This is a genomic window from Streptomyces sp. NPDC107500 (assembly GCF_055582785.1).
Window position 1 is genome coordinate 230,686 of the sequence record NZ_JBVJPF010000010.1, and the last position, 55,558, is coordinate 286,243.

At 70.0% G+C, this 55,558-nt stretch carries 53 protein-coding genes and 6 pseudogenes (2 of these 59 running past the window's edge); 34 read left to right on the forward strand and 25 right to left on the reverse strand.

What is annotated here, in order from left to right; translation table 11 throughout:
* The 3 genes from ACZ67M_RS34795 to ACZ67M_RS34805 form a co-directional block, all read right to left on the reverse strand.
* Positions 1–957, reverse strand: the 5' portion of a protein-coding gene (locus tag ACZ67M_RS34795; protein WP_469854007.1) for a ThuA domain-containing protein. 291 nt of this gene lie to the left of the window's left edge; only the first 957 of its 1,248 coding nucleotides appear in the window; the start codon lies at positions 955–957; its stop codon lies beyond the left edge, outside the window.
* Positions 958–1,275: 318 nt separating this feature from the next.
* Positions 1,276–3,498, reverse strand: coding sequence for an FUSC family protein (locus ACZ67M_RS34800; protein WP_469854104.1), 2,223 nt, complete (start codon positions 3,496–3,498; stop codon positions 1,276–1,278).
* Between the two features lie 273 nt (positions 3,499–3,771).
* Positions 3,772–4,908 (reverse strand): methyltransferase, encoded by a 1,137-nt coding sequence (locus ACZ67M_RS34805; protein WP_469854008.1) that lies wholly within the window; start codon positions 4,906–4,908, stop codon positions 3,772–3,774.
* A 326-nt stretch (positions 4,909–5,234) separates the two neighbouring features.
* Between ACZ67M_RS34805 and ACZ67M_RS34810 the strand changes: the two genes are divergently transcribed.
* The 3 genes from ACZ67M_RS34810 to ACZ67M_RS34820 all read left to right on the forward strand — a co-directional run bounded on the left by ACZ67M_RS34810 (position 5,235) and on the right by ACZ67M_RS34820 (position 8,911).
* On the forward strand, positions 5,235–5,861 hold the full coding sequence (locus ACZ67M_RS34810; RefSeq protein WP_469854009.1) for a VOC family protein: 627 nt from the start codon (positions 5,235–5,237) through the stop codon (positions 5,859–5,861).
* 246 nt (positions 5,862–6,107) lie between these two features.
* Entirely contained in the window at positions 6,108–6,557 is a 450-nt protein-coding gene (locus tag ACZ67M_RS34815) for a spore-associated protein (protein WP_469854010.1), read from the forward strand.
* Between the two features lie 182 nt (positions 6,558–6,739).
* Positions 6,740–8,911 (forward strand): TerD family protein, encoded by a 2,172-nt coding sequence (locus ACZ67M_RS34820; protein WP_469854011.1) that lies wholly within the window; start codon positions 6,740–6,742, stop codon positions 8,909–8,911.
* Between the two features lie 177 nt (positions 8,912–9,088).
* On the opposite strand, the gene ACZ67M_RS34825 is transcribed toward ACZ67M_RS34820, so the two are convergent.
* Positions 9,089–9,352 (reverse strand): hypothetical protein, encoded by a 264-nt coding sequence (locus ACZ67M_RS34825; RefSeq protein ID WP_469854012.1) that lies wholly within the window; start codon positions 9,350–9,352, stop codon positions 9,089–9,091.
* Positions 9,353–9,521: 169 nt separating this feature from the next.
* Here ACZ67M_RS34825 and ACZ67M_RS34830 point away from each other — a divergent pair, with 169 nt between their 5' ends.
* The 10 genes and pseudogenes from ACZ67M_RS34830 to ACZ67M_RS34875 all read left to right on the forward strand — a co-directional run.
* Complete coding sequence (locus tag ACZ67M_RS34830; protein ID WP_469854013.1) at positions 9,522–10,700, forward strand: sensor histidine kinase; 1,179 nt, start codon at positions 9,522–9,524, stop codon at positions 10,698–10,700.
* Positions 10,688–11,356 carry a response regulator transcription factor gene (locus ACZ67M_RS34835; protein WP_469854014.1) on the forward strand — a complete coding sequence of 223 codons (669 nt, stop codon included), beginning with the start codon at positions 10,688–10,690 and terminating at the stop codon, positions 11,354–11,356. Before ACZ67M_RS34830 ends, ACZ67M_RS34835 begins: the two co-directional genes overlap by 13 nt.
* A 513-nt stretch (positions 11,357–11,869) precedes the next feature.
* The gene (locus tag ACZ67M_RS34840) at positions 11,870–12,574 is read left to right on the forward strand and encodes a hypothetical protein (RefSeq protein ID WP_469854105.1); all 705 of its coding nucleotides are present in this window, start codon (positions 11,870–11,872) and stop codon (positions 12,572–12,574) included.
* A gap of 188 nt (positions 12,575–12,762) precedes the next feature.
* Entirely contained in the window at positions 12,763–13,242 is a 480-nt protein-coding gene (locus tag ACZ67M_RS34845; RefSeq protein ID WP_469854015.1) for a DUF6896 domain-containing protein, read from the forward strand.
* Between the two features lie 122 nt (positions 13,243–13,364).
* Positions 13,365–13,577, forward strand: coding sequence for a hypothetical protein (locus tag ACZ67M_RS34850; RefSeq protein ID WP_469854016.1), 213 nt, complete (start codon positions 13,365–13,367; stop codon positions 13,575–13,577).
* A gap of 221 nt (positions 13,578–13,798) precedes the next feature.
* Positions 13,799–15,364, forward strand: coding sequence for an alkaline phosphatase D family protein (locus ACZ67M_RS34855; protein WP_469854017.1), 1,566 nt, complete (start codon positions 13,799–13,801; stop codon positions 15,362–15,364).
* An 11-nt stretch (positions 15,365–15,375) separates the two neighbouring features.
* Positions 15,376–16,236 (forward strand): galactose-binding domain-containing protein, encoded by an 861-nt coding sequence (locus ACZ67M_RS34860; protein ID WP_469854018.1) that lies wholly within the window; start codon positions 15,376–15,378, stop codon positions 16,234–16,236.
* A gap of 433 nt (positions 16,237–16,669) precedes the next feature.
* Positions 16,670–16,789 (forward strand): annotated as a pseudogene (locus ACZ67M_RS34865) (LexA family protein); the annotation flags it as partial.
* 19 nt (positions 16,790–16,808) lie between these two features.
* Complete coding sequence (locus tag ACZ67M_RS34870; RefSeq protein ID WP_469854113.1) at positions 16,809–17,000, forward strand: hypothetical protein; 192 nt, start codon at positions 16,809–16,811, stop codon at positions 16,998–17,000.
* Between the two features lie 103 nt (positions 17,001–17,103).
* Positions 17,104–17,302 (forward strand): annotated as a pseudogene (locus tag ACZ67M_RS34875) (Ku protein); the annotation flags it as partial.
* Positions 17,303–17,606: 304 nt separating this feature from the next.
* On the opposite strand, the gene ACZ67M_RS34880 reads toward ACZ67M_RS34875, so the two are convergent.
* Positions 17,607–17,936, reverse strand: coding sequence for a branched-chain amino acid transporter permease (locus tag ACZ67M_RS34880; RefSeq protein ID WP_469854019.1), 330 nt, complete (start codon positions 17,934–17,936; stop codon positions 17,607–17,609).
* Positions 17,929–18,675 (reverse strand): AzlC family ABC transporter permease, encoded by a 747-nt coding sequence (locus tag ACZ67M_RS34885; protein WP_469854020.1) that lies wholly within the window; start codon positions 18,673–18,675, stop codon positions 17,929–17,931. Before ACZ67M_RS34885 ends, ACZ67M_RS34880 begins: the two co-directional genes overlap by 8 nt.
* An 89-nt stretch (positions 18,676–18,764) precedes the next feature.
* On the opposite strand from ACZ67M_RS34885, the gene ACZ67M_RS34890 reads away from it, so the two are divergent.
* The 4 genes from ACZ67M_RS34890 to ACZ67M_RS34905 all read left to right on the forward strand — a co-directional run bounded on the left by ACZ67M_RS34890 (position 18,765) and on the right by ACZ67M_RS34905 (position 20,758).
* Positions 18,765–19,196: an Lrp/AsnC family transcriptional regulator gene (locus tag ACZ67M_RS34890; protein WP_469854106.1), complete on the forward strand. Its 432-nt coding sequence runs from the start codon at positions 18,765–18,767 to the stop codon at positions 19,194–19,196.
* A 378-nt stretch (positions 19,197–19,574) separates the two neighbouring features.
* The gene (locus tag ACZ67M_RS34895; protein ID WP_469854021.1) at positions 19,575–19,913 is read left to right on the forward strand and encodes a nuclear transport factor 2 family protein; all 339 of its coding nucleotides are present in this window, start codon (positions 19,575–19,577) and stop codon (positions 19,911–19,913) included.
* Positions 19,913–20,311 carry a nuclear transport factor 2 family protein gene (locus ACZ67M_RS34900; protein WP_469854022.1) on the forward strand — a complete coding sequence of 133 codons (399 nt, stop codon included), beginning with the start codon at positions 19,913–19,915 and terminating at the stop codon, positions 20,309–20,311. The genes ACZ67M_RS34895 and ACZ67M_RS34900 overlap by 1 nt, the downstream gene beginning before the upstream one ends.
* Positions 20,312–20,449: 138 nt before the next feature.
* On the forward strand, positions 20,450–20,758 hold the full coding sequence (locus ACZ67M_RS34905) for a hypothetical protein (protein WP_469854023.1): 309 nt from the start codon (positions 20,450–20,452) through the stop codon (positions 20,756–20,758).
* A gap of 292 nt (positions 20,759–21,050) precedes the next feature.
* Here the strand turns inward: ACZ67M_RS34905 and ACZ67M_RS34910 are convergent, their stop codons facing one another.
* Entirely contained in the window at positions 21,051–21,521 is a 471-nt protein-coding gene (locus ACZ67M_RS34910) for an RICIN domain-containing protein (RefSeq protein WP_469854107.1), read from the reverse strand.
* A gap of 225 nt (positions 21,522–21,746) precedes the next feature.
* Positions 21,747–21,917 (reverse strand): annotated as a pseudogene (locus ACZ67M_RS34915) (helix-turn-helix domain-containing protein); the annotation flags it as partial.
* Positions 21,918–22,179: 262 nt separating this feature from the next.
* Between ACZ67M_RS34915 and ACZ67M_RS34920 the strand changes: the two are divergent.
* Positions 22,180–22,617, forward strand: coding sequence for a hypothetical protein (locus ACZ67M_RS34920; RefSeq protein ID WP_469854024.1), 438 nt, complete (start codon positions 22,180–22,182; stop codon positions 22,615–22,617).
* Positions 22,618–22,649: 32 nt separating this feature from the next.
* On the forward strand, positions 22,650–22,982 hold the full coding sequence (locus ACZ67M_RS34925; protein WP_469854025.1) for a hypothetical protein: 333 nt from the start codon (positions 22,650–22,652) through the stop codon (positions 22,980–22,982).
* A 192-nt stretch (positions 22,983–23,174) separates the two neighbouring features.
* On the opposite strand, the gene ACZ67M_RS34930 is transcribed toward ACZ67M_RS34925, so the two are convergent.
* The gene (locus tag ACZ67M_RS34930) at positions 23,175–24,155 is read right to left on the reverse strand and encodes a glycoside hydrolase family 43 protein (protein ID WP_469854026.1); all 981 of its coding nucleotides are present in this window, start codon (positions 24,153–24,155) and stop codon (positions 23,175–23,177) included.
* 404 nt (positions 24,156–24,559) lie between these two features.
* Here ACZ67M_RS34930 and ACZ67M_RS34935 point away from each other — a divergent pair, with 404 nt between their 5' ends.
* Complete coding sequence (locus ACZ67M_RS34935) at positions 24,560–24,892, forward strand: hypothetical protein (RefSeq protein WP_469854027.1); 333 nt, start codon at positions 24,560–24,562, stop codon at positions 24,890–24,892.
* 373 nt (positions 24,893–25,265) lie between these two features.
* On the opposite strand, the gene ACZ67M_RS34940 is transcribed toward ACZ67M_RS34935, so the two are convergent.
* Complete coding sequence (locus ACZ67M_RS34940; RefSeq protein ID WP_469854028.1) at positions 25,266–25,727, reverse strand: hypothetical protein; 462 nt, start codon at positions 25,725–25,727, stop codon at positions 25,266–25,268.
* Positions 25,676–26,221 (reverse strand): ATP-dependent DNA ligase, encoded by a 546-nt coding sequence (locus ACZ67M_RS34945; RefSeq protein ID WP_469854108.1) that lies wholly within the window; start codon positions 26,219–26,221, stop codon positions 25,676–25,678. Before ACZ67M_RS34945 ends, ACZ67M_RS34940 begins: the two co-directional genes overlap by 52 nt.
* Between ACZ67M_RS34945 and ACZ67M_RS34950 the strand changes: the two are divergent.
* Positions 26,159–26,444 (forward strand): annotated as a pseudogene (locus ACZ67M_RS34950) (transposase); the annotation flags it as partial. The gene ACZ67M_RS34945 and the pseudogene ACZ67M_RS34950 overlap by 63 nt on opposite strands.
* Positions 26,445–27,076: 632 nt before the next feature.
* Here ACZ67M_RS34950 and ACZ67M_RS34955 read toward each other — a convergent pair.
* From ACZ67M_RS34955 to ACZ67M_RS34980, 6 genes and pseudogenes are all read right to left on the reverse strand, one after another.
* Positions 27,077–28,030 carry a hypothetical protein gene (locus tag ACZ67M_RS34955; protein WP_469854029.1) on the reverse strand — a complete coding sequence of 318 codons (954 nt, stop codon included), beginning with the start codon at positions 28,028–28,030 and terminating at the stop codon, positions 27,077–27,079.
* A gap of 235 nt (positions 28,031–28,265) precedes the next feature.
* Complete coding sequence (locus ACZ67M_RS34960) at positions 28,266–28,706, reverse strand: hypothetical protein (protein ID WP_469854030.1); 441 nt, start codon at positions 28,704–28,706, stop codon at positions 28,266–28,268.
* 693 nt (positions 28,707–29,399) lie between these two features.
* Positions 29,400–29,477: pseudogene (locus ACZ67M_RS34965) on the reverse strand (transcriptional repressor LexA); the annotation flags it as partial.
* Between the two features lie 172 nt (positions 29,478–29,649).
* A complete protein-coding gene (locus ACZ67M_RS34970) occupies positions 29,650–30,909 on the reverse strand; it encodes an SGNH/GDSL hydrolase family protein (RefSeq protein WP_469854031.1) in 1,260 nt (419 codons plus the stop codon).
* 112 nt (positions 30,910–31,021) lie between these two features.
* Entirely contained in the window at positions 31,022–31,537 is a 516-nt protein-coding gene (locus ACZ67M_RS34975; protein WP_469854032.1) for a carboxymuconolactone decarboxylase family protein, read from the reverse strand.
* Between the two features lie 229 nt (positions 31,538–31,766).
* Positions 31,767–32,660, reverse strand: coding sequence for a sigma-70 family RNA polymerase sigma factor (locus ACZ67M_RS34980; protein WP_469854033.1), 894 nt, complete (start codon positions 32,658–32,660; stop codon positions 31,767–31,769).
* Positions 32,661–32,795: 135 nt separating this feature from the next.
* Here ACZ67M_RS34980 and ACZ67M_RS34985 point away from each other — a divergent pair, with 135 nt between their 5' ends.
* The 5 genes from ACZ67M_RS34985 to ACZ67M_RS35005 all read left to right on the forward strand — a co-directional run bounded on the left by ACZ67M_RS34985 (position 32,796) and on the right by ACZ67M_RS35005 (position 38,139).
* Positions 32,796–32,930, forward strand: coding sequence for a hypothetical protein (locus tag ACZ67M_RS34985; RefSeq protein WP_469854034.1), 135 nt, complete (start codon positions 32,796–32,798; stop codon positions 32,928–32,930).
* A gap of 188 nt (positions 32,931–33,118) precedes the next feature.
* The gene (locus tag ACZ67M_RS34990; protein ID WP_469854035.1) at positions 33,119–33,769 is read left to right on the forward strand and encodes a hypothetical protein; all 651 of its coding nucleotides are present in this window, start codon (positions 33,119–33,121) and stop codon (positions 33,767–33,769) included.
* Between the two features lie 34 nt (positions 33,770–33,803).
* Positions 33,804–35,378 carry a TIGR03086 family metal-binding protein gene (locus ACZ67M_RS34995; RefSeq protein ID WP_469854036.1) on the forward strand — a complete coding sequence of 525 codons (1,575 nt, stop codon included), beginning with the start codon at positions 33,804–33,806 and terminating at the stop codon, positions 35,376–35,378.
* A 107-nt stretch (positions 35,379–35,485) separates the two neighbouring features.
* Entirely contained in the window at positions 35,486–36,145 is a 660-nt protein-coding gene (locus ACZ67M_RS35000) for a transposase family protein (RefSeq protein WP_469854037.1), read from the forward strand.
* A gap of 341 nt (positions 36,146–36,486) precedes the next feature.
* Entirely contained in the window at positions 36,487–38,139 is a 1,653-nt protein-coding gene (locus ACZ67M_RS35005) for a TlrC/CarA/OleB/SrmB family ABC-F type ribosomal protection protein (protein ID WP_469854038.1), read from the forward strand.
* 362 nt (positions 38,140–38,501) lie between these two features.
* On the opposite strand, the gene ACZ67M_RS35010 is transcribed toward ACZ67M_RS35005, so the two are convergent.
* Both ACZ67M_RS35010 and ACZ67M_RS35015 read right to left on the reverse strand, forming a co-directional pair.
* Complete coding sequence (locus tag ACZ67M_RS35010; RefSeq protein WP_469854039.1) at positions 38,502–39,704, reverse strand: alpha/beta hydrolase family protein; 1,203 nt, start codon at positions 39,702–39,704, stop codon at positions 38,502–38,504.
* Between the two features lie 263 nt (positions 39,705–39,967).
* A complete protein-coding gene (locus ACZ67M_RS35015; protein ID WP_469854040.1) occupies positions 39,968–40,564 on the reverse strand; it encodes a TetR/AcrR family transcriptional regulator in 597 nt (198 codons plus the stop codon).
* A gap of 126 nt (positions 40,565–40,690) precedes the next feature.
* On the opposite strand from ACZ67M_RS35015, the gene ACZ67M_RS35020 reads away from it, so the two are divergent.
* The 3 genes and pseudogenes from ACZ67M_RS35020 to ACZ67M_RS35030 all read left to right on the forward strand — a co-directional run bounded on the left by ACZ67M_RS35020 (position 40,691) and on the right by ACZ67M_RS35030 (position 42,968).
* On the forward strand, positions 40,691–41,476 hold the full coding sequence (locus ACZ67M_RS35020) for an SDR family oxidoreductase (RefSeq protein WP_469854041.1): 786 nt from the start codon (positions 40,691–40,693) through the stop codon (positions 41,474–41,476).
* A gap of 46 nt (positions 41,477–41,522) precedes the next feature.
* Positions 41,523–42,332 (forward strand): annotated as a pseudogene (locus tag ACZ67M_RS35025) (DNA primase family protein); the annotation flags it as partial.
* A 201-nt stretch (positions 42,333–42,533) separates the two neighbouring features.
* On the forward strand, positions 42,534–42,968 hold the full coding sequence (locus ACZ67M_RS35030; RefSeq protein WP_469854042.1) for a DUF6009 family protein: 435 nt from the start codon (positions 42,534–42,536) through the stop codon (positions 42,966–42,968).
* 51 nt (positions 42,969–43,019) lie between these two features.
* Here ACZ67M_RS35030 and ACZ67M_RS35035 read toward each other — a convergent pair whose 3' ends face one another.
* Positions 43,020–43,937, reverse strand: coding sequence for an alpha/beta fold hydrolase (locus tag ACZ67M_RS35035; protein ID WP_469854043.1), 918 nt, complete (start codon positions 43,935–43,937; stop codon positions 43,020–43,022).
* 85 nt (positions 43,938–44,022) lie between these two features.
* Positions 44,023–44,964 (reverse strand): RNA polymerase sigma factor, encoded by a 942-nt coding sequence (locus tag ACZ67M_RS35040; RefSeq protein WP_469854044.1) that lies wholly within the window; start codon positions 44,962–44,964, stop codon positions 44,023–44,025.
* A 645-nt stretch (positions 44,965–45,609) separates the two neighbouring features.
* On the opposite strand from ACZ67M_RS35040, the gene ACZ67M_RS35045 reads away from it, so the two are divergent.
* Complete coding sequence (locus ACZ67M_RS35045) at positions 45,610–46,620, forward strand: M28 family peptidase (protein ID WP_469854045.1); 1,011 nt, start codon at positions 45,610–45,612, stop codon at positions 46,618–46,620.
* 3 nt (positions 46,621–46,623) lie between these two features.
* On the opposite strand, the gene ACZ67M_RS35050 is transcribed toward ACZ67M_RS35045, so the two are convergent.
* Positions 46,624–47,049: an SsgA family sporulation/cell division regulator gene (locus ACZ67M_RS35050; RefSeq protein ID WP_469854046.1), complete on the reverse strand. Its 426-nt coding sequence runs from the start codon at positions 47,047–47,049 to the stop codon at positions 46,624–46,626.
* Between the two features lie 292 nt (positions 47,050–47,341).
* On the opposite strand from ACZ67M_RS35050, the gene ACZ67M_RS35055 reads away from it, so the two are divergent.
* Positions 47,342–48,148, forward strand: coding sequence for an alpha/beta hydrolase (locus ACZ67M_RS35055; RefSeq protein ID WP_469854047.1), 807 nt, complete (start codon positions 47,342–47,344; stop codon positions 48,146–48,148).
* An 18-nt stretch (positions 48,149–48,166) separates the two neighbouring features.
* On the opposite strand, the gene ACZ67M_RS35060 is transcribed toward ACZ67M_RS35055, so the two are convergent.
* Positions 48,167–50,914 (reverse strand): helix-turn-helix transcriptional regulator, encoded by a 2,748-nt coding sequence (locus ACZ67M_RS35060; protein ID WP_469854109.1) that lies wholly within the window; start codon positions 50,912–50,914, stop codon positions 48,167–48,169.
* Positions 50,915–51,440: 526 nt separating this feature from the next.
* On the opposite strand from ACZ67M_RS35060, the gene ACZ67M_RS35065 reads away from it, so the two are divergent.
* Positions 51,441–51,740, forward strand: a complete 300-nt coding sequence (locus ACZ67M_RS35065) for a WhiB family transcriptional regulator (RefSeq protein ID WP_469854048.1) — start codon at positions 51,441–51,443, stop codon at positions 51,738–51,740.
* 16 nt (positions 51,741–51,756) lie between these two features.
* On the opposite strand, the gene ACZ67M_RS35070 is transcribed toward ACZ67M_RS35065, so the two are convergent.
* Together ACZ67M_RS35070 and ACZ67M_RS35075 are read right to left on the reverse strand one after the other, a co-directional pair.
* Positions 51,757–52,341 (reverse strand): TetR/AcrR family transcriptional regulator, encoded by a 585-nt coding sequence (locus ACZ67M_RS35070; protein WP_469854049.1) that lies wholly within the window; start codon positions 52,339–52,341, stop codon positions 51,757–51,759.
* Between the two features lie 56 nt (positions 52,342–52,397).
* On the reverse strand, positions 52,398–53,816 hold the full coding sequence (locus ACZ67M_RS35075) for an FAD-binding oxidoreductase (RefSeq protein ID WP_469854050.1): 1,419 nt from the start codon (positions 53,814–53,816) through the stop codon (positions 52,398–52,400).
* Positions 53,817–54,005: 189 nt separating this feature from the next.
* Between ACZ67M_RS35075 and ACZ67M_RS35080 the strand changes: the two genes are divergently transcribed.
* Positions 54,006–54,977 carry a 2-hydroxyacid dehydrogenase gene (locus tag ACZ67M_RS35080; RefSeq protein ID WP_469854051.1) on the forward strand — a complete coding sequence of 324 codons (972 nt, stop codon included), beginning with the start codon at positions 54,006–54,008 and terminating at the stop codon, positions 54,975–54,977.
* A gap of 77 nt (positions 54,978–55,054) precedes the next feature.
* On the forward strand, positions 55,055–55,558 hold the 5' portion of the coding sequence (locus ACZ67M_RS35085) for a hypothetical protein (RefSeq protein ID WP_469854052.1). The gene runs 414 nt beyond the window's last position; the window shows 504 of its 918 coding nt (coding positions 1–504); its start codon is at positions 55,055–55,057; its stop codon lies beyond the right edge, outside the window.

Consider the following 55,558-nt stretch of genomic DNA (forward strand, 5'->3'; position numbering starts at 1 on the left):
GTCGTAGAGCTGGACGGCCGTGCCGTTGGCGGGGGACGCGCCGGCCACGTCCACGCACTTGCCGCCGTATCCGCGGATCGGGCCGGTGGTGGTCGTGGGCGGGGTGACCGGGCCGGACCGGCCGGCGGCCCACTTGATCTCCTGGAGGAGAAGTTGGTTCTGCTGGGGGCTGGCGAACGTGGACGACAGCGCGGTGTCGGTCGCGTAGTTCATCGCGTTGTGGCCGAAGTTGTTGTACACCATCCGGTAGTCACGGTTGGACCACACGATCGGGTAGTAGCCGCTGTACCAGGTCTGCGAGGGGTCGGTGCCGATCGGGAAGGTGGACGGCGCCATGGACGCGAGGATGTCGATCGCCGGGTTCTTCCGCAGGTCGTTCTGCCAGGAGTACCACTCGCTGACCGATGAGGTGATGGTCTCCGGCAGGCCGGCCGTCGCCGGGTGGGCGCGGTCGTCGATCCGGAGGGTCTCCGCGGTCGGCCCCCAGGTGTTGCTGCGGAAGGTGCCGGTACCGAGGAAGGTGTTGTGGAACCAGGGCCAGGACGTCGTCGCGTCGTTGTACGCCGTGACGTGGAATCCGATGAATCCGCCCCCGTTCGCCACGTACGTCTGGAAGGCGGACCGCTGGGAGGCGTCGTCGGGATAGTCGTCGAGGAACATGACGACCTGGTAGTCCGCCAGGGCGGTGGAATCGAGGCGGCTCCAGTCCGTGGTCGAGGTGTAGGTGAACCCGTTCTGGGGGCCGGCCTGCGCGAACCAGGCGTTGGCCTCGCGGACGAAGCTGATGTGGGCCTGGTCGTACGTCCCGTTGTAGAGGGCGAGCACGTTGACGGTTGCGGCCGGGTTCGCCCGAGCACTGTACGAGGGGCCCGCTTGGACACCGAGGACCAAGGCGAGCAGAAGGAGCAGTCTTGACAGGGAGAGGAACCGGGGAGCGCTCGTGCGGGAGGTGACCATGCGGGCCCTTCCTCGTGAATGACCGGTTGTGGGGGACGATCTGAGACACGGGACCTCGGAGCCGGTGCCTGCATTGAAAGTGACCGGACGTGCACATGTCAACATTGGTTCGGACCTGTTCTGTGACGCCATGCGGGGCCGGCAAAGCGGAGGCCGGACTGATCCCGCTGCCGCTCGCCCTCATGACGTTCGTCCTCGGGACGGTTGCGGGGAAGCTCGCCCGCCGTACCGGCACGTTCCGTCGGCGTCAGGCGCGCCGGGAAGGGGCCCGGCTCCCGGCTCGGTGATGAGGACGCGGCGGGACCGATCCGTCCCGGATCACCCGCGGACCTGAGCGGGCACCCCGGCGTCCGGGCGGACCGGGGCGTCCGGGCGGACACCGGCGCCGGGCAGTCCCGCGATCTGCCCCAGCAACTGCGCCGTACCGAGCAGTGCGCGGACCGCGTCGCGGGCCGGACCGGGCGGCTCGGGCGGGGGCAGGGTCCGCAACCGGTCCCGTGCCTCCTCCAGCAGCCGGTCCGCCTCCTCCGGCAGCCGGCCCGGACGCGGCGGCGCGGTGCCCAGCGCCTCGGCCGCATCGGCGAGGACCCCGGCCGACCGGACCAGCCCGGCACGCGGACCGTCCGCCGGTACGTGTGCCGTGGTGGCCGCCACCGTGCGGAGCTGGAGGCTCAGGTCCGTGTACAGAGCCATGCGGTGGCGTCCGCGGCGCGGATCGTTCCCCCGGATGACCGGGTGACCGAGCAGGCTGGTCAACGGGGTGGCCACCAGCGCCAGTTGCTGGATGCGCAGGTCGAGCAGGCGCAGTTGGGCGTCGAGGCCGGGAGCGGAGCCGCCGGCCGCTGTGGCAGGGGCGCCCTGCGCGACGGCGCGCAGCGAGCCGGCCACCGCCTCGAAATACCGGCCGCGAGCGGCCCGGACGGTGTCACGCGTGTTGGTGGGCAGGACCAGCAGGGCCACGAAGACGCCGATCCCCGCGCCCAGCGCCGTCTCCGCCAGGCGCAGGAGCAGGAGGTCCGCGGACAGCTCGTGGAGCAGACTGTAGAGCTGGACCACCGCCGTCGTGGTGAACAAGGCCGTGAAGGCGTACGAGACCTGGGCCAGGTACAGGCCGAACGTCAGGCTCAGCACGATCACGGTGAGGACCGCGCCCGTGTGCCCGCCGGTCAGCACGGCCAACCCGATACCGGAGGCCAGACCGAGGAGGGTGCCCACCACGGCGTTGCCCGCCTTGGTGACGGACTCGGCGCTCGTCGCCGTCCCCGCGAAGGCCAGCAGCGCGGCGGCCACCGCCCAGTAGTAGTGGTCCGGGGAGACCAGCCGGCCGAGGACGACGGCCAGCGTTCCGGCGACGGCCACCTGCACCGCCTGGCGGCTCGTCTGCGACAGGTCCCGCAGGCGGGACCAGCGGCTGCCCCGGGCGGGGACGCCCCGCGCCACGGCGGACGACCCGGGCAGGGCGCCGAACACGAGCGGGGCGGTGGGGGAGAACTCCGCGGCGTCCTCGACCCGTGGCGGGGTGCGGTCCCAGGCCGCGAAGGCGGCGAACTCACGGGCGGCTTCGGCGAAGTGCCGCAGACGGTCCGAACGGTCACCCGTGCCGGACAGGTCCGGTCCGCCCGCCTGTGCGGCCAGGTCGTGTGCCGCCGCGTACTCGTTCCGGGCCAAGTGACGGGCGATGCGTGCCGCGACTCCCGCCTCCGGGCCCCCGGCCGCACGTAGCGGCACGGCGGCCGCGGCCAGCGCGTCGACGACGAGATGCGCCTCCAGTGTCCGCCGGCGCAGAGCGGCCGCCGTCCATCCCCGGGGCAGCGCGTCCGTGGTCGCGGACCAGCCGTCGATCACCAGGGCCGTCTCCGCCAGCCGCAACTGCCGTGACCGCAGCCTGATCAGGTCCCTCTCCTCGCCCGGCGCCGACTCCAGCAGGTCGGCACAGGCACGTGCCACGGCACGCGCACGGGCACCGAAAGACCGCTGCAGGCGCCGGAGAACACGAGCGGGCTCGATGCGCAGCAGGGTGAGCGACAGCAGCAGCGCCCACGACGAGCTGATCGCGACGGCGAAGATCAGGGACGGGATCTCCGACACCGTCAGCTTGAGGAACGCCGCGAACACGAAGCCGATCCACATGAGGTTGCCGTAGAAGAAGAACGGTGCTCCGAAGCGCCGTATGAAGACGGTCAGAAACAACAGGGCGACCAGGACGACGAGGGTGGCGTCGGTGTGTCCGCCGACGGCGGCACTCGGCAGCATTCCGGCCAGGATCGCGAGGGGGAAGAAGGCCGCCGTGCGCACCTTGATCCACGCGCGGGGTTCCCCGAGAGCCGTCCACCCGGTGAAAGCCACGACGGTGCCGAGCAGCAGGGCGATCAGCGTTGCGTGTGACCCGGCCCCGACGATCCGGCTGTAGACGTACTCGACACCTATGGTCGTGGAGATCACCACGGCTGCGGACAGAGCTTGGCGGGCGCGGTGCAGCCCGGGATCGGACGCCACGATCCGGTCCCATGTCTCCGACACCAGCCGGCGCATAGATGACATGTTCACGTCCTCCATCGTCATCGGACAGCCCACGGGCCGTGGCGAGCGGACCGCCGCGAACACGTCGTCCGCATTCCGTCCCGCACCGGTCCGTCCCGTACGACGGCGACTGCGACCCGTGGGTCCCGGTCGGTCCTCGCTCGGCGCCGAGACCGGACCCGGCCTGTCTCACCCTTCCGCACCGCGGTGCACCACACATCAGCAATTTGACGCAAAGATCCGCTGTGCCCGTGAATGCGGAGGTGGGATGCCGATGCGTGGCCCGGCCGCCGATCACGGGTCCGGGGACAGGCGCCAGAGGGACGTGGTCTCGGCACTCCGCGCTCTGTGAAGCGGGTCGGCGGTGTCCCTGGAACGGGGGTGCCGCGGCTTGGTGTCGATCTTGCCCACCACGCGGAGTCCTGCTGTCCGGATGGCGTCGAGCAGCTGCTGACGCGTACGCAGGCCGAGATGCTCTGCCAGGTCGGACAGGACGAGCCAGCCCTCGCCGCCCGGTAGGAGGTGGGCGGACAGCCCGGTGAGGAAGCCGTGGAGCATGGTGCTGTCCGGGTCGTAGACGCCTTGCTCGGCGGGGCCGGCCGGGCGGGCGGGGAGCCAGGGCGGGTTGCAGACGACGAGGTGGGCGCGGCCTTCGGGGAACAGGCAGGGGCCCGGCACCTCGATGCGGTCGGTCAGCGCGAGCCGGTCGGCGTTCTCCCTGGCGCAGGCCAGGGCCCGCGGGCTGATGTCCGTGGCCACGACGTGCCCGATCCCGCGGTGCGCCAGGACCGCGGCGAGGACGCCGGTTCCCGTGCCGAGGTCGAACGCCGTGCCGGCGGTGCGAGCGTGCCGTGCCGCCGGCGGCAGTGGTGTGTGGGCCACCAGGTCGACGTACTCCCCTCTGACGGGCGCGAACACACCGTAGTGAGGGTGGATCCGGGCCCCGAGGGACGGCACGTCCACCCCCCTCAGGCGCCACTGGTGGGCGCCGATCACTCCCAGCAGTTCGCGCAGGGAGACCACGATGGGTCCGGCCGGGGGGCCGTAGGCCTCCCGGCACGCCTGCCGGACGTCGGGGGCGCGGCGCAGTGCCAGCGTGTAGTCGTCGTCCAGCGGCACCAGGAGCTTCCCGAGGACGCGCGCGCGGTGACCGCTCTCGCGCCGGTGCAGGTGAAAGCTCTCGCCCGGGGACGCGCCCGCCCCTGGACGCCTGCGGTCGATCCGGCGGCCCATGGCCCGGAGCAATTGCCGGGCGTTGTGGAAGTCGCCCCGCCAGAGCAGGGCTGTTCCCTCGCACGCCTGACGGTAGGCGTCGTCGGCCCTGGTCCGGTCGTCGGCGACGACGGTTCGCCGGGGAAGCGGTGCGGCGTTCTCGGAATGCCACCGGGCGGACCGGTGGGTGTGGACGTCGGTCCAGCGAATGGTGGACATCGGGTACTCCTCGTGGTTGAGCGTGCGGTGACACGAAGAGCACTTCGACGAGGAGAGCAGACCGAACCCACGTCTGTCCGCTCGGACACACGTGTGTAGGGGTGGCAGGTTGCGGTTACCGCTCTCGCGTCGAAGCGCGAGAGCGGAGGTCCCAGACGATCATGCCGAGCATCGGACCGAATCCTTTCCGAGGAGTGGCAGAAGGCTCGCACAGGTGTCGCCCGGCCGCCAAGCACACCCTATATATAGAGTTTGACCGTTTTGGGTAGATATATTTCTCGCGGTGGCCTAGCGTCCTTGTCTGCAACTGAGAGAGGCGGATCGTCATGACAAGAACGCGGGTCGAACCGATATCCGACGAGCGGCTGGAGGTGGTGACCATCCCGGTGGCCGACATGGAGCGCGCGAAGGCGTTCTACGGGCGGCTCGGCTGGCGGCTCGACCACACGCCACCCACCAAGGTCCAGTTCACCCCGCCCGGCTCGGCCTGCTCCGTCCAGTTCGGCTCCGCCCTCACCACGGCGGAGCCGGGTTCGGCCCAGCGCATGTACCTGTGCGTCCCCGATATCGTGGCCACCCGGGCGCGCCTGACCGGGCTCGGCGTCGAGGTCGGGGAGTACTTCCACACCGGCGGACCCGTTCCGCTGCCAGGACTGCACCCCGAGCGCGAGAGCTACCGTTCGCACTTCCCCTTCCGGGACCCGGACGGCAACTCCTGGCTCGTGCAGGAGGTCACCACTCGTCTGCCCGGCCGTATCGACCCGGGCCCGACCGCCTTCACCTCCACGGACGCCCTGGCGCGCGCCCTACGCCGAGCGGCCGCCGCCCACACCGAACACGGCAAGCACACCGACGACGCCGACCGGGACTGGGCCGCGTGGTACGCCGAGTACCTCGTGACCGAGCAGTCGGGCGGCGAGTTTCCACCCGCCGAACCCCGCCAAGACGACTGAGGTCGCGTGCGGCGCCCCCTCGCCGGTGCTCACGCCGCCGTCGACGGGAATCGCGGGCTCACCGCGGCGCCCGCCACGAGCGCGGCAGCCAGGACGAAGCGCTGCGGAGGCCCGCCCGGACTCTCGAACACCCCTTATCCCGTTGAGGAATTGGCGGCGAAAGCACCGCCGGAGCACAACCATTCCCCCCGGAGCGCGGTCACACCAGACAGGAGCAAACAGCTCCTACGACCGCAAGGGGGAAATATGCGCATCACGCGCTCCGTCCTGTCCGCCACCGCTGTGGCAGCACTGACCCTGGGCACCGCGACGGCACTCGCCGCACCCGCCTCCGCCGCCCCCAACACCACGCCCGGAAAGGTCTGCGGCAGCGGCTACAAGACCGTCAACTCGGCCGCCGTCGGCTCGCGCGGCACCGTCTACCTCACCTACAACGCCGCCACCGGCAAGAACTGCGTCGCGACCATCCGCAGCACCCCGGGCACCGCGACGGACATGTCCGCGTGGATCTACGTACCGGACACCGAGGCGTACGACGAGGACTACGGGAAGTACACCTCGTACGCCGGCCCCACCTACGTCTACGGCAAGGCCCACTGCGTGGACTGGGGCGGCAGCATCGGCAACGTCAGCGTCCAGATCACCGGCTCCAACTGCGCCGCCCGCGCCGAGCACCGGGTCACCACGACCCGGTGATCCACCGCTCGTGACGGCCGCACTCCGGCGGTGACCGGAGCGGGACGGCCTGCCGCGTCACCGGGCGCGGCAGGCCGCCCACAGGGCCAAGCGCCGGATGACACGCGCCCGCGGACCCGGCCGCCGGGACACACACGGAAACACCTGTGCGGCGCCTCGCACAGGTCTGCGATCATCCCCGCATGGCGAAAGGTCTCGAAGCAATGGTCATCCGGCACACCCACCGCGTTCCCTGCCCGCGGGGCACCGCGGGGGAGGGCGGCGGCGTCGCCCGACAGCTCGACGTGGCACTGACGTCCGCCGGTTTCAAACTCTCGGCACGACTGCTGGAGCGGCTGTCCGGGCTGTCCGGGGCCGCGGTCGCGTACACCGCCGCGCGGACCCTGCGGGCCGTGCGCGAGATGGCGGGTGACCACGTCCGGCACAACACGTACTTCATCGACTTCCCGGCGAACGTACCCGACACCGAGGAGTTCTGGACGCGGTGCGTGGCACAGGCGCTCGCGGACGAGACGTCGCGCGAGACGGTGCGGTCGCAGATGGCGACCGGGGAACCGGACCTGCTCAGCCTTCCCGCCTACGGCCGCTACCAGCACACCTACGAGGAGATGCTCGCGGCGCAGGACGAACTCATCGCCTCGGCGGGCGACCGGGTGACCGTCCTGCACCTCGGGCGCGACCTGGACGACGAACTGACGGACCTGTACCTGGCCCTGGCGGGTAGCGCGACGCCGCTGGGCGACACGCACCTGGACGACCTGGAGGTCCTCGCCGGGCGGTGCGCGCTCGGCCCACAGCCGGAGTCGATCCCGGTCAGGGAGAACCGGGCCGTCGTCAACGCCGCCCGCCTCACCGCCGGCGCGGACCTCCTGCTGGACAGCGTCGTCGACGTACTGCGGCTGGCCTGCGCGCTCGTCGGCGGCGACGTGACCCTGCGGGAGCCGACCCGGTTCCGGGCACTGTCGCGACCGGTCCGCCGTGCGCTGCTGGCGGGCCTCGACGCCGTGGTCGCCGCGAACCCCGCCAAGCTGGCCGACGTACCCGCCCACCGCGAGCCCTTCAAGCGGCTCGGGGAGCGACTCCACCCGCACGAGTACCCGCGCTGGCCCCACGCGGCCGACGTGTTCGCCGTCGCACGGGGCGAGAAGAGAGCCCGGTCCTTCGACAGCCGGGTCGCGGAACTGCTCGACGCCTCCGACGTCCCCGGCGCCGTACGGCTGCTGACGGCCGCGCCCGGCAAGCTGCTGCGGTCCCTGGACCACCTGCTGCGCACCGCCGCCGGACAGGAAGAACGGGACACGGTGGTGGACGCCGTGGCGCGGGTCGCTCCCGGGGTCTCCGGCCGGGTCGTGCTCTCGGTCCGCGAACACCTGCACAACCGGGAGCGGGAGAGCGGCAGGCCCCGGGTCTTCGTCAACCGCGGCGGCAGCGGCTGGGTCGCCCCCGACGTCCGGCCCCCTGTTCCCGCCGCCGACCTCGACCGCCTGGCCGCCGTCCTCGACGCCGAAGTGCGCCGCAGGCTGCCTGCGCCGGGCCGGCTGCTGCTCGACGCGGACGTCCTCGACGTGGCCCTCCCGCTCAGCGGCAAGGCCGCCGGAGCCGGGCTCGGCGTACTGCCGCGCGGCTCGGTCTGTGCGGTCGACGGCGAACGGCTGCGCTTCTTCGTGTACTGGAAGCAGGCCGAGAAACACACCGACTACGACCTCTCGACCCTCCTCCTCGACGCCGACTACACCACCGACTCCTGGCTCTCCTACACCTCGCTCAGCACCGTCGGGGGCCGGCACTCGGGCGATGTCACCGAGGCACCCGACGGGGCCTCGGAGTTCATCGAACTGACCCTGGACCAGCTACGCGCCGCGTTCATCGTTCCGCAGGTCAACATCTACGCCGGCGAAGGCTTCGAGGAGACCGAGGAGTCGTTCTTCGGATTCATGCTGCGTGACCGTGAGCAGAAGGGCCGACCGTTCGAGCCGCGCACGGTGCGGATGCGATCGGAACTGCGCGGCGCGGGCCGGGTGGCGCTGCCGCTCGTGTTCCGACGCGGAAGCGGTGGCCGGTGGCATGCGAAGTGGCTGCACCTGTACCTGCGGGGCATCTCGTCCGGCAACCGGGTCGAGGAGAACCGGATCTCGGTGTCCAAGGTGGTGCGCGCCGTGGTGGAGCGCGAGTACCTGACGGTCGGCCACCTGGTCGGCCTGATGTCCGACCGCGCGACGGCCGTGGACCTGTGGGACGGGGCATCGGTCCCCGACGAGCCCGTGACGTACATCGGCCTGGAACGCCCCGAGGGCCTGCACCCCCGCTCGCGCGTCCTCACCCTCGAGAACCTGCGCGACCTGATCCCTGCCTGAGTGCTAGCGTTGCCGGTGGCGAGGCCATGAACGGGCTTCCTTCTCAACTCATCGGTGAACAGTCCTTTCGCTTCCCTCGTCTCCACGTCGCTCCGGGCGCCGCCCGGAGCGACGTAATGGCGAGGAAACCGGGCGAGCCCCGCCGCGCGGGGTGCGGCCCGGCTTCGGCGCCCGGCCTCAGCGCCCGGCTTCCGCCATCGGGCCGGGGGCCCGGCGGCGGGACAGGACGACCAGCGAGACGGCCAGCAGCAATGCCCCGACGGCCACCATCACGACGGGGGCCAGACCCGGGAATGCCAGCAACCGCGTCTCCAGATGCGCCCACAGCCGTCCCACGAGCCCCACGGCGGCGAAGACCACGAGCGCGAGACCCAGCAGGCCACACGCCCCGGACACCACGGTGAAGGCGGAGACGTTCTTCTTCGTTTGCGTCGAGTTCATGCCGACAACGCTAGAAACCCCGACCGGCCCGGTGCTTCGGCAAAGAGAACGTTCTTCCCCCTGCCCAAAGAACGACCACGTCCGGGCCGACCCATACTTTGGTATAGGACATCGCCGTGCGCCGGGACCGAGCTTGGCCGGACAGACGTTCCCGCTTACCGTGGCGTGCGTGATCGACGTACGGCAGACATGGCGACGTCACCCGGGGTCGGCGGATGCGGCCGTGGCGGCCGGGGCAGTGGTACTGACCGCGCTGGTGGCGAGGGCCGGTGTCGAGGACGTGTACCTGTACCCCCAGCTGTCCCACGGCACGACACTGCAGGCGGTCCTGCCGGCAGGCTGGGCGCCCGGCCCGCGGACCGCCCTCCTGCCCACGGTCGCCTGCGCCGCCCTGTACTGGCGTCGGCGCTTCCCGGTCGTCCTCACCCTCGCCCTGGTGGCCCTGTCCGTCTCCCTGCCCGTCGTTGTGCCGCTGTTGGTGACACTGTTCACCGTCGCGCGTCACCGGGGCGCGCGAGCCGCCACCTGGTCCGCTGCCGCAGCGCTGCTGCCGGTGGCGGCTCAGCCGCTGGTACCGCCCGGCGGCACCGCCGACCTGACGACCACGGTGTCAGCCGTGGCTCTGGTGGCCGGCGCGGTCGGCTGGGGTCTGTACGTCGCAGGCGCCGAGGAGCGTGCCGCGCACGCCGAACGGGAGGCCCGCCTGCTGGCGGACCGGGCCCGCCAGCAGGCCCGGCAGGAGATCGCCCGCGAGATGCACGACGTGCTCGCTCACCGCCTCACCCTGGTGAGCATGCATGCCGGCGCGCTGGAGTTCCATCCCACGGCCTCCCCGGAGCGCATCGCCGAGGCGGCAGGGGTCGTCCGGCAGAGCGCGGGGGAGGCCCTGGAAGACCTTCAGGGCGTCCTGCGCGTCCTGCGCACACCGCTCGTCGGCGACCACGCGCCGCCGCCCCAGCCCACCCTGTGCGACACGGACCGACTGATCGAGGAAGCCCAAGCGGCCGGAACGGAGATCGAGGTGCATCAGCGGCTCGGCGAACCGTCCACCATGGACACCGGAACCGGACGCACCGCTTACCGCGTCCTGCAAGAGGCCCTCACCAACCACCGCAAGCACGCCCCGGACACCGCGATGTCCGTGACGTTGACCGGAGGCCCCGAACAGGGGCTGACCATCACCGCCGCCAACCCCCTCCCGCCCCTCCCCGCGGGCCGCTCCCACCCACCGTCCGGCCATGGCCTCACCGGCATGCGGGAACGGGTGCGACTGGCCGGCGGACACATGAGCCACCGGCAGACCCCGACCGCTTTCCACCTCGAGGTCTGGCTGCCGTGGACCCCCTGACACGTGTCCTCGTCGTGGACGACGATCCCCTCGTGCGTTCCGGCCTCGGGCTGATGCTGTCCGGGGCTCCGGACATCGAAGTGGTGGGGGAGGCCGAGGACGGTGCCGATGTGCTGCCCCTGGTCGACCGGCTCCGACCCGATCTGGTGCTCATGGACATCCGGATGCCGCGCGTCGACGGCCTGGCCGCCACCGAGGCACTGCGCCGTCGGCCCGACCCACCGCACGTGCTCGTCCTCACCACCTTCACCACCGACGGTTACATCCTGCGCGCGCTGCGGGCCGGGGCGTCCGGCTACCTGCTCAAGCACACCTCGCCGGAACAGATCGTCACCGCCGTGCGCAACACCATGGCGGGCGAGCCGATACTCTCGCCCGGCGCCGTCAAACAGCTCATCGCCACCGTCACCGGCCCCGACATGACCGGCTCCGGCCAGGAACGGGACGCGGCACGGACGCGCCTGCGGCTGCTGGGGGAACGGGAACGAGAGGTCGCCCTGGCGGTGGCCCGGGGCAGCACCAACGCGGAGGTCGCCACCGAGTGCCACATGAGCCTGCCCACGGTGAAGGCACATGTCAGCCACATCCTCACCAAGCTCGACCTCAACAACCGCGTGCAGATCGCCCTGCTGGTGTACCGCGCCGGATGGGTGTGAAGGAGGCCCGCAGGACGACGGTGCAGCCGTGACCGGACCACGCCGGCCACGCCGCGGGCCCTCCTCGCACGGCCGCCACCCCCATGGGGCAACGGGCAGCCTGCGACGCGCAAGGTCCATCGGTTTCGAGCGCACCTGGTAGCAGCCGCGGCCCGGCCACTGGACCCACCGGACGTCGGGAAAGCACAGCGGCATGCGCTCAGGCACAGGCAGGCCGGAGACGCCCGTACGCGTCGAGAGCGTGAGTCAGCTCGGTCCGCATCTCATCGGTGGCGGCGGGATGGCCTGGGCTGAGGGATGACGTCCAGAGCCTCACCGAGGGCGGCGACTCCTTAATATGACGGGCCATCAATCACCGTGCTCTGCAAGGTTGTTGGCGAATCAGGGACAGTTTCGTGGAACCGACCGGTGGTTACAGGACCTGGACATGTGCAGGATCGTTTGAAGATCGAACCGGGCCTAGTGTGAGCGGTGTCAGCAGGAAACACACTGTCTCAACCACTGGAGATCATGATGCGTCCGCGTCTCGCAGTCCGTTCCGCTCGTCTCGTCCTGGCAGCGGCGGCTGTGACGGCCCTCGCGGCCACCACGACCGCGTGTGAGCCCGGTGACTCGGCGGATGCGTCCGGCCCCTCGTCCCCCGTCGTCTCCTCCGCCGGGGCCGGGAACGCCTCTGCCGCCTCCGACGACGGATCGTCGACGAGCGACACCACCTCTGCCGGCGGCTCCAGCGACAGCTCCGCCGGCTCCGGCGGTGGCGCCGATGACAAGGATGCTGAGGGCAGTGGTGGGAAGACGGGCTACGGGCAGTCCTGCGGCACGAACGATCTGGACTTCACGGTCGACTGGAAGTCCGCGCCCGATGTCGACGGCTACTACCTCGTGACTGCGAAGGCAAAGTCCGGCATCACCTGCTCCCTGGACGTCAACACCCCCACCGTGTCCTTCGGCTCCGACGCGGAGGGGCTTGCCTCGCCGGTAGGGCAGGGCGGCGAGGACCCGATCGAGCTCTCCGGCTCGGCCGTCGCCTACACCGGTATCAACGCCCAGACCACGAGTGGTGACACCGGTCCGCAGTTCGGGACGGTCGTCATCGCGCTCACCGAGGACGACCCCGAGCCGGCCGAGCTCGAGCTTCCCGACATGGCCACCGTGGACAAGCCCATCGTCACCAACTGGTCCACCCAGAGCAGCGAAGTGGTCCCCCGCCTCGTCTGAGGGGGACCGGACAACGGTCTTCCCGGTAGTGCAAGCCCCGCAAGAGCGCCTAGTCGAGCAGGGCCAGTGCGCTCTCGGGCCGGCCGGTGCCGCAGGGATTCACGGATCGATTCAGAATGCCGTCCTGCGGAGACGCCGGCGGCGCATGGAAGAATCCCTTCAGCCACGGGCTCTGGGGGTGACGTCGTATGGAACGGGTTGAGGCTGCGCGAGACCTGGTGCTCGGGTATGTCCGTGCTCTGAACGCGATTGATGGGGCCGTGAGGGTGTCGATCCCCTCGCTTGAGCGACTGGCAGATTTTCTTGGCCTGGCCCGTTCGCGCCGGATCAGCCGAAGTGGGGTCATCGGTACCTACTCCTACACGGATCATGGGGCAGGATGCCGGTTCGTCAGTGGCAACGGCACTGAGGTCGATGTGGACTTCGAAGCCAAGGGGAGCGAAGTCTTCGACCTCTGGCGGCTGCGCTGGTACGGGCTGAGCCTGCCGGATCCTCAGCAGGCGGCGGTACTTGTCGAAGAACCGACGCGGCCCCCACATCGCCGGCAGTCCCCGCGCTCACGCACAGGCCCCCGGCCGTCCGCCTCGTCGGCCGATGGTGCCAACCGTGCGCCTCACCGGGCACAACCCGACCTGCGTCCACGGCCTGTGCTGGCGTTCGGCGCGTGAGGCGTCGGGTGGTGAGGTGCCCTCAATTTTGGGCGGATCCCCCCCCGCGGCGACTGGGGCGGCGTGTCCCGGCGTGCGAGGGCAGGGGAATACCGTCTGGAATCTGTTGTACGCCTGGTGGCATGAAGCTCGGCGATCTCAGCCCGCTGATGGCACGCCGCCAGGACGGTGGTCTCAGCTTTGCCCGTTTCTGCGTCGACCCTGCCCTTGTGCCGCTGCAGTGGCCGGACGACGTCCTCAGGCAGTGGCTCTTCGACCACGGCGACAACGGCGCCTTCCCGCACGCAGCCGTTGCCCACGCCCCTGCGCTACTGCCCGCAACTCCCGAACTCTGAAGTCCATCGCATCCCTGAGCTGAGTGTTGCGACGACCAGAGCGGAGGCACCGGGTGGGTGGGGCCTGTGCAGCGGGGTCGGGGACGGAGAGGCACGGCGCGGGCGGGTCGGCCGGAGCATCTCGCAAATGTGATCGTTTAGCCACTGGACACAACCCATGTGTTCAACTGGCACCGCCAACGTTCACACACGTGAATCCATCTCCACTTCTTGCCCCCGCTGTGAGCGCGACAACGCGCCGGCGTTTCCTGACCGTGACGGCCGCGGCCGCCGGCCTAGCCATCTCCGGCGCGCTGCCCGGGGTCAGCCCCGCCACTGCCGCGACCGCCTCCGCCACGAAGCAGGACCCGTTCACGCTCGGGGTCGCCTCCGGTGACCCGTTGCCGGACAGTGTGGTCCTGTGGACCCGCCTCGCTCCCGACCCGCTGGCGCCGTTCGGCGGCATGGACCAGCGGACCTACTCGGTCCGCTGGGAGATTGCCGCCGATGAGCGCTTCAGACGAGTGGTCCGGCACGGAAAGGCGAAGGCCGCCCCCGAGTACGGCCACTCCGTGCACGTGGATGTGCAGGGCCTCGAGCCGGCCCGTGAGTACTACTACCGTTTCCGCACAGGCAAGTTCATCAGTCCGGTCGGCCGGACGAAGACGGCTCCGGCCCCCGATCAGCTGCTGTCGAGCATGACCCTGGCTTTCGCTTCCTGTCAGGCCATCTGGGAGGGCTGGTTCACCGCACACCGTGATCTGGCCGCCCGTCGCCACGACGTCGTGCTGTTCCTCGGCGACTACATCTACGAGTTCGGCAACGACCGGGGCGTTCGGCCGGGCGACGACGACATATTGCGGACCCGTCAGACGGTGACCCTGGACGAGTACCGCCAGCGCTACGCGTACTACAAGACCGACCCCGACCTGCAGGCGGCGCACCACTCCGCTCCGTGGATCGTCGTGTGGGACGATCACGAGGTCGTCGACAACTGGGCCGACCGGTACGCCGGAAGCACCCCCGTCGATGAGTTCCTGGTCCGGCGGGCCAACGCGTTCCGCGCCTACTGGGAAAACATGCCGCTGCGGGCGCCCCAGCGTCCGACCGGTACCGACATGCAGCTCTACCGCCGCCTGCGGTACGGGCGGCTGGCGGACTTCTCCATGCTCGACACCCGCCAGTACCGCGACGACCAGGCGAACGGAGACGGCACCAAGGCGCCCAACGAGGCCACGGCCGACCCCACCCGCTCGATCCTCGGCTTCCCTCAGGAGAGGTGGCTGTTCGACGGCCTCACCGCCTCGCAGGCCACCTGGAAGGTCCTCGGCCACCAGACCGCCATCACGCTCCTCGACACGGTCTCCGGCCCGAACGTGGCCACTCCGATGGACACCTGGGACGGCTACAGCGCCTCGCGCGACCGCCTCCTGGGCACCATCGACGAGCGGGGCATCCAGAACGTCGTGAGCCTCGCCGGTGACCTGCACCGCACCGCCGTCAGCGACCTCGCGCTCGACTTCACCGACCCGGACTCGAAGGTCGTGGCGACCGAGTTCGTCGGTACCTCCCTCACCTCGGCGCAGGACGGCGAGGACCTCGACGCCGGCGGGCGGGTGCTGCTCGAGGAGAACCCGCACATGAAGTTCGGCAACTTCCAGCGCGGCTACGTCAGCTGCGAGATCACACCGGAGGTGTGGCTCTCCGAGTTCCGGGTGTGCGACCGGGTCACGGTGCCCGACGGCACCGTGAGCACCCGTACCAAGCTCGCCGTCGAGAGCGGCTTCGCCGCCGTCCAGCAGGCCTGAGAGGAACGACCATGAAGAAGACTCTGACCGCGGCCGCTGTCGCGGGTGCGGTAACCGCCGGCATCTGCCTCGCGGCGCCGGCGGACAGCGCGGTCGCCGCCCCGGGCGGCAAGGCACGCTCGACGGTCGCACTGTCGGCCTCGCCCGCCGCACTGGCGGCCAGCGAGCTGCCGTGTCTGCCCACATCGATGACGGTGACGATGACCAACACCGGTGCCCAGCCCGTCTTCGAGGACGCCACACTCAGGGCCGAGGCTCCGCTCGTCCTGTCCGACACGCTGTTCTCCACGTACCTTCCGGCCAACGACCCGGACCAGCCGGTGTCCAAGTCGTTCAACGTGCGGGTACCGCGCGGGACGGCGCCGGGGACGTACGACATCACCGTGACCAGCGGCAAGCAGCGGGAGAGGGTGCCCGTCACGGTTCAGCCGGTCCCCGAGCGAGGCCCCGGGACCAACCTCGCCTACGGCGAGCAGGCCATCGCCTCCTCGACGCACGGCAACTTCACGCTGTGCGGAGCCGTCGACGGCGACAAGGACCAGAGCCACTGGGACACCCTGACCGGCTGGAACGACGCCACCCGGGCGGTCTTCCCCGACTGGTACGGCGTGGAGTGGCCGACAGCTCAAACGATCGACCGGGTCGAGCTCTGGACCAAGGTCCCCGCCGCGGCGGACGGCATCCGCGACTTCGACATCCAGGTGCGCGACGCAGGCACCTGGCGCACCGTCGCCCAGGTCGTCGGCAACACCCAGGAGCACGTAGTGACCACGTTCCCCGCCGAACAGACCGACGCAGTACGCGTCTTCGTCCACCTCGGTGGCAACAACTACTCGCGTCTGATGGAACTCGAGGCCTACGGCCCCCAGTAGAAGGTCCAGGCACCGCGCCGGGGCACCCCACCACGCGCGCGGGTGCCTCCCGAACTGCTGTCGAAACGCTGCTCTCCGACGTGCACAGAGCCAGCAGGAAACCCAGATCACTGGCAACGGCGCGGGTTCGAAAACCTGCCGCAGGACAGCCTCATCCTCCCACTGGCGTCGAACGACCCGGGCGAGCGCCTGCGCCGTTTCCGCGATCTGCCTCGTGTCGGAGCATTCGTGACGACGCTGACCACGCCACACCCAAACCGCCAAGACCCTGAGCAGGCCGGCCACGTGGTCAGGACTCCACAGGGCCCACACCAACATCAACCCGCCAGCAACCACGGCGCACAGCGTCCATGCCAGCATCCAGCGCTTTCGCATACCAACCAACGGCCGGGTGCCCCACCCGGTCACCCGGGAACCGCGTTGTGCACAGCGGGTGGTCTCGTATCCGCGCACCGTCGCCGAGATCGCCGAGCAGGTCGGCCTGCGCCCCTCGTCCGTGCACTCCCCACTGCGCGAGCTGGAGACGAAGGGTGCCATCCTCCGGGAGCCGCACCGCACCCGCGGATACTCGCATGACCGCCGGCCGCTACCACCTCACCCTGACCGCCGGCGGCCGCGAGATGCTCCACGGCTGGTGGTCCAGCGAGACCGTCGCCCGCAGCAAGTTCACGGCCTGGGTGGGCCGGCACGGCGACCCGCCGGAAGCCCACGTCACCCTCACCCACCGACGAGGAGACCGGCAGGACGTTGACGCAGTGGCCTGATCCCCGGTGATCGTCTGCGATCCTGTCCACCATGGCCCACCGTCCCCACCCGGTTGCCTTCGTCCTAGCCTGGAAGCGCTCGGGGCTGCTGCGGAGGTAGGCCATGCCCCGAACCGTGTGGTCAGGCGCCATCAGTTTCGGCCTGGTCAGCGTGCCGATCAATGTCACCGGCGTGACCGAGGACCACTCGATCCGCTTTCACCGGCTCCACCTGGAAGATATGGGCGGGGTGCGGACGCGCAAAGTCTGTGAACTGGAAGACCGCGAGGTGACGGCCGCGGAGATCGGCAAGGGCGCGAAGGCGAGCTGGGAGATGGTGCCGGCGAGCATGCCGGTGGCGGCGTGGCCGGCGAAGGTGGTGCCGTGGTCGGTGGCGAGGAAGAACGCGACGGGCCCGGAGGTCAGGGGCAGGGCGACGACCGAGCCGCCGATCTGGTGGCCGAAGCGGCGCCCGGCGAGGCCGGCACCGCTGATCAGCAAGGGTGTCACCACGACCTTGACCGCGATGTTCTGCACGGGAAATCGCTCCTCGTTCCGGGTGGAGTCGCGGTTGTTGTGTTCCGCCGGAAGGGCTCGGCCATCGTGACGAGCGGGTCCGGCGGCCGGTCAGGGGACGAAGAGGGTGCTGGAGAGGGCGACGCAGACCGCGGTGCCGGCGAAGACGCTGAGCAGGGCGTTGCGGCGCCACAGGTGCAGGGCGACGGTGACCGCGAGGCCCGCCAGGGGTGCGACGGCCCGGACCTCGGTGAGGGGCAGGGTGCGCAGGGTGTAGAGGCTGAGGATGACCATGACGCCGGCGGGCATGCGGGTGCTGAGGTACTGCACGGCCTTGTTGGAGCGCAGCGGGGTCAGGGCGGTGAAGGGCAGGGCCCGCAGTCCCCAGGTGATCGCGCAGCAGACGGCGGCGACGGCGAGCAGGTACCGGGTGTCAGGCATGGCTGGTCCTGGTGCGGGTGGTGAAGTGGCGCAGGAGAAGGCCGCCGGTGAACAGGCAGAAGGCGCACAGCAGCATCTGCTGGGGTGCGAGCAGGCGGGCGACGAGGGCGGCGAGCAGGGCGAGGGCCGGGGTGGGCAGGTCGTGGCGGCGGTCGCGGATGGCGTCCAGGGCCAAGACGACCAGCAGGGCGGTCATGGCGAAGTCCAGGCCGGTGATGTGCGGCGGGATCAGCGAGCCGAGCAGGCAGCCGGCGAGGGCGCCGATGACGCAGTAGAGGTGGTTGAACGCCTGGAAGGACACCATGCGCCTGCTGGACCAGGTGCCGGCCTGCCCGCCGGTGGTCATGGCGTACGCCTCGTCGCTCAGCGCGAAGGTGCTGTAGAGCCTGGCCAGGCGGCCGTTGACACGGTGCAGGGGGAAGGACAGCGCGTAGAACGCGTGCCGGCCGTTGACCAGCAGCGTCGTCAGGGCGACCGTGAGCAGCGGGGCGCTCGCGATGACCATGGGGATGAGCAGGAACTCCAGCGTGCCGGTGTACATGACGGCGGAGAAGAGGGGGGCGGTCCACCAGGGCAGCCCGGAGTGGGTGGCCAGCATGCCGAAGGCCAGTCCCATCGGGAACAGGCCCAGGCCGACCGAGGCGGAGTCCTTCAAGGCGGCCAGTACCTCGGACCGCGGCCGGTGCGGTACGCGGGCAGGCCGAGGAGGGTCGGCGACCCCGACCGGTTGTGTTCCCATGCCGCAATGCTAGGAAGAAATGCGCCTCATATGGTTGCCGATCAGGCCCGTAGAATGCCCGTGTGAGCAATGAAGTATCTCTGGATGCGATCGACAGAGACATTATGTTTCACCTGCGTCAGGACGGTCGGCTGACCAACGTCGAACTCGCCCGGAGGGTGGGCCTGACGCCGCCGCCGTGCCTGCGGCGGGTCAAGCGGCTGGAGGAGGCCGGCGTCATCACCGGCTACGGGGCCGTCATCGACCCGGAGGCCACGGGCCGGGGGATGGAGGTCCTCGTCAACGTCGAGATCTACGCCCAGGACCGCAAGACGATCGAGGAGTTCGAGGCCACGATCGCGGCCCACGACGAGGTGGTCGAGCTGCGCCGCATGTACGGCAGCCCGCACTACTTCATCCGCGTCGCGGTCGCCGACAACGCTGCCTATGAGTCCTTCGTCATGGACAAGCTCACCGGTCACCCCGCCGTCCTGCGCCTGGAGTCCCACCTCACCATGAAGAAGATCAAGGCCGAGAACTGACCAGGACGGTGCCCGTCCCGTGCGACCGCAGAGGACGGGACTCTCAGCAATCACTTCCGGCCTTGAATAGTGCAGGGGCGGAACACTGCCTCTTCACCAGTAAAACGTGATTAATTGCATCAGATTGACGCAACTTGCGGCAAAAACTTACTTTTCCTACGCGCTGGGTGCGACGAGACATCACCGCTCTGTGGCGGCGGATCTCGCTGTACGCCTCAGTTGGAGGCGGCAAGGGAAAGTAGTACCAGCGTCGGCGTGCCTGCCCGGGCCGCTGTCATGACGCGAGGGCAATCCCAGTCGAGTAATCCTGGGTTCCCGGTGCTATCTGATCTTGTAGACGGTCCGTTCCGGGAATCCCCGAAATGAACGGATGGCATCATGTCCGACCTTGAGCGCAACAAGCAGGTCGTCGTCGACTACTACCAGACCGCCTTCGGGGGGAACCCGGAGCAGGCGGTCGCCGACCATTTCGGCCCCCGCTACGTCCAGCACAACCCCGACGCCCAGGATGGGTCCGAGGCCTTCATCGGCTTCGTGCGCTGGCTGCGGGGTGGCTACCCGGATCTGAAGCTGCACATCAAGCGTGTAGTCGCCGAGGGGGACATGGTCGTCACCCACTCCCACCTCGACCTGGAGCCGGGCAACCCCGACAACCCCGGCCGGGACGTCATCCAGGAGGTACCCAAGCAGGCTGCCAACTCCAACGGCATGTTCTGATGCCAGATCTCGACCCGCGGCGGACACCCGCCGAGACCGTTCGCCTTCAGTACCGCGCCTCCGCGACCGGAGACATGGAGCTGTGGCGATCGGTCGTGGCCGAGGATGTCGAGTGGAGTGAATCGGCCGGCTTCCCGCTGGCCGGCACCTACCGCACCCCCAGCGCCGCCATAGACGGCGTCTTCACCCGACTCGCCGAAGAACGGGACGACTGGACCACCCACGACGACACCTACGTCACCGAAGGTGAACGCGTCGTCGTCCTCGCCCGCTACAGCGCACGCAACAAGGCAACCGGCAAGACGATGGAGGCACGGGCAGCCTACTCCTTCATCGTGCGGTCAGGCGGCGGACGGGATGGATACCGCAGTTCTCGAATAACGCCTCTTCACCAGTAGGTCCGCGCCACCGAGGACGCCGTCGTCGGCGCGGTCACCGGCCCGCCCGCCGCTCCCCGCTCTCTGCTGCTGGGCCGCTACGACGGCGCGGGCGCGCTCCGCTACACCGGCCGCACCACACCCCTCGCCCGCGCGGTGATGCGCTCCCTGGAGGGAGTGCTGCTGCCGGCGGCGGGTGGGCATCCGTGGGCGGGGCGCACGTTCACGGGCGGGTGGGGCAGCCGCGACGTCCTGGACGTCGCGCTCGTCGACCCGCAGCTGGTGGTGGAGGTCGGCGTGGACGTCGCCCGCGATGCGGCCGGTCGGTGGCGCCACCCTGGCCGCAGAATCCGTGCCGCTCGAGCCTTCCTCGAAGCCGCCGGGGTGAGCGACCCGGACCGGGTGCTGGACGACCCGGGCTGGGTGGAGTGGCGCGGAGGTCCTCCCCGTCAGTGGAACACCGCCTGAGCATCCCCGCAGGGGGCACCGGCCGGGCGGGTCTCTGTATCGGTCGGGGCGTGTCCGCACGCAATTCGAACACACGTGCAGACGCAAGCCGCCTGGAACGCCACCTACAACGCGCTCGCCGCACCCCGCCCCACCCTGGACGAACCCCCCTGCTGATGGCCATGCCGTGAGGGCACCAAGCTGGGTGCCGCTGCGGCGAAGCCCTGGTTGCCACGTGATCTTCCGTGGCAGGCTCGTGACTTTCCAGGCAGAGGGAGCGAAAAGATGAAGGACGGTTTCACTCTTGCGTGTGTCAGGCCCACTTCTGGTGGCGTGTGCCGGCGCACGGCAGAGTGCGCAGACCCTCGCTGCTGTCGTCGAGGCAGTGTCCGGTCGCGGCGTTCTTGAGCGTGATGGCGTCGTCGCCGCCGGCGTTGATGGTCCAGTGCTGGGCGGAGGAGTCGGTGCAGTCCTGGATGCGCAGGCCGGTGCGGGTGTCGGCGATGCACCTTCCGGTGGCCTGGTTGCGGATCTGGCGGGTGTCGTCGGAGAGCGTGTGGAGGGTCCACCACTGGTAGGGCAAGTGGTTGCACTTGTAGGAGCGCAGCCCGTAGTCGAGGCTGTCGTCGAGGCAGCTTCCGGTACTTCTGTTGATGAAGATCTGGGTGGTGGGCGGGGGCTTTCGGGGGTTGGACGGGGGGCCTTCCTCGCGCTGTTCGGTGCTCGAACCGTGTGCCGGGGGTGCGGTGGGGGTGCTGTTCACGACGAGCAGGGCAGCGAGCATGCCTGCTGCGGCTCCGGCGGCTGCGAAGGTCCACCGGCTGGTGAGGAGCGCACGCATTCGGCCCCGCTGTGTGGAGGGTGCGGGTTGCGGTGTGGTTGCCGGCGCAGGGTCGGGGACGACCGTGCCGGGGGGATCGTTCGGGCGGGTCTGGTCGGCGGCTTCCCACAGGGCTCGGTACTGGGCCGGGTCGGCGCCCAGCGCCTGGCACAGGTCACGGACGACGGGCCAGGGCGGGACGGTGTCGCCCCGGAAGTAGCGGGAGAGCGATGAGTCACTGATGGCAACCTGCTGTTCGAGGGCGCGCAGGGTGCAACCGGAGCGTTGCTGCAGTTCCCGAAGAGCCTGTCCCAGCCGGCGTGAGGGAGAAGGACGGGCGGGTGGCCGATCGGTCGTCACGGTGGTCTCCGAACGCGTGGGAATGGTGTCCTGCCGACTGCTTCAAGTCCCGGGACACAGACGTCCCAGCAGGCCAGAAATGTATGGATCCCGAAATAGCTGAAGCAAGCGGGACTGCATGGTCATAGGTGACCAACCGCGGCAAACTCGGCGTACCGGCTGCGGAGATCACCTCCAGGGGTGAGCGCACCGGTTCTCCCTGGCTGTGCCGGCGTGCGCCGGTTGACGGCCGTCTCACTCGTCAGTGGAAGGAAACGCCGACATGTTTGTACACACGCTGCTGCCCGCTCTGGCCGCGCTCGCCGTAACCGGAGGTGGGCTCGGTGCGGCGGCGTCCGCTTCCGCCGCACCGGCGCCGGTCGCGGCGGCGGTGTCCGTCGTCCAGCCGGCGGCCGGACACGAGGTCCACCGCGTGGCGCCGGCCGGTGCCACGCAGGCCGCACCCGTGCAGGACAGCCCGCGCGCCGCCTGCCTGGTGATCACCGCCCAGGGGGGCGGCCATCCCACGATCTTCAACCGGTGGGCGGACGTCCGCAACGACTGCGGGCGTCACATCGGCCGGGTCACCGTCCAGCTCGACTACCACGTCGACCCCACGTGCCAGGCCCTCGCGCCCGGCCAGTCCGCCCGGTACCACTGGATTTCGACGCTCCAGGAGAACATCGAGGCGAACTACGCGTACGAGTGCCCCGGCCCCTGACCCGCCGACCGACACACTCGAGGGAGCAACTCGTGCGCAATCTGAGCAAGCGATTCGCCCGGCTCGGCGCAGCTGCCATGCTGGCCTTCGGCGCCTTCGCGACGCCGGGGCAGGTTGCCTTCGCCGCGCCGGCCGGGCCCTCCGCGGCCCCGGCCGCCAAGCCGTCTTGGCCATGCGGCTTCTCGCACCACAAGGGCGTCCCGCAGTACGGGGACTGGTACTACAACTGCACCTGGGCCCCGGCACACATCACCATCAAGTGGGCCGACGGCCACGTCAGCTGGTCATGTGTCGAGGCTGACATGGCCAAGCGGCTCGGTGATCTGTACACCGTCGAGGACGCCTGGATCAGCGCGAGGTGCTGATCGACCGGCCGGTCGCGAGTCGTCAGAGCCACCCCATCTTGCGGTGAGGCCCGGCAAGATCTGTACGGCATGAGAGAACCGGCCGTTGAACAACCCGCCGAGCCCCGGGACTTTCCGGGGCTCGGCGGCCTGAGAATGGGTAGACACGCGCCCGGAGCCGACGGCGTCTGGGGTGTCAGGTGGTCGTGCCGATCAGGGCGATACCGGACCGGAGTCGACGGTCAGCCGACCGTCACTGAAGGACAGACCCGCCGCATACATCATGCGTTGTGATCGGTCAGCGTTCCAGCCATGGAAGACGATCCTGTCCCGGCCGTCCGCACCGACCACCACGTCCTGACCACCCGGGCCCCGCACCTTGCCTGCCAGGGTGCCCGTCGTCATCAGCGGCGCGTCCGCCTTGACGTAGGGGCCGGTGAGACGGTCCGCCACCGCGTATCCGACGCCATAGTCGTCCGTGCGGTACGGCCCTCCCGAATACAGCAGCACGTACTGCTGGCCCCGCTTGATCAGCGTGGGCGCCTCCACGACCTCGCTTTCCCACTGCTGATCCCATGTCAGCAGCATGACCGGATCGCCCTGAAGCCGGGTTCCGTCCCCCGAAACAGGCTGCAGGTGCAACGAGGCCCGCATGCCGCAACAGTTCCCGTCGTTCTTCCACACCACATACCGCTGCCCGCCCTCGCTGTAGTGGGCCGCGTCGATGGCGCCTCCCTGCTCCACGGGACAAATCAGCGGCTCCTCGCCCACTGGGCGGAAGGGCCCCTGCGGCGCGGCGGACAGGGCGGCACCGATGCACTGACGTCCGCTGGCCCGGTGGTGCGCGGTGTAGTACAGCGTGAAACCACGGCCATTGTCGAACACCTCAGGCGCCCACACCCGCGGCTCATGCGGATCGACCCACGTCCCCAGCACGGGCAGCACGTCACGCGCGGCAGCTGACCAGCGCCCGAGATCCAGCGATGTGGCCCGCTGCACGTTCTTGCCGTTTCCGCTCGTGGCATAGGCGTGGAACACGCCTTGCGCCCTGACCACGTCCGGATCGGGAAAGTTGATGTCAAGGACGGGCCCGTCGCCGACCGCGCCGGCGTGGGCCGGTGAGAGGCAGACCGCGACCGCCGCAGCGAATACCACTACGCGGCGCAACCAGCACCGCAAGACCTCACGCAACATTGCTCCATCTCTTGAAGAGTTCCACCGAGAGCACGCTCGGGGCACTCAACGTCTGCTAAGGACAAACGACACGGCCGACGCCCGCCAGGTTGATGCACCGCGCGACGGTGCGGCACTTCCTGTAGTTGCCGCGGCCGAAAGCCGTGGCCTGCCACCCCCACAGGTCATCGCAGACAAGGCCTACAACTCCTACGGCTTCCGCTCCTACCTGCGAAAACGCGGCATCGCACACACCACCCCCGAGAAGGCGGACCAACAACGGCATCGCTACAACCGCGGCCGCCCTGGTCCGCAGCCTCGCCGCCGCACCCGCCCCCGCGCCCCGAGCAGCCCGCCGCGCCCTGCACGCAGCCGAACACGACCTCGACCGCGCCGGCAGCGACCGGCCCGCCTGGTGCACGTGGATGTCCGAGGCCGACCTTGCCGTTGACACCGGCCAGACCCTCCTCGACCTCGACGACACCCGGCGCGCCCACCAGCTCCTCACCCACGGTGAACACCTGCTGCCCGCCAGCCGGGACAAGACCCGCGGCATCTTCCTCGCCTACCAGGCCGCCAATCACCTCGCCCATCACGACATCGAACCCGCCGCCGAAGCCGCCGCCCACGCCCTCGAACTCGCCCGCCGCACCCACGCACCCCGCTGCGAGCAACTCGTCCAGCGCCTCACTCCCGCCTTCCACCCGCACACCCGCCACGACGCCGTGGCGCGCTTCCTGTATCTGGCGAGCGACTGAGCACGTCGCTCCGCTTGATGTAGGGCGACCGGCCACCGAGAGGGCTGCGAGCTGCGCCAGTTGGCCCGTGCCCGTGGAGCCGTCCGGGCCGCGTGACCCGGTGCCTCGGTCGACCAGGAGCAGGGGCGCGACAAGGGTTGCGCCTGGCTGTTGCGCCTACTGTTGCGCGACCCGACGGTCCATCCTGTCATCCGTGCAGGTCACCAAGCTGTATGGCCGTGGTCGGCCTGCTGACCTCCCCGTTGCGGCCGCTTGGCCCATTTCCCTGGCTGGAGTGAAGGAGGAAGGGACGGGCGGGATGGGCGACGGCGGCCGGGGATCGTAGCGCGCTTACCGGTGTTGCGCATCGGCGGGCCGCCGCGCCCAGCCGCCGTCAGTGCGGCGGCGACGTCAGGCGGGGGACGTCGGTGGGGGAGAGGTCGGGGCGGGCACGGTGCCAGCGCGCGGAATGGCGCCACCGGCCGGAGGCATCACGAGCGACATCGACGCCGACTTCCACCACCAGGCCGGGCTCGACCAACGTGACGTCCAGCTGCTCCCGGCTGCTCCATCCGGCGGAGAACGACCAGCCCGTCCACGGATGCCCGCGCCGTCCCGCCTCGAGCAGGCCGGCGACTGCGGTGCCTGCCACTCGGGCGAGGGTCGTGGTGCGGCCGACGTACTGGAGGCGGCCTTCGACGTCGTACCTGCCGAGCAGCAGCGTTTGCGGGTCGGTCAGGGAGCCGGTGACCGCACCGACGACCGCCTCGCTCGTCTCACGGACCTTGTACTTCTCCCAGCCTCTCACCGACGGCTTGTAGATATCGGTGAGCCGCTTGAAGACCACCCCTTCCATCCCGACCGATACCCACGACAGTCACTCACGCGCGGTGTCCGGGTCGGTGGTGGACGGGCACAGTGCCCACGGGGCGAAGAGCCGGGGGCGGCGAACACCGACTCCAGCGCCGTCCGACGGCTGCGGTACGACCATCCGGTCGTCACGGTCCCGATGAGCCTGAGCAGGTCGAACGCCACGAAGTGGGCCGGCCACTCCTGAGCTGCCCGGACTGCCCCGGACCCGCGTCGGGCAAGCCAGTTCTGCGAGCGCTCAAAGGCGAGGCGCCGCGCGGCGTCCCATACGACCAGCTCGCCGTCCATCGCGGTCGCATCCGGCAGCTGCACGGACCCGGCCACAATCTCTGGAAACGCCGGCCCCATCTCCGTGCCACGCCGGGAGCGCAGGATCACTCGGCCCGCGTCGACCGAAACGGCCGCCCGAAGGCCGGCGCGGCGGGCGACGGCGACTGGCTGGTGTCGGTCGACTCCACGGTCGTCCGGGCCCAGCAGCATGCTGCCGGGGCTCGAAAAGGGAGCTCTGCGAACCGGCCTGCGGCCAGTCCAGGGGCGGTCTGACCAGCAAGATTCACCTGACCTGCGACGCCGGGGCCGTCCGCTCGGCTTCGTCGTGACGGGCGGCAACACCAACGACTGCACCCAGTTCACCGCCGTGATGGAACAGATCCGGGTGCCCCGGATCGGACCCGGCCGTCCTCGCGTCCGGCCCGATCACGTTCTGGGCGCGGCCCTCCTCGTCGTCGGTCAGCTCCCCGTGCGCCGGCTCCAGGTCAGAGCCCGCCGCACCCACGCGCTCGCGCTGGGCGGCGCGGTCTTCGCCGTCTCCTGCGCCGCCTTCGCGGCGACGGCGTACCTGCCGCATGGCGGCTGGCAGCTCACCGGACTGGTCGCCATGACACTCGTCTACACGGCCGGTGAACTGATGCATACGGCACCGTCCTCGGCGCTCGCCGCGGCTGTCGCACCCGCCGCGCTGCGCGGGCGCTGCCTCACCGTCTACCAGCTCACCTGGGGCGTGGCCGCGATCATCGCCCCGGCCGGCTTCTCGGCGCTGCTCGACGTGGCCGCTCCCGTGTTGTGGGCCGTGCTGGGGCTGTCGCTCGTGTTCGCGTGCACGTGGGTGGTGAGGGTCTCGGGCTGCCTGTCCGACGCGGCCCTGTACCCGCTGCCCCCAACGACGGCGACGCCATCCGTCTCCGCGTCCCAGCCTCGGGCACGACAGCCGGACCTGCGGGGAGAGCCCGGCTCGCGACAGGACACGGACGCTTGACCAGCCGCTTGTGGGGCGGTTCTGGTGGTGCCCGGAAAACCATGGAGCCAGAGTCGCAGGCAGGCGAGGGCACCGTCGCGTCATGGCGGAGACGTTACTTTTGTGCCGTTGAGCGCTGCCTTCTTCTTGGACCGCGACTTTTTTGGCCCCTTCGGACTTGCTTTGTCCTGCGAGGGTTCAGGTGCGGTTCGCACCACCCTGGAGCCGCCAACGGCTGTGCTGGTCTGCAGTACCTGGTCAATGATCTGCTGCCGTACCTTCTGCGCGTGTTCCACATCGAGGCCGGCAGTTAGCCGCTCGGCCGTCAAGTAGTAGCTGTTAAGCACGGGCTGGTCGAAGTATCGGTTCAGCTGGCCGATGGACTCCCGGTACAGCAACAAATACGTGCGTGACAGGTACGCGGAGAACACGGTGCTGAACAAGGCAAGGGCGCCGATAAACCAGCGGATCTCCTCGATCGGCACATACACCCCACCGATGGCGGCAGCGACGAGAAGAACCAGTCCCACATTCATGGCAGTCCGCGATGACTTGAACGACTTATCAGCTTGTTCAGTAACGATGTCATGGTACGTCTTGATCTGCCCCTGGTTCAGATCCATCAACGTGGCCAGTTCAGTCGTCTTCTTCAGCTGCTCCAGCACCTGTTGATGACGTTCTCGCTCAGCTTTTATCCGTTCGGCGAAGTGCTTGTTCTGATTCTTCATGTACGTGCGTCGGGTGATGAACCACGGAATAGAGGCAATCAAGGCGGCGGCGAGTATACCGCCGAAGATTACCCCGATAATTGCGAAACTGTCGGAACTGAATCCTGGGGAATTTTCGCTCCCCTTTGAGCTTGAGTCAGACAACTGCCCGAAGGCGACTATTCCTGCTGCGGCAATGGCGAACGCCGCAGAGGTTGCAGCGGACCGGTAAGTACTCCTGGTGTGACGGCTGTATCCCGAAGTCGAAAAACCTGAAGATGAACTGATGTGAACGGTACTGTTTTCTCCAACAGCCTTGATTCTGGCATCATCGTCCATTGCCGCCATGTTCCCCCTTTGACAGGGTCGGCAGCGTAGCGGGGGACTAGTCTTGTTGGCAGGCTTTCTTTACTTTTGCGCCAGGATCGTGACGACGTCGCCGGCCGCAGTCACGAGGCCCGGCGGGCGGCGGCCGGCACCCTCAGTCCGCCGGTGGAGGGTGGCACGGTTCCGGCCGACCCAAGTCACTGCCCGAGGGGCGCATGCGTCGTTCACAGGGCGGCGCTTGGCAGGGGCACAGGGGTCAGCGTTTGACGCGGTTGCGGACGGCGAGCACGGCCAAGGCGAGAAGGACGGGTTCGGTGAGACGTGAGGTCATTTCGATGTAGGTGCCGGCGGTGGTCAGGTCCTGGCCGGAGGAGCGGAAGACCACCGAGTTGAGGGTGACGTTCAGGGCCTTCTCGAAGCGCTTGCCGGTGAACCGGTCGCCGGTGGGATTCTGGGGGTCGTCCTTGTCGATCTCGAAGGTGACCTTGCCCCCGCCGGCCGGGACGGTGCCGGTCGCGGTCTGCTTCGGGCTGTCCTGGGCGAGGCCGCAGGTCATCAGCAGGACGATGGTGAGGCGCATGGCGGCGCCGAGCCAGGCCAGGGCGCGGGAGGCGCGCAGGCCGTAGCCGGACAGGGCCCAGTACGCGGTCAGCAGCCCTCGCTCGCTGCGGGGGATGTCGCCGGCGTGGCGGCGCATCTCCATCTCCCCGTAGTAGAAGTCCGCTGCTCCCGGCTCGTGCTTTTGGTCCTCGAAGGCCTTCCGTAGCGCCCGGTACACCGGCGCCAGCTGCAGTGGCCCCGCCCGTCCGGGACCGTGGACCCAGCCCTGCACTGCCCCGGCCGGCTGGCGCGCCAGTGGTGCTCCTCTGCCAGGACGCGCCGTTCGGTGAACCGCACGGGCGGCCAGTGCCTCCAGTGCGTGGCTGACGGTGCGGTGTTGAAGGTGCAGGCCCCCTCCAGGCGGAGTTGGTCCAGGTGGACCGTGCCGGAGAACAGGCAGTCCCACAGATCCAGGTCGGACAGGACCAGATGGGCCGCATCCACCCCACGCAGCGACGCCACCCTCACTCCGGGGTCGTACGCGCTCGGTAAGGCATCCTCGATCAGATGCCGGCCGTCGTTGAGCACGAACAGATCTGGCTCCGCCGCGATCGTGAGGGGGTACTCGAACACCGCATGAGCGAAGTCCACCGTGGTGTACCGCAGACGTATCTCCGCTGTCGATGACCAGTGAGTGCGATGGCATTCAACACGGCGCGCAGCGAGTGAGATGGTCACCGGGTTGCCAAACACCGCACCCGACAGCACGACCCGCTCAGCACACACCAAGGGCCCGAGCTGATGGGCCTTCTTGAAGCTCGCCATCTCGAACCTCGCGTCGTCCGTGACTCGCTGCCTCGACCATTGAGTCACCGACGACCTTCAGCACAAACAGCCCACCGTAACTGACGAGCTGGCGGGCTCGTGGCAGGTGAAGCGGAATGCCGCCTCGAACAGCGCGAGTTCGAGAGAGTTGTCGTAGGGCCGGACGTCTGCCATCCCCTCATACTGCGTGCCCAGGCGAGCGGCGTCCGCCGGGGTGTGACCTACTGGCCCCCGGCCGCGCGGTCTTACGGACGATCAGCACCACGACCGCGCATTCAGTCCAGCAAGGCGAGGTCGATGGCGTCAGCCATGGCCCGGTATCCGGCCGGGTTGGGGTGGAGGTGGTCGCCGATGTGCAGGTCGTCGCGGATCGATCCGATGCCGTCGGGGTCCAGGGCGCCGGCGAAGTCGATGACTGCGTCGTAGGCGCCGCTGGTGCTGATCCAGTGGTTGACCTGGCTGCGGATGTCTTCTCCTTCGGGGGTCCAGCCCGCCGCGCCCTGGTAGGGGGTGAGCGTGGCGCCTACGATCCTGGCGCCGTGGGTGTGGGTGGCGCGGATCAGTGCGCGGTGCCCGTCGATCAGCTGGCGCGCTGTGACCGCCGGAGGATCGTCTCCGGTGCGGTTTGCCGGGTCGTCGGTCTGCTGGATGTCGTTGATGCCGATGAGGACGATGATCGTGCCGACGCGGGGCTGGTGGAGGACGTCTCGGGTGAACCGCGCGATGCCGGCGTCGCCGCCGAGGGGCGAGTCGGTGAGCAGTCTGTTGGAGCCGATGCCTGCGTTGAGGACGGGGCGGGGGTGGCCGGTGGTGAGCAGGCGGTGGGCGAGGAGATCGGGGTAGCGGTCGTTGCCGTCGATGGTGGCGCCGAATCCGTCGGTGATCGAGTCGCCGAAGGTGACGACCGCGTGAGGCAGGGCGTGTGGTCCGGATGTCTCGACGCCTTCGAGGTAGTACCAGGATCCGTAGGCGGGTTGGACCGTGTCGGTGTAGGAGGTGGCTTGGGGGTCGCGGTGGTGGTCGCCTTCGGCGCGGTAGGCGGTGGCCATGGACAGCTGGTGGTAGGTGGCGGGGCCGCTCGGTTCCTTGAAGTACAGGGTGATGGTCAGGTCGTCGAGGGGGTCGGTGGGCAGGGCGACCGGATCGCTCACGGTGCGCCCGCGCGCGGGGACGGTGTGGGAGGGGGAGCCGGCGAAGCGCAGCGTGCGCATGGTGTCCGGGTCCACGGCCGCGCCGCCGGTGGCGCGGCCGATGCTTGCGCCGGTGAGTCGCAGCGGTGAGTCGCCGTAGGCGTTGGACAGCCGGATCCTGAGGTGGGTGCCGCCGGTGTGTATGCGGACGACCTGGCGGAGCGACTGGTTGATGAAACCCTGCTCGGCCCACGTCTCGAACCACGGCGCGGCGGAGGGCCGCATGACCGGCGTTGTCCACGCGCCGTGCCAGACGGCGGGGCCGGCCGCGGGAGAGGGGGCCTGGGCGGTGGAGGCGGGCGTGGCGTCTGAGTGCAGGGATGGTCGAGCCTTGGGGCCGATCATGACGGGACGCTCCTTCTTCGCGGTGTGCAGCGTGGTGTGGACGGGCAGGGGCGGGTAGGCCCGGCGGCCGGCGTGAGCCGCTCGCCGGGCCCGTGCGGGCGGGTGCAGGGGGTCAGTCGGTCTTGGTCGTGCGCCACTGCTCGGCCATGGAGACGCCGGGCAGGGGTTTGCCGATCAAGGCGAGCGGGACGAAGAAGCTGACCTGCCCGATGGCCATGGCGAGGGTGGCCAGGGCCCTGTCGTTGTAGTGCTCGGCCGCCCACGAGTACAGGTCGTCGGGTACGCGCTCGCCCTGTCGTGCGGGCGTGAGGACGGCTTCCACCAGCGCCAGCGCGGCCCGCTCGGCTTCGGTGAAGTAGGGCGCGTCCTTCCACGAGGCGACGGCGGCGATCTTCTCCTCCGGGACGGCGGCACGGCGGGCGTTGGCGGTGTGCATCACCGTCAGGTAGGTGTTCTCGACGAGCTGCCCGGCGCGCAGGTGGATCAGGGTGATTGTGCTCCGGGGCACCGCCCCGTTGCCGATGATCTTGAACAGGGCGGCGCTGACATTTCCGAGCTCGGGGACCAGCTGTTGCGGGTCGGAGAACCGGGAGGTGAGGGTGTCGAGTCGGTTGGTCGTCGTGTCCATGAGTGGTGTTCCTTCTCTCTGTCGCGGGCTGTTCGCCGGCTCGCCTGATCGGCTCGCCTCACTGCACTGACGTCACCCGCCAAGCGAAGGTGACCGCCCGGCGCGACGTTCTTCGACCAATCGCAGTCCCGTAGAGCGGTGGCGCCCCATGACGTCGGCTGCCCCCGCGGGCCTTCCCTGCCCTAGGGCAGGGAAGGCCCGCGGGGGCAGCGCACTGGCAGGAAGGCGATCAGACCTGGTCGGGAGCCAGGTCGAGCTGGGCCAGTCGTGCGGGATCACTGAGGATGTCGATGGCGGCGATCCGGCCGCCGGTGACGGTGAAGCTCATGACGGACAGCGGCTTCCCGCCGAAGGTGTTGACCAGCCCGGCGGAGCCGTTGACCAGTGTCGCGTGTGTAGTGGCGGCGGTGGCCATCCGCTGGAAGGTCTCCAGCTGCCCGGCCACCGTGGTGGCGCCGCGGATCGTGCGCAGGCCACCGGTGAGCGCGCCGCCGTCCGCGCGCAACACCACGTCCGGGTCGAGGAGTGCCAGCAGCGCATCGAAGTCGCCGCCGCGGGCAGCGCTCAGGAAAGCATCCACCACGCGGCGCTGGCCGGCCCGGTCCGGGTCCGGGGGCGGCGTGGTGCCGCGGACCCGCAGCCGCGCGCGGCTGGCGAGCTTCTTGGCCGTTGCGGGCGTGCGGTCGACGATCGGCGCGATCTCTTCGAAGGGCAGGCCGAAAAGGTCGTGCAGCACGAACGCCAGCCGCTCCGCCGGGCTGAGGGATTCCAGCACTACCAGGAGGGCCAGGCCCAGCGAGTCCGCCAGCAAGGCCTGCTGTTCGGGGTCGGCACCGTCCTCCCGGCTGATCACCGGATCGGGCAGCCGCCGCTCCCAGGGCTCCTCGCCGCGACGCTTGCGGGCACGGAGCATGTCGAGGCAGACCCGGCCGACCACAGTGGTCAGCCACCCCCCGAGGTTCTCGATCCTGCGGTCGTCGGAGCCTGACAGCCGCAGCCAGGTCTCCTGGATCGCGTCGTCCGCCTCGGCCAGGGAACCGAGCATGCGGTACGCCACCGCGCGCAGATGAGGCCGGTACTCCTCGAACCGCGCGGCCAGAAATTCAGGGGGAGTCACGATCACGAACCTTTCGCCGACGGCATCGCCTTTCTGACGTCCCGCCCCACTGAAAGGTGACCGGCTCCTGTTCGCCGGCCTTTCGGCAGAGCCGGGGCGGTTGTGTGGAGGTCATCCGCACGGGCAGGCGTGTACTCGGAGATGAAGCGCTTCGTCGAGTACGACACCGTCCCGCTGAGGCTGCTGACCGCCGCCAAGCGTGCCGCGCTGAGCGGACGGCAGCGGGCGGCGGCCGACAACCGGCGGCGGCGCCACACCGATGGCTGGAAGACATGACCTCGGCCCAATGAGCGACTTCCATCCTGAATTCGCAGGTGGGGCAACTGGTGTGGGTGGAGATTGACGTGCTCGTGCTGCTCTCGGTTGTGATCGCTAGCAGGTGATCGTCTGCCTCGGGCCGGTTCGCGGGTTCTGGGGTGGTCCGCCCGATGCGTCTCGTAGGTTCCGCAACGGGAGGGAGTCGCATGGTGGACGTGCTGACGTGGACGATCGAGCGGCGGATGCGACTGACTGAGCGGGCCGAGCTGCTGCGCAAGGAGCTGGCGGAGATTGACGCCGAGCTGGGCCGATTGGAGGCGGCCGAGGTGGTGTGCGGGCAGTGGGCCGAAGCGACGGACGGAGGACGGCGGCCCTCGGGCATCGTGGAGCCGGAGCCGGAGCCGGAGCCGGAGCCGGAGCCGGAGCCGGAGCCGGAGCCGGAGCCGGAGCCGGAGCCGGAGCCGGAGCCGGAGCCGGTGGTGGTGACGCCCGGGGCGGGTGGGATGCGGCTGATCCCGGACCGCGTGGAGGGCATGGGGGTGGAGGCGCTCACGCCGGAGTACCGGCGGATTATGGAGATCGTCGCGAAGGCGTCGGGGCCGGTGATGGCCAGGGACGTCGTGCTCGCGCTGGGTCGGGGAGAACACCCCGGGCAAGGTCGAGCCGGTCCGCGGCCAGTTGCGCAAGCTGTCGGACCGGGGCTGGCTGTCGCGCACGGGCTCCGGACGCTATTTGCCGCGCTGACCACCGGCTGCGGTCCGGCGTCGGCGTACAGATCTCTGTGTCCAGCCGCGTACACCTCAACGTGCCCATGGAATCGCGTGGCGCAGACATGGCGGAAGCCGGGCGCCTGTTGACTCTCCCTTCGTGGGAGACCCAAAGGTGGAGCGCATGCACGTCGGTGACAACACGTTCTGGAGTATCGGGGAGGTTGCCCGGAAGACCGGGCTGTCGGTAAAGCTGATCCGGCACTGGTCCGACACCGGGGTCATTCACCCGGCAGGCCGGACTCCGGCCGGCTACCGGCTGTACGGCACCGAAGCCCTGGCCCGTCTGCAGCTGGCGCGGACACTGCGAGGGCTGGGCCTGGGGCTGGCGACGATCCGCGACGTACTGGAACGCGAGAACACCCTGTCGGAGGTGGCCGCAACGCACATCGACGCGCTGGAGAGGCAGATCCGTACGCTGCGAACGCAGCAGGCGGTGCTGCGCTCCGTCACCCGCCGCAACACCACTGCCGAGGGGCTCACCATCATGACCGAGCTGGCGCGCATGTCCGCCGCTGAACGCCGTGCCGTCATCCAGGACTTCGTCACCGACACCTTGGGGGAACTGGACGTACCCACCTACCGAGGGGGCCTTCTGGCAGCGACCCCGGACCTGCCCGCCGATCCCACCAACCAGCAGGTCGACGCCTGGCTCGAACTGGGCGAACTCGTCAGAAACCCAGCTCTGCGCACCGGTCTGCGCCGTATGGCCCACTACGCCGCCGAACACCATCCAGGCGAGCACGACGACAGCGCGTTGCGGGACGCCGAGCGGGTGACAGATGACTGGCTGCGGCGAGTGGAAACCGCGATGGTGCAGGGAATCGCCGCGGACTCGCCGGCGGCCGACCCCATCGTCACCGCCATCGTCGAGACGTGGATCCCCACGCAGGCCGCTCTGGACGACGAGACGCTCGTTGACGACGCGCAGACGCGGGGTCTGCTCCTTGAGCAGCTCGAAGTCGCCTCCGACACGCACGTGGAGCGGTACTGGCAGCTGCTGTGCATCATCAACGGCTGGCCCGTGCGGCCCAGCATGGCGGAAGCCGGTCGATGGCTGACGACGGCATTGAGAACGCATCCTGAACCCGGTGCGCGAGCCGCACAACTCGCTGAGATGTACGACGCCGGTAAGGACGCGTGGGGACCGACCGGCGTACTCCATGCCTGTGAGGAAGTCCTGGACGCCGTCGGCAGGCTCGTCTCTGCGGTGGAGCCGGGCCAGTTCGCCCAGCCGACGACCTGCGCCGACTGGGACGTTCAGGCCCTCCTCAACCATCTCGTCTGGGAGAACCTGCTGTGGGCCGGCCTGGCCAACGGAACCCCCCGCTCTGACTTCACCGCCGACCACCTTGGGGACGACCATGTCGCGGCTTTCCGTACCGCGTCCCAGGCCGCACGGTCGGCCTTCGCAGGCCCGGGCATGCTCGAACGGCGCTACGGGCCCGCTCCCGGGCGACGGCTCGTCGAGCAGTTGGTGATCGAGATGCTGGTTCACGGCTGGGATCTGGCCCAGGCCATCGGGCGCCCCTACGACAGCGTTCAGCACATCGCTGAGACGGCCCTCCCTGTCGTATGCGAGATCTACGGCGATCTGCCCCGTACTGCCGGGGGTTCCTTTGCCGAGGCGCAGCCGGTACCCGCTGAAGCCAGCCCGCTCGACCGTCTGGCCGCCTACCTGGGCCGCACCGTCACCTGACGAACACGAGCACGCTCCCGTGTACCTGGCTGAGCGCGTTCGCGCGTACGCCGACATCGCCGGTTGCGGCCGTAACACGATGTCCCTCGGCGGGAGTTGGCGCCTGTGTGAAGAAGCAGCCGCCCGCCGAGGTCCCTCCCGGTGTTGTCTACCAGGTCCGGCTTCCCGTGTCGAAGCGGACCGTCGATCTCGTCGCCGGCCTGATACGCCGCAGGCGCAAGCAGCTGGACATCCGCTGGCGCGAGGCCGCTCCGGGCATGCAGGCGATCGTCGTGCTGGCCGTCCTGCGCCACGACCAGCGCCTGGCCGACGTGGCCGGCGGCAACGCCGTCTCGGCCGCCACCGTCCGCCGCTGGGTCCTGGAAGTGATCGACCTGCTCGCCGCCCGGGCCCCGCGTCTGGACCGGGCCCTGAAGAAGATCGCCCGTCGGGGCGGTGTGGTGGTCCTGCTGGACGGCACCCTCGCACGCACCCGCCGCCGCACCGGGGCGGCCAACCGCAAGAACTACAGCGCGAAACACAAGGCCCATGGCCTGCTCTTCCTCGCGCTGACCGACGAGAAGGGCAACCTGATCCGGATCTCCTCCGCCCGCCCTGGCCGGGCCAGCGAGATCACCGCCACCCGCCACGACCACGCCGCCGTCGAGCACGGCTTCGCGCACCTGAAGACCTGGCGCATCCTGACCAAGGTCCGCATGAACGCCCATCACGCCACTACGTTGCTGCGGGCCCTGCTCGTTCTGGCGACCTGCAAAGTCCAGCGGTGACAGAGAATCACCCGACAGTGATCACTCCGCCTGCCAGCACGAGGACCGCATCACGGGCCCACACCAGTACCGCGACCTGCGAGTTCAAGATGAAATGATTTCAATGGGGCGAGCCCATCGTTGCGTGTCAGCGGGCGGTACCGCTATGGTCCGTATATGGGATCTCTGTGATTGATGAGGATGCCCGGCGTTGAGCTGACTCCGCTGCCGCATCCAGCAGTGCGCTCGTGACACACCCTTGAGGTCATGTTCGCAGTGGTGTTGTCCCTGCTGCTTCCCGTTGCTTCTGCGAGCGCGCTCACGCATCCACTCATCCTCATCGTGAAACGGGAGACCTACGCGTGTCGATTGCGCAATACGTCCTGCACGACATCACGAAGCGTTACCACGACTGTGTCGTGCTTGACCGGGTCGGTTTCAGCGTCAGTCCAGGCGAGAAGGTCGGCGTGATCGGCGACAACGGCTCCGGCAAGTCCACGCTGCTCAAGGTCCTCGCCGGCCGCGTCGAGGCCGACAACGGCACGCGCACCGTGGTCGCTCCCGGCGGCGTCGGCTACCTGGCACAGACGCTGGAACTGCCCCTGGACGCCACCGTTCAGGACGCCGTCGACCTGGCCTTGTCCGACCTGCGCGAGCTCGAAGCGGCGATGCGCGAGGCCGAGGCGTACCTGGGCGAGAGCGACGTGAAGGGCTCGGAGCGCGAGCTGTCCGCCGGCCTGCGCCGCTACTCCACTCTGGTCGAGCAGTACCAGGCGCGCGGCGGCTACGAGGCCGACGTGCGGGTGGAGGTCGCCCTGCACGGCCTCGGGCTGCCGAGCCTGGACCGCGACCGGAAGCTCGGCACCCTCTCCGGCGGTGAGCGCTCCCGGCTCGCGCTGGCCTCGACCCTCGCCTCGTCGCCGGAGCTGCTGCTGCTGGACGAACCGACCAACGACCTCGACGACCGGGCGATGGAATGGCTGGAGAATCATCTGTCCAGCCACCGCGGCACGGTGATCGCGGTCACCCACGACCGGGTCTTCCTCGACCGGCTCACCACCACGATTCTGGAGGTCGACTCCGGCAGCGTCACGCGGTACGGCAACGGCTACGAGGGCTACCTGACGGCCAAGGCCGTGGAACGCGAGCGGCGGCTGCGCGAGTACGAGGAGTGGCGGGCCGAACTCGATCGCAACCGGGGGTTGATCACGTCCAACGTCGCGCGGATGGACGGCATCCCGCGCAAGATACCCCTCTCCGTATTCGGTCACGGCGCCTACCGCAGGCGAGGTCGCGACCACGGCGCGATGGTGCGGATCCGCAACGCGAAACAACGCGTGGCGCAGCTCACCGAGAATCCGGTGCATGCTCCCGCTGACCCGTTGTCCTTCGCCGCCCGCATCGACACCGCGGGGCCGCAGTCGGGGGAGGCGGTGGCTGAACTCACCGACGTGCGTGTCACGGGCCGTCTCACCGTCGATTCCCTGACGATCCGGGCCGGTGAGCGGCTGCTGATCACCGGCCCCAACGGCGCGGGCAAGACCACCTTGCTGCGGGTGTTGTCCGGGGAGCTGGAGTCGGAAGGCGGGTCGGTGCGAGCCGGCGGCCGGGTCGGCCACCTGCGGCAGGACGAGACACCCTGGGCACCCGACCTGACCGTGTTGCGAGCCTTCGCCCAGGGCCGGGAGGGCTATCTGGAGGACCATGCGGAGAAGCTGCTGTCGCTCGGCCTGTTCAGTCCGACCGACCTGCAGCGACGGTTGAAGGACTTGTCGTATGGGCAGCGCCGCCGGGTTGAGATTGCCCGGCTGGTGAGCGATCCGACGGACCTGTTGCTGCTGGACGAGCCCACCAACCACCTCACTCCGGTCCTGGTCGAGGAGTTGGAGCAGGCACTCGCCGAGTACCGCGGCGCCGTCGTGGTCGTCACCCACGACCGGCGGATGCGGTCCCGGTTCACCGGCGCCCGGCTGAGCATGAGCGACGGCTACATCGCCGAATTCAGCGCGGGCTGACCGGGCCTCGACGAGGGGCGGGCTTGGCGCCGCCCGCCCGAAGGCGCCACACCGACGGACTGGGGCGGTGCTGAGCGGCCCTCACCGAAACGGGGGCCCACCGACACGAAGCCGTGGTAACCCGCGGTCACTCGCGCAGCGGCACATTTCGCGGGCTGCGGGGCTGGGCGTCGGATCCAGCCGAAGAATCCCGCACACGTGCCGCCGCAGTCGACGAGGAGGAGGACTGCGTTGCCAGCCGGTATCAGCTGACGCTGAAGTCATGGGCGGGGCCGTCGCGCCCCTCCACCGGCTGCAGATCGTCGAGCGAGGCTGGAGCCGGTGCTGCGAGTAGCGCCGTGGGAAGTGGTCTGCACGTCTTGTCACAGCCGAGGGAACTCGATCTCTGGTCGATCGGCCGACGGGCTGTCGAGCAGGGGGCGTGCCCTGCCGCGCAGATGCGTGTCCAGGAAGGCGGCCGTGTAGTCGCGGGTGAGCTGCCATGAGCGCTTACCCGAGAGCGTCGCCGCGGGGTCGGAGAGACCCAGCCGGTCGGCCAGGACCGGCAGATCCGTAAAAGTGAAGTGTTCGGCCCCGGTGACGGTCAGCCAGCGTTTCCAGCCGTCCAGGCGGGTCCAGGCATCCTGCCAGTCGCTGTCCGGGCTCTCGGGGCTGTGGGTGGCGGAGGCGCCCATCATCATGAAGGGGCGGCCGTCCAGACCTGCCCGCGGCAGCGGCATGAAGAAGTTGCCGTCCAGATTCACGCCCGCCCGCACACGCTTGTCGCGCAGCATGACCGCGGCGGCCGCAGCGCCACCGATGGAGTGCCCTGCCACCGCGATCCGCTCGGCGTCGACCATCCGCGCGTACGGAAGCCTTCTGTGCCCGCGGGGTGTGCTCGACGGTGCTTGCGGCGCCGTCACCTGGTCGATCACGAAGGAGAGGTCACGTGCCCGGTTCATGACCACCTGAGCCCGCTCTTGGTCCGTGGCGACTTGCTCGCACGCAAGGCAAGTGAGCATCCGTCCGCCGGGGAAGGCAGTGCCGACGGACTCATAGGCGTGGTCCACGGCAGCGACCACATACCCGCGGCTTGCCAAGTCGTCTGCCAGAGCGGTGAGCGTGCTGCGCGGCATCGAGAACCCCGGTGACAATAGCACCAGCGGGAAACGTCCGTGCGCGGGAGCGGCGTCGACACGAGTGTGCGTACGCACACCGCTGATGACCGCGGCCGGCACGACACCGTCCAAGCCGCGCGCCTCCAGCAGCAGACGGGCCTCCGCCCTTGTCATGTAGGCGGCTGCAGCGCCCCTGCCAGGGCGGGCTGGGTAGTGCATCGACACCATCAGCTCCCTGTGAGCCGAGGGCACCCACGGGTCGCGACGCCGATGATCGGACAGATGCAGCGTCTGCCTGCCCACTGCGTACCGCCCCTCAGGTCGCGGCAGCGATATCTCCGACGCTGCCGTCTGCCAAGCGGAGGCGCCCGGAGAGGGCTCTTCAGCGGCGACGACCGGGGTATGGGACGCGAGGGCCAGTGAAAGACCCAGCACGGTGACGGCAGTAGCAGCACGGGCGAGATTCATGACACCGGACAGTAAGCGGACTGCAACCCGAACTCATCCCACGACGGCGGTAGTTGGGCCTCATCCCGTAGGAGGGGGGGCTCACCCTCAGGTCGCATGGCTTGGACGTCGTGCGCACACCGATCGACGGAGCTGTCGTTTCGGACAGGGGCCGGCTGGGCATCGGGCAGCCGGATAACCGGAGCCGGCAGGCCGCGTACGAAACGCTCGTCAATGACCGCATCAGCGTATCCCGCAGTCCTGCGATGACTCCGGGTGCGCTTCTAGATCTTGGGGTTCAGCGGCTGCTGGCCGACGCCCGTCAGCAGTGTGTCCACGACCAGCGTTGCCAGTTCATCCAGGTCTTGGGCCTCAGTGGGCTGGGTCTGCGCAGCTTCGTGGATCAGCGCGTAGTACGTGCGCCGGGCCCACACCAGGTTGATGTCGGGTCGTAGAGCACCCGCGTGATGCAGCCGCCGGAACAGGCTGTCGCATTGCTCGTGGACATCCGCATGTACGCGTGCAGCCTCGGAATCCTCCGGCTTGACCGCGTTCATGGCGAATCCCCAGCCGATCTTGACGCGGAGCACATTCGCGGTCACCTGATACAGCGCGACCAGCGGGGGAGCGGTCTGAGGGCGGGCGCTGGTGACGGCGTCGTGGAACTGCTGAGTGGCCCAGGCTGTCATGGCATCGATGAGGGCCTCGCGGCTGCTGAACCGGCGATGCACTGTCGTCCGGGCGACGCCCGCGGCCGCCGCGATCTGTTCCATGGTGGCTGCGGGATTGGCGCTCAGCACGCCTTCCGCGGCCTCGAGGATCGCCTTCGCTGTCCGTTCGGCGTCTGCACGCATAGGCCGTACTTGCCTCTCCTGTTCCATGTGACCTCCTCTGGGCCCTCAACAGGTTACGCGACAGTCGCCACTCAGCGCATACTTGCAACATCAGTGTTGCAAGTCATAGGTTAGATGCATCAACGATGACGTCGATCGCGTATGGAGGTTCTCATGGATCTGCAGCTGGATGGCAAGGCCGCTGTCGTGACCGGCGCAAGCCGAGGCATAGGACTAGCCACGGTCTCAGCCTTGATCGGCGAGGGAATGCGGGTCCTCGTCGCAGCACGGACGATCACGACCGAGCTCCAGGCCACGGGGGCGCTCACCATGTCCATCGACCTGTCCACCCCCGACGGCCCTGCTCGGCTCATCGAACGGGCAGAGACAGAGCTCGGGCGGCTCGACGTACTGGTCAACAACGTCGGAGGTGGTGACAGCGGTGGCCAGACCGGCGGGTTCCTCGCCTTCACCGACCAGCAGTGGAACAGCGCGTTCGACTTGAACTTTCTCGCGGCAGTCCGCACCACACGAGCCGCAATGCCCCATCTTCTGGCAAGCCACGGCGCGATCGTCAACCTCTCATCCAACAGCGCCCGAATCCCGCATGCCGGCCCGATCACCTACACCACCGCCAAGGCTGCGCTCACTGCCTTCGGGAAGGCAGTAGCGGAAGAGTTCGGCCCGCAAGGAGTGCGCATCAACACCGTCTCACCTGGCCCCGTCCTGACGCACATGTGGGAGTCCTCGGACGGTTATGGGGCAGAACTCGCCGAGTCCCTGGGGCTGAGCCGGGAGGAACTGGTGCACAACCTCCCCGCGGCCATGGGGATGGTCACGGGCCGACTCGTGAAGCCGGCGGAGGTCGCTGACCTTGTTGCGTACCTCGCTTCACCGCTCGCAGGCAGCACCACCGGCGCAGACCACATCATCGACGGGGGCGCGGTCAAGTCTGTCTGACGCAGCAACGCCAGCACCGAGCAGCAGCTCGCCCACAAACGGTCCCCCGTTCCTGCACGGCGAGGGCAAGAACGGCAAGTCCGTGCTGCTCGACATCATGATTCAGATCCTTGGTGACTACGCGGATGCCGCTCCACCGGGTTTCCTGATGGACCGGGGGGCCTTCTCGGAGCACTCCACCGAACTCACCGAGCTGCACGGGCGACGCCTGATCGTGTGCAGCGAGCTGAAGCCGAACGACAAGTTCGACGAGGCCCGGGTACGGCTGCTGACGGGTGGCGACAAGATCAAGGCCCGGCGCATGAGGCAGGACTACTTCTCGTTCACCCCGACCCACCACCTGTGGCTGCTCGGCAACCACCGTCCGGAGGTCTCCACGGGCGGCTTCGCCTTCTGGCGCCGCATCCGGCTGCTGCCCTTCACGCGCACGGTCCCCGCCCACCGTCGGATCGACAACCTCGCCTTCGAACTGGTCCGTGACGAGGGCCCGGGCATCCTCCACTGGCTGATCGAGGGCGCGCGGCGCCATCTGCGTACCAGGGACCCGCTGGAGGGCCCCGACCGGGTCCGGATCGCGACCAGCGCGTACGCCACGACGGAGGACCACATCGGACGGTTCTTGGCCGAGTGCTGCACGCGGGGCGGCGAGGGCGGCAAGGACCTGAAAGTGGAGCAGGGGCTGCTGTACTCGGAGTACAGCTCCTGGTGCCATGCGGGCGAGGGCATCCGGCCGGCGACTCCCCGGGCCTTCGCCAACCGCGTCCGCCAGGAGGTCGGAGTGGCCTCGCCGACCGACATGATCAAGTCGAACGGCCGGAAGTACTATCCGGGCATCGCGTTGCTGGAGCGCCCGTGACGGCCGTCCTGCTCCCGCTCCGTCCACCACGTCGCCCCCTCGGCCGTCGGCGGGCGTTCTACGATGATGGAGGGCAGCCGCTCGCGGTGGTCCACGCAGAATGGCCCGCGACCCGGCGATGAGTGGACCGGAACGACACGGACAGACGTCGCGCACGGTGTCATCGCCGGCGAGTACGCCGCCGAAGGAGGGGCTGCATCCATGAGTTCGCTGTTGACCGAGAGCGACCTCATCCACGAGGCCGAGATGGTGTGGCTGGAGAACCTCGAAGGACTCCACTACGTACGCCAGGCGCTGGACAAAACCAGGCGGCGCAACACGAAGCCGCCCTACGCACGGGACGGCCGGATGGTCGGGTACGCCCTGCTGGACGAGAACGCCTCTCCCGACCCGGACAGCGGTCTGAACAAGCGCCGGGTCTTCTTCCTGCTGCCCCATGACCGGGACAGCCTGCCCAACGGTCTGTACCGGGAGGGTGCGCCGGGCGAGGCGGTCGATCCGCGCACCATCGCTCCGAAGAAGCCCGGGGTGAAGACGCCCCGGTCACAGAGCGGTTCCGCGGCCGGGTCGGCGTCCGCGTCCTGCGCGCGGCTCCGACAGGCCTCCGCTACCACGACGAGCGCTTCTTCGCGCTGAGTTCATGGCCGCGTGCCCTCGGTCCGGCAGGCGGCCATGACGGGGACCCCCCTACGAGGGACCGTCCGCGGGGGCGGTCTCGAGAACGAAACGGCGGACCCCGTCCGCGAACAACTCGGGCTCTTCCACATGCCCCATGTGACCGCTGTTCTCCAGAAGCAGCAGGCGCGCGTCGGGGATCAGATCGTGCAGTTCCAGCCCCCAGCGCGGGCCGCAGATCACGTCGTGCCGTCCCACGACCACCAGCGCGGGCACGACCAGTTCCTTGAGTGCGGCCCGGTCGTCGATCACGTCGGGGGTGCCGTCCTCGCCCAGGCCCGAGATGTACACGGCCCGCACCGCGTCCCTGAAGGGGGCAAAGCGTTCCCCGTCGCCCCAGAAGTCGGCGAAGTAGGAGGGAAGCACTCCCTTGGCGACCGCCTCGGTCTGCTCGTCGTCGGACATCGTGGACATCGCGTCGAACGCGGCGAGCACACCTGGCAGTCCCGGATGACCGGCGTGCTTCGCGGCGAATGCCTGCACCAGGCGGCCCGCCTCCGCGCCGTGCTCCGGGCCGGAGACGGGGGCGCCCTCGTACAGCACCACGCCCGTGAGCCGATCGGGGCGGTGCAGGGCGTGGTAGGCGGCGACGAACGCGCCGTGTGAGTGTCCGAGCAGGTGCACCTTCGGTACACGGAGCCGTTCGATGAGGATCTCCAGGAAGCTGCTGTAGCGCTCGCGCGTGTATCCGTGCGGGTGCGAGGGCAGGCGACTGTCCAGCGCGGTGCCGACGGGCTCGACGTACACCATCGTGAGGTGCTCCTCGAGCGCCGGTATCCGCAGGTACTCCCAGAGGATGCCGGGGCCACCGGAGTGGACGACGCACACCGGGCCGGTGCCGTGGACGTGGTAGCGCTGTACCAGCCCGGCCAGTTGGTAGCTGTGGGTGCCGGGTGAGAGGGGGTCGGTGTCGGTGATTCGTGTGCTCATCGGTGCCTCCTGGGGCAAGCGGTGGTCTGACACCGACACGATGTCCGGCGCGGCCGAAAGTTCGGTCGCGGCGCTGTGACATGGATCACTCGGCAGGCGCGGGTGGGCGGGGCGCGTGCTGGAGGCGGACGCTGTCGACCCGGCCGGCGTCCAGGGTCATGATCCAGGCGACACCGGGAGGGCAGTGCCCGGGATCGTCCGCCGGATTGATCAGCTCCATCTCCCACACGATCAGGGACCGTCCGGCGACGACGTGCACCGGGCGCTGCCGGACCCCCGCCGAGAGATCACTGTCCATGCCGGTGAGGAGCAGCTCGGGACCGCCGAGGTGTTTCCCGCCGACCGCCAGGGAGAGGGTGGGGGAGTAGCGGTCCTTGACGACCTTGCCGAACTCCCCGCGCTCGGCGGCTGCCAGGGTCGCGTGCGCCTCCTGCCAGCTTTCCCGCGTGCGCAGTCCGGTGTCCTCGTGCGCGGTGGCCGCGGTGGCGGTCAGGGCCTCGGCCAGCGAGGTCCGGGCCTGGCTCAGGCGGCTGCGAACGGTGCCGAGGGGGACCGCGCAGGCTTCGGAGATCTGCCGATACGAGGTGACACCGGTGGAAAAGTACCGCAGGACGACCGGCAGCCGCAGCGCGGGGGAGAGAGTCTCGACCGCCTCCCAGATCCAGTCCCGCATCGCGTGACTATCCAGCACCTGCTCGGGCGTAACGGAGTACGGCGGCAGGGGGACCTCCTCGACGTGCTCCAGGCGGTATGAAGCGCGCAGCAGGGCCCGGGAGCCGTTGCGCACCACCATGCGCAGCCACGGACCCACGGCGTGCGGATCGCGGACGTCCACGATCCGCCGCAGCGCCACCAGTGCCGCCTCCTGCATGACGTCGTCGACGTCCGGGCCCGGCCCCAGCACACTGAGCGCCACCGCTCGCATCCCGGGCCGGTGCCGCTCCAGCAGCAGGGCCAGAGCCGACACGTCGCCCGCCTGGGCCGCCCGGGTCAGTGCGGCGTCCTCCACCGGGCCGGGGTCACTCACGGGCCTGACCATGCACGTTCATCCTTCGTACGCGGGTAGGGCCGCGGGCGGCGGCGAGTGCCCGTGCCGTGGTGTCGTTGAGTTGTGCTGCCGCCCCGGGGGCAACACCGACGACGCTTCCGGTGGCGATGGCCACGGCCGCCGGGGCCACCCCGGCCCCCAAAACGAGGTCGGACTCACATGTGTTACCCCACTCTGCCGTGTCCGCCGGAGACCACGCAATGATGGGAAAAGTGTGAATGCTCATACCTCATACGACACGCACATATCTGGCTCGTCCCGGACTGAACCATTCACCCACCCCGACTCGTTCAGGGAGAGAGCGCCGGTGGCCGGGAGCCGTGGCACGGAAAGGCTGGATCCCCGGCATGACTTCGAAGGACTTCGTCAGGTCCTCGGGCCCGCCCCGCGTTCTGGGGCCGGGCCGGGGCTGAGAGCTGCCAGACCCGGCGCCCGCCCACGATCGGCGGGGGAGTGGGACGGTCGTCCTCGCATCGGGGAAGAGTGCGAGGACGACCGCCGTTCCTGCGGCCGGCCAGCCATAAGAACCTGGCCGCAGGGGCTCCACTAAGGGCAACGGGTCGGGGACCGCGCCGGGTTCACGGGAAACACGGGCAACACCAGAAAAGGGAGGGACGGTTGAGCATGGACGGGCAGCCTCTGCGCGCGGACGCCGCACGCCTGCGCCGGCACGTGGAGTTCCTCGCCGCCGGGCCCCGCAGCCGGCGCCGCGCACCCCGGGCGATGGGGCGGGCCGAGACCTACGTCCGGGACGAACTGGAGGCCGCGGGCTGGCTGGTGGAGCGGCGGCCGTTTGACGCGCGCTGGCAGCTGGGCGCCACGGACCGGCACGGTCACCGGGCGCTCGCCCTCAAACCGCGCCTGCACCGGCGTCTGTCCGGGGCGAACCTGCTCGCCCGGCTGCCGGGCCCGGACGACGGGCCCGTCGTCGTGGTCGGCGCCCACCTCGACAGCGTAGAAGGCAGTCCGGGGGCCGACGACAACGCCTCGGGCGTGGCCGTGGTGCTGGAGACGGCACGGCTGCTGGCCGCCTCACCTGCCGCGCCCCGCGTCGTCCTCGCCGTGTTCGACATGGAGGAACTCGGGCTGATCGGCGCCCGCCAGGCGGCTCGTGAGCTGAGCCGGGGCGGCAGGGTGCGCGGCATGATCTGTCTGGAGTCGGTGGGCTACTTCGACGACACCCCGGGAGCCCAGCGGCTGCCCGCCGGTTTCGGACGGCTCTTCCCCGAAGCGTCCGCCACCACCGCCGCCACCGGCTACCGGGGCGACTTCACCCTGGTCGTGCACCGGCGTTCCTCCGCCGCCGCGGCCGAGATGTGGAAGCGGGCCGCCGTCGCGGCGTCCCCTGCGCTGACCGGCCTGCCCCTGCGCGATCCGCGGCCCGACGGCCTGGCGGGCCTGCTCATCGGTCTGGCCGTACCGCCCGCCAACCACCTGGGCCGCAGCGACCACGCGCCGTTCTGGAACCGGGGTGTGCCCGCGCTCATGCTCACGGACACCGCCAACTTCCGTAACCCGCACTACCACCGGTCGACGGACACGCCGGGAACCCTGGACTACGAGCGACTGGCCGCCGTGACCGAGGCCACCGCGGTGACCGCCGGTTCCTGGCCCGACGCCCCACGTCACGGGTGATGCTCAGTCGTGCTGGGCCTCGCGGGCCGGAAGCAGGCCGGCGCTGGCGGCGTCCCAGTCGACCCCGGCCAGCTCCTGGCCGGCGGGCACGGCCTCGTAGGTGTGCTCCAGCCACTCGGCGAGCGGCTCCACCGGCAGCTCGAAGAGCGCGGCCATGTCGCCCGAGCACAGCTGGAGCCACGCGGTGGCCCGTTCTCCCAGGTGCGACGGCCACATCCGGATGTCGCCGAGGCCGCTGACCGAGTAGAGCCCCTGCTGGAGGAGATCTCGTCCGATCCGCCACTGGACCTTCGGGCCGCCCTGGACCAGCAGGTCCACGGCGACGACCAGGGGGGAGCGGGGGCTGAAGCGGAACTCTGCCCTGACCGTCTGCCGGACGGAGACGTCCAGCACGCGTTCGACGTCCAGGCTCAGCGTGAGGCGGCTCATGTCGGGTCGGTCCTTCCCTCGGCGAATGCTGACAGGCTCCACTCTGGTCACCGCGGCGTCGACGTACATAGGTAAGTTGACCGTCCGCCTTGGCCGGTGATGACGGTGATCGGCATCACGGTGGGCCGTTAGATGAGCCTTTGTCCGCCTTGGTCCGGTGGAGGGGTGCGTCCGCGAGGGGTCGGACATTCAGTCATTCGACTGTCGCCCGGGGCGGGCCCGCTCGACGATCCTGGAGCAGTCGCCCGAGCGTATCGGTGCCGGGTGATCGTCTTGCTCGGAGGATCCAGCCGTGAAACGTACTCCCGTCGTCTTCATCCATGGCGCGTGGCTGCACGCGCTGTCCTGGGAGGCATGGGCGGAGCGTTTCGCCAGCAGGGGGTTCCTCGCCTTCGCTCCCGGTTGGCCCGGGGAGGCGACCAGACCGCTGGACGTGCGCGCGTCGCCCGAGTCGATCGCCGGTCTCGATCTGGCCGCCCTGACGGACCACTACGCCAATATCGTAGGTTCGTTCGATGTCCCGCCTGTGATCATCGGCCATTCCGTGGGTGGGCTCATTGCCCAGCACCTCATCGGCGCCGACGTCGGCCGGGCCGCCGTGGCCATCGCCGCCGCCCCGATCAACGAGGTCCCCCTGCCCACGGCGGTCGTCCCGCTGGGAGAGCGTGGCCGCGCGGTCGGCGAGGCCCCACCGGTGTCGCTGTCGCCGGAGACCTTCCACCGGGTGGTCGCCAACACCGCGACCCGTGAGGAGTCCGACCGGCTCTTCGAGCGCTACGCGATGCCCGCGCCGAGCCGGCTGCTCGCCGACCTCGGCTGCGCCTACGCGGCCCGCAGCCCCTTCACCGGGGCGGACATCGTCAACGCGACCCGCGGGCCGCTGCTGCTGGTGTCGGGGCAGGAGGACCGGCTGGTTCCGGACTCCGTCACCCGCACCGTCTACAAGGAGTACGGCGACTCCACGGCGGTGACCGACCTGAAGCAGTTCGCGGACCGTGCCCATTCCCTCGTCATCGACGCAGGATGGCGTTTCGTCGCCGACTACGTGCTCGGCTGGCTCGAGGAGCGGGGCGTGCGCGGCCTGGTCGAGGAGGACTGAGCGGGCCGTCCGCCGTGTTCAGGCGTGCTGGTCGTCGGAGAGCCTGCCCAGGGCGTCGCGCAGGGCGGCGCGGGAGGTGATGCCGAGTTTGGGGAAGACCCGGTAGAGGTGGGAGCTGACCGTGCGCGGTGACAGGTGCATCCGCTCGCCGATCTCCTTGTTGGTCAGGCCGCCTGCCGCGAGGTCCGCGATCCTGCGCTCCTGCCAGGTCAGCGCCGCGAGGTGCGCCGAGGACGTCATGGTGGACGCGCCGGCGGTCCGCAGCTCCGCGCGTGCCCGCTCCGCCCAGGTCGGTGCGCCGAGCCGCTCGAAGGTGTCGGCGGCCAGGGTCAGGGAGTGCCGGGCGGCCTTGCGGCCCTGGGTGTGGCGCAGGCGGACGCCGTGGGCCAGGCGGATGCGGGCCAGCTCGTAGGGGAAACGGGTGGCGGCGGGGTGGGTCTCGGCCAAGTGGTAGTGGTGGTCCGCCTCGGCGGGGTCGGCGGCGGTCATGGCGAGCGCGCCGTGGGTGGTGACGGCGAGGCGGGGGGAAACGTCCGGCAGGCCGGCCTCCAGTGCGGCGAGGGCGTGGGCACGGGCCTGCTCGGTGCGGCCGGTGTGCAGGGCCGCTTCCACGAGGTCGAGCAGGGTGCGGGGGGCCTGGTGCGCGTAGGGGGTGAAGGTGCCGGGCGGGGTGATGCCGATGGCGTGCAGGTAGGCCGCCTCGTAGTCGCCGTCGGCGAGCGCGGCGGTGGTGCCGATGGCGTCGGCGATCTGGGTGAGGAAGCCGACGCCGCGGGGGCGGGCCCAGGCGTCGACGGCGGCCTGGAGTTCGCGGGCCCGGTCGGTGTCGCCGCGCAGCGCGGCCAGCAGCCCCAGGTAGGCGTGGGTGTGGTGGGTGAACAGGGCGTGCCGGTGTGCCGTCGTCAGCTCCAGGCAGCGCTGTCCGGTGCGCTCGGCCTCCTCCCACTCGCCGACGGCGATCTGGTCGAGCACGATCAGGTGCAGCATCGTCATGGCGTCGGCCAGCGCCCCCGTCTCCACCTCCCGCTCCACGGTCCGCTGGAGGTGCGGGCGGTACTGGCTGAGGGTGTCCACGTGGTAGGCGGCCACACCGAGCCGGGTGACGTCCCAGGGCTCCAGGTCCGCCAGCCCGGCGAAGGCGCGCTCCACCCGCTCGTGCACCCCGGCCCCGCGGAGCACCACGTCGCCCCAGGCGTCCTGGTAGACACGGGAGTACGCGGGCACCAGGTCGCCCAGGGAGTCCAGGAGCTCGTGCACCCGCTCCCAGGTGCCCGCGTCGCTCGCGTACTGGCTGATGGCCAGCAACAGGTCCACCAGGCGGACGAGAACCTCGTCCGGCTCCTGGACGCCGCGGTCGCGCAGCGTCTTGACGGCCGCGAAGACCTGGGCGTGCGAAGAGCGCACGTCCCCGTCCTCGAAGAGGGCGACGTACCCGGTGGCGACCACCGAGTCCGGGGAGTCGGCGATGCCGGACGCGGTGTCGGAGCGGACCAGCCGCTGCGCCTGGTCCAGCCGGCCGGAGTGACCGGCGATGTAGGCCGCGCTGCCCAGCCGCCGGGACCGTTCCGCAGGCGACTCGCTCAGCTCCGCGGCGCGGGTCAGCCAGGTCATGGCCGCGACCGCGCCGCCCCGCCGGATGGCGGAGTCCGCGGCTGCCTCCAGCGCCGCCGCGATCTCCTCGTCCGGGTCGACCGCGGAGGCCGCCAGGTGCGTGGCGCGGCGCTCCACGTCGTCATAGTGCACCCGGGCGAGCGCGGCGTGGGCCGCGCGCCGCTCGTTGGGAGTGGCCGTCTGGACCACGGTGGAGCGCACCAGAGGGTGCCGGAAGACGAAGTCGCCGGACAGCGGATCGATGTCCAGCAGTCCGCGGTCCGCGGCCTCGTCGGCCTCCAGCATCCGGTAGCGCTGGGCGGTGCCCGCCGTACCGGACGCGGTGCCGGCCCCGACGCCGTCCAGGGCGCCGCGCAGCAGCTCCGCGCGGATGGCGGTGCCCAGCGACTCGATGCGGGCGCCGTACACCTGCTGCAGGCGCTGGGGAAGCGGGACGCCGGTGTAGCCGAACACCTCGCCGGCGGTGCGAGCGCTCCGGTGGGCGCGCACGTACGGCGGCAGTTCCAGCAGGGCCAGCGGGTTGCCCCGTGCCTCGTCCAGGACCAGCCGGCGGATCTCGGGGTCCAGCTCCGGGTGGTGTGCGTCGAGCAGTCGCTCACTGGCCTTCTCCGACAGCGTCGTCACCGGCAGTTCCGGCAGCGCGGCGGTGTCGAAGCCCGAGGGGACCTCGGAACGCAGGACGACGACGAGCTTGACCGAACTGCCGGTCAGGCGTCGGCCCACGAAGCCGCACACCTCGGTGCTGGAGGCGTCCAGCCACTGTCCGTCGTCGAGTACCAGCAGCAACGGCTTCTGCGAGGCCGCGAGGGAGAGCAGGTCCAGTACGGCGATGCCCAGGGTCATGACCGACGGGGCAGCCCCCGCGCTGCGGCCGAAGACGACGTCGAAGACCTGCCGGTGCACCTCGTCCAGCCGGTCGATGTAGGGCAACAGCGGGTACAGGAACTGGTGCAGGCCCGCGAAGGGCAGCTCCGACTCCGCCTCGACGCCGGCGGCCCGGATCACCCGCTGCTTCTCCTGCGCCGCCAGGCCTGCGACGTGTTCCAGCAGGGCGCTCTTGCCCACGCCCGTGTCGCCACGCAGAACGAGGGCCCGCCCACCGGGGGCCGTGACGAACTCCGACAGCGTCCTCAGCTCGTCGTCGCGGCCGACCATGGCCCCGAAGTCCGACTCCACCGTGCCCCGCTCCCTTCATCACCCTGCCCGGTACGGACGTGTACACGCCCGTGCACACGGATCGCGCCGGGCACAGGGGGGAGAGGCTACGTGGTCATCGGCAGGCCATCACGGTCCTTCCCGCGCCCGCCGACGGGACCCGTGACAGGTATGCCACCGTCCCACTCCCACCCAAGCAAGAGATTAGATCCCGACAAGGGGTCACGTCATCAAGTATGGCCGAAAAGTTTCTTGTGCGGCTTTCCGGGGCTCCCGGACACGTGCACCGGGGGCCTCGGTCACCGCACGCACTGGGTGACGATTCGTCCCTGGTCGGTGACGGGACCAGGGCTGCCGTCACCGCGCCCGGGACCTGCGCGTCCGGGTTCTGGACCCGACAGGCGCCGGCCGCCCGGTGTGCTGCGCGCCGGAACACACGACACACACATGTGAGCTAGTGTCATGTCTGTCGGCTGGCGCAAGGTATGTCTGGCGGTCGATGCACCGCTGTGGAGGCGAGGCGCGGATGGACTGGGTCACACAGGGGCGGTGCCGGGCACAGCCCGACCAGATGTTCGTCGAAGGGGCGGAACAGAACCGGGCCAAGACCGTGTGCGCCGGCTGTCCGGTGCGGCTCGAATGCCTGGCATACGCGCTCGACCACCGCGTGGAGCACGGTGTGTGGGGAGCCATGACCGAACGCGAGCGCCGTGCGCTGCTGCGCCGGCGTCCGGGGGTGACGTCCTGGGCCCGCTACTTCGCGACGCTGCGTGCGCAAGAGGGGCGTGGCCCGGCGGCGGCAACACTGACCGCTCGCCGGCAGTGAACCCGCCGGCGCCTGTTCAGGGGCGCAGCGCCCGGAGGGTCAGTTCGCCGTAGCGACGCCACAGGTCCGGATCCCGCTCGTCGAGGTTGACCAGTTGCAGGGCCATGCCGCACAGCACCACACGCAGGTCCTGCCGGTCCGCGTCGCGGCGGATCGTCCCGGCGGCCTTGGCTTCTTCCATCAGCGTCTCCAGCCGGTCGAGCAGCGGCCGGGTGTACGGCGCGGACCGCACGTCCGCGAGAGCCTCCGAGAGCAGCCGGTCCTGGGCGAGGTACGTGAAGAGCGCGAGGACGAAGGAGTCGAAGGCGCGCGTCGGGGCGGCCTGCGCCACGGCGGGCCCCGTGACGCGGTCCAGCTCCTCCATCCGGTGCCGGACGACGGCGCCCACCAGATCTTCCTTGGTCGGGTAGCTGCGGTACACCGTGGCCTTTCCCACGTCGGCCCGCTCGGCCACCTGCGGCACGGTCCCCTGCAGGCCCGCCTGCGCAAAGACCTCCAGGGCCGCCGCGAAGACCCGGTCGTGATTGCGGCGGGCGTCGGCCCGTCTGCGGGGCGCGTCGCCCCGGAGGGGCTCCTGGGAGGTCGTCTGTGCCGAATCCATGCCCTCATTGTGCCCCGCCGTGCCGGACATCCGGAGCATGAGGTCCGGATCGGATCTCATCCGGGCAGCACGTTGTGGTTGAGCCGGAAGACGTTGCCGGGATCGAGCCTGCGCTTGACGGTGGCGAGCCGCGCGTACCGCTCCTCGCCGAAGACGCGGCGCATCTCCGCCTCGTCGAAGGCCAGCTTCGGGGAGAGGAAGTTCACGATGTCGCGGCGGTCCGCCCACGGGGACATCCCCTCGGCGTAGGTGGCCAGGTACTCCCGTACGGGCGTGGCCCGTTCGTCCTCGGCGACGCCGAAGGCGAAGGAGACGAACGGCAGGCCCCGGGAGGGCACCGCGTTGGGCACCGGCGGCTGCCGGTCCAGCGCGCCGCCGAGGGCCCGGATCTCGACGCTGCTCAGCGGGCAGCCGGAGCCGGCGCCGGTGAGTGCGGTGAACGCATCGGCCGTGGCGGCGGAGAACTCCCGCAGACCCACGCTCGTCCCGGACACGGGAGCGGGCCGCACCGGGTCCACGTGGATCTCGCCCAGCTCGGTGATCGGGCGTTCCGCGAGGGTGTCCAGCAGGCAGACGGCGGCGCGGCGCAGGGGCTCGACGAGGTGCCCGCCGCGGGAGGCGGACCCCAGGTGGCCCACCCGGACGTGCAGGACGAACGAACCGCGCAGCACTTCGGGCAGGTCCGGCAGGTCCGGCAGCCGTTGTACGGCCACCGACGTCGTGGTGTCCTCGTCCAGCGTCGGCAGCCACTCACGCCACACGGCGAGCACTTGTGTGGTGTCCTCACCGCGGAAGTAGAGGCCACCGCCGTAGAAGCGGGTCACCGGGAAGAGCGCGAACTCCACGGCGACGACCACACCGAAGTTGCCCTTGCAGCCGAGCAGGGCCCAGAACAGCTCCGGGTCGCTGTCCGGTGTCACCCGCAGCACCTCGCCGTCGGCGGTAACCATGGCCATGCGGTGGACGTGGTCGGCGGCGTAGCCGTGGGAGCGGCTCAGCAGCGGCCCGATGCCGCCGCCGAGGGTGTAGCCGAGCACACCGACATCGGGTGCCGAGCCTGCGAGCGGTGTCAGGCCGTGCTTGGCCGACGCGTCGACGACCTCGCGCCAGCGGGCGCCCGCGCCGACGGTGGCCGTCCGCGCACGGGGGTCGACACGTATGTCGTCCATGCGGCCGGTGGTGATCAGCAGCCATTCACCGGTGTCCTCCGGCAGGACCGTCTGGTGGCCGGCGCCGCGCACGGCCACCGGCATGTCTCGGGACCTGGCGAAGCGTACGGCGGCCACGACGTCGTCGACGTCGACGACCCCGACGACGACCGTCGGCCGGGCCATGCGGAGCAGGTTGTGCCCGGTGCACTCCGCCTCGTACGCCGGGTCGTCGGGGGTGAGAACCACGCCGGTGACGGCCTGGCGCAGCGCGGAGAGTGCCTGCGACCGGTCCGGGTGGCCGGTCGGGATGTCCGAGGGGTTCATGCACCCTACACGTGACATCATGCACAACGGGTTCACACGTGTGAGTGTGTAGACTTGAGTAACTCACATGGACCTACGGCCGCGACACCTGTGTTCATTCCGGTTGGCGAACGATTCACATGTCGTCTTGGGTGATGTCGACACCTGCGTCCCGTGGCGGGTGATGGAGTGGGAAGAAGCTGAGACACGATGAAGGACCACAAGACCGTTTGGCTGCCCTACCGGCCGAGCCAGGTCCCAGGGCTGCCCGACGGGCTGTCGTACGCCACCTGGGACGGTGCGGGCCCGCTGCCCGGCGACCCCGGTGACGTCGACTTCCTCGTGGCACCGCCCGTGCCGGGGGCCGAACGCCTGCTCGCCCCCGTGCTGCCCCGGATGCGCGGTCTCGAGGTGCTCCAGCTCCTCAGCTCCGGCTACGACCACATGCTGCCGCTGGTGGACGCGATACCTGCCGGGACCCGGCTGAGCACCGGCCGCGGCGTCCACCGCGACGCGACCGCGGAGCTGGCGGTCACGCTGTTGCTGTCCCTGTGCCGGGGCCTCGACCGGTTCGCGGTCCAGCAGGCCGCGGGCAAGTGGCGGCCCGAGTTCCGCGGCACCCTGGTCGGTAAGCGTGTCCTGGTCATCGGCTACGGCGCCGTCGGAGCGGCCGTCGCGGACCGGCTCGGCGCGTTCCGGTGTGAGACGGTCCTGGTGGCGCGCACGGCCCGCACCACGCCCGCGGGGCGGGTGCACGGCACGGCGGAGCTGCCCGCGCTGCTGCCCACGGCCGACGCGGTGGTCGTGTGCGCGCCGCTGACCGACCACACCCGCGGCATGTTCGACGCGACGGCCTTGGCCCTGCTGAAGGACGGGGCGATGCTCGTCAACGTCGCCCGCGGCGAAATCGTCGACACCCCCGCGCTGGTCCGCCGGGTCCGCGTGGGGAAGCTGCGCGTCGCGCTCGACGTCACCGACCCCGAACCGCTGCCTTCCGGACATCCCCTGTGGCACCTGCCGGGCGCGCTGGTCACTCCGCACGTGGCGGCGTTCACCGACGCGTTCGGCCCGATGAGCGCGGCCTTCCTGCGACGGCAGCTGAACCGTTATCGCCGCGGCGAGGAACTGGAGAACGTCGTTCTGACGACGGCCCCCGGTTCCCCGGACGAGCGGGCCGCCTAGCCATGCCGGACTTCGCACAGGGCGATCCCGTGAGGGAGCCGGGACCGGCCTGCGGACTAACCCGGGTCCTCACGGTCATGGAAGCGCGCGCTCACGCCGGCCCCGCCGAGGCCTGGCGGGCCTTCACCGGCGCCTGGAACTGGGCCGCCCCGCTGAGCGCCGCGGCCCCGGTGGCCGCCGTGCTGGGGCCGGCGGTGCAACCCGCGTCCGGCGGGTTCGACCTGTCCGGCGTGTGGCGCCCGCCGCCGCCCGGCGAGGGGATGGGCTCCTGGCTGGCGCTGCCGCTCGCCGCCGGGAACGGGCGCGGGAGGGGGACCGGAGGAGGCCACGGCGAACCCGGCGCCGACGCCCTTCCCGATCTCTTCGTGGTCCCCGCCAGGAGCCTTGCGTGCCGGGTCCCCGGGGCGGAGGGCGGCCCCGGTGGCTCGTGCGGCGCCTCGTTCCGCGTGGAGGGCCTGCGGGTGCCGGCGGGACTGGCCACGTACACGACGGGCACGCCGCTGCGGGCCCAGGACGCCGCGTTCCTGTGGACGGCGGTCGCCGCGCTGGCCCTGGGCGCGGCCCGGCGCACGACCGACGTG

Bases quoted from the DNA above. Each gene is read 5' to 3' on its own strand.
- ACZ67M_RS34800 (WP_469854104.1), bottom strand. From the start codon at position 3,498: ATGTCATCTATGCGCCGGCTGGTGTCGGAGACATGGGACCGGATCGTG.
- ACZ67M_RS34805 (WP_469854008.1), bottom strand. From the start codon at position 4,908: ATGTCCACCATTCGCTGGACCGACGTCCACACCCACCGGTCCGCCCGG.
- ACZ67M_RS34810 (WP_469854009.1), top strand. From the start codon at position 5,235: ATGACAAGAACGCGGGTCGAACCGATATCCGACGAGCGGCTGGAGGTG.
- ACZ67M_RS34815 (WP_469854010.1), top strand. From the start codon at position 6,108: ATGCGCATCACGCGCTCCGTCCTGTCCGCCACCGCTGTGGCAGCACTG.
- ACZ67M_RS34820 (WP_469854011.1), top strand. From the start codon at position 6,740: ATGGCGAAAGGTCTCGAAGCAATGGTCATCCGGCACACCCACCGCGTT.
- ACZ67M_RS34825 (WP_469854012.1), bottom strand. From the start codon at position 9,352: ATGAACTCGACGCAAACGAAGAAGAACGTCTCCGCCTTCACCGTGGTG.
- ACZ67M_RS34840 (WP_469854105.1), top strand. From the start codon at position 11,870: ATGCGTCCGCGTCTCGCAGTCCGTTCCGCTCGTCTCGTCCTGGCAGCG.
- ACZ67M_RS34845 (WP_469854015.1), top strand. From the start codon at position 12,763: ATGGAACGGGTTGAGGCTGCGCGAGACCTGGTGCTCGGGTATGTCCGT.
- ACZ67M_RS34850 (WP_469854016.1), top strand. From the start codon at position 13,365: ATGAAGCTCGGCGATCTCAGCCCGCTGATGGCACGCCGCCAGGACGGT.
- ACZ67M_RS34860 (WP_469854018.1), top strand. From the start codon at position 15,376: ATGAAGAAGACTCTGACCGCGGCCGCTGTCGCGGGTGCGGTAACCGCC.
- ACZ67M_RS34870 (WP_469854113.1), top strand. From the start codon at position 16,809: ATGACCGCCGGCCGCTACCACCTCACCCTGACCGCCGGCGGCCGCGAG.
- ACZ67M_RS34880 (WP_469854019.1), bottom strand. From the start codon at position 17,936: ATGCCTGACACCCGGTACCTGCTCGCCGTCGCCGCCGTCTGCTGCGCG.
- ACZ67M_RS34885 (WP_469854020.1), bottom strand. From the start codon at position 18,675: ATGGGAACACAACCGGTCGGGGTCGCCGACCCTCCTCGGCCTGCCCGC.
- ACZ67M_RS34895 (WP_469854021.1), top strand. From the start codon at position 19,575: ATGTCCGACCTTGAGCGCAACAAGCAGGTCGTCGTCGACTACTACCAG.
- ACZ67M_RS34900 (WP_469854022.1), top strand. From the start codon at position 19,913: ATGCCAGATCTCGACCCGCGGCGGACACCCGCCGAGACCGTTCGCCTT.
- ACZ67M_RS34905 (WP_469854023.1), top strand. From the start codon at position 20,450: ATGCGCTCCCTGGAGGGAGTGCTGCTGCCGGCGGCGGGTGGGCATCCG.
- ACZ67M_RS34910 (WP_469854107.1), bottom strand. From the start codon at position 21,521: ATGCTCGCTGCCCTGCTCGTCGTGAACAGCACCCCCACCGCACCCCCG.
- ACZ67M_RS34920 (WP_469854024.1), top strand. From the start codon at position 22,180: ATGTTTGTACACACGCTGCTGCCCGCTCTGGCCGCGCTCGCCGTAACC.
- ACZ67M_RS34930 (WP_469854026.1), bottom strand. From the start codon at position 24,155: ATGTTGCGTGAGGTCTTGCGGTGCTGGTTGCGCCGCGTAGTGGTATTC.
- ACZ67M_RS34935 (WP_469854027.1), top strand. From the start codon at position 24,560: ATGTCCGAGGCCGACCTTGCCGTTGACACCGGCCAGACCCTCCTCGAC.
- ACZ67M_RS34940 (WP_469854028.1), bottom strand. From the start codon at position 25,727: ATGGAAGGGGTGGTCTTCAAGCGGCTCACCGATATCTACAAGCCGTCG.
- ACZ67M_RS34945 (WP_469854108.1), bottom strand. From the start codon at position 26,221: ATGCTGCTGGGCCCGGACGACCGTGGAGTCGACCGACACCAGCCAGTC.
- ACZ67M_RS34955 (WP_469854029.1), bottom strand. From the start codon at position 28,030: ATGGCGGCAATGGACGATGATGCCAGAATCAAGGCTGTTGGAGAAAAC.
- ACZ67M_RS34960 (WP_469854030.1), bottom strand. From the start codon at position 28,706: ATGCGCCGCCACGCCGGCGACATCCCCCGCAGCGAGCGAGGGCTGCTG.
- ACZ67M_RS34970 (WP_469854031.1), bottom strand. From the start codon at position 30,909: ATGATCGGCCCCAAGGCTCGACCATCCCTGCACTCAGACGCCACGCCC.
- ACZ67M_RS34975 (WP_469854032.1), bottom strand. From the start codon at position 31,537: ATGGACACGACGACCAACCGACTCGACACCCTCACCTCCCGGTTCTCC.
- ACZ67M_RS34985 (WP_469854034.1), top strand. From the start codon at position 32,796: ATGAAGCGCTTCGTCGAGTACGACACCGTCCCGCTGAGGCTGCTGACC.
- ACZ67M_RS34990 (WP_469854035.1), top strand. From the start codon at position 33,119: ATGGTGGACGTGCTGACGTGGACGATCGAGCGGCGGATGCGACTGACT.
- ACZ67M_RS34995 (WP_469854036.1), top strand. From the start codon at position 33,804: ATGCACGTCGGTGACAACACGTTCTGGAGTATCGGGGAGGTTGCCCGG.
- ACZ67M_RS35010 (WP_469854039.1), bottom strand. From the start codon at position 39,704: ATGAATCTCGCCCGTGCTGCTACTGCCGTCACCGTGCTGGGTCTTTCA.
- ACZ67M_RS35015 (WP_469854040.1), bottom strand. From the start codon at position 40,564: ATGGAACAGGAGAGGCAAGTACGGCCTATGCGTGCAGACGCCGAACGG.
- ACZ67M_RS35020 (WP_469854041.1), top strand. From the start codon at position 40,691: ATGGATCTGCAGCTGGATGGCAAGGCCGCTGTCGTGACCGGCGCAAGC.
- ACZ67M_RS35030 (WP_469854042.1), top strand. From the start codon at position 42,534: ATGAGTTCGCTGTTGACCGAGAGCGACCTCATCCACGAGGCCGAGATG.
- ACZ67M_RS35035 (WP_469854043.1), bottom strand. From the start codon at position 43,937: ATGAGCACACGAATCACCGACACCGACCCCCTCTCACCCGGCACCCAC.
- ACZ67M_RS35045 (WP_469854045.1), top strand. From the start codon at position 45,610: ATGGACGGGCAGCCTCTGCGCGCGGACGCCGCACGCCTGCGCCGGCAC.
- ACZ67M_RS35050 (WP_469854046.1), bottom strand. From the start codon at position 47,049: ATGAGCCGCCTCACGCTGAGCCTGGACGTCGAACGCGTGCTGGACGTC.
- ACZ67M_RS35060 (WP_469854109.1), bottom strand. From the start codon at position 50,914: ATGGTCGGCCGCGACGACGAGCTGAGGACGCTGTCGGAGTTCGTCACG.
- ACZ67M_RS35065 (WP_469854048.1), top strand. From the start codon at position 51,441: ATGGACTGGGTCACACAGGGGCGGTGCCGGGCACAGCCCGACCAGATG.
- ACZ67M_RS35070 (WP_469854049.1), bottom strand. From the start codon at position 52,341: ATGGATTCGGCACAGACGACCTCCCAGGAGCCCCTCCGGGGCGACGCG.
- ACZ67M_RS35075 (WP_469854050.1), bottom strand. From the start codon at position 53,816: ATGAACCCCTCGGACATCCCGACCGGCCACCCGGACCGGTCGCAGGCA.
- ACZ67M_RS35080 (WP_469854051.1), top strand. From the start codon at position 54,006: ATGAAGGACCACAAGACCGTTTGGCTGCCCTACCGGCCGAGCCAGGTC.